General features: G+C 33.6%; 51 protein-coding genes, 2 tRNA genes and 1 riboswitch (1 of these 54 running past the window's edge). Of the genes, 34 read left to right on the top strand and 19 right to left on the bottom strand.

Annotation, left to right across the window (positions count from 1 at the left end):
- The 14 genes from H510_RS0103740 to H510_RS0103675 form a co-directional block, all read left to right on the top strand.
- Positions 1-2211: the 3' portion of a SusC/RagA family TonB-linked outer membrane protein gene (locus H510_RS0103740; RefSeq protein WP_036691777.1), read on the top strand. The gene continues 879 nt to the left of window position 1, outside the view; 2211 of the gene's 3090 nt are visible here — the last part of the coding sequence; its start codon lies off the left edge, out of view; it ends in the stop codon at positions 2209-2211.
- A 10-nt stretch (positions 2212-2221) separates the two neighbouring features.
- The gene (locus H510_RS0103735) at positions 2222-3817 is read left to right on the top strand and encodes a RagB/SusD family nutrient uptake outer membrane protein (protein ID WP_026903083.1); all 1596 of its coding nucleotides are present in this window, start codon (positions 2222-2224) and stop codon (positions 3815-3817) included.
- Positions 3818-3846: 29 nt separating this feature from the next.
- A complete protein-coding gene (locus tag H510_RS0103730; protein ID WP_162143049.1) occupies positions 3847-4755 on the top strand; it encodes a DUF5017 domain-containing protein in 909 nt (302 codons plus the stop codon).
- Positions 4756-4816: 61 nt separating this feature from the next.
- Positions 4817-5935 carry a right-handed parallel beta-helix repeat-containing protein gene (locus H510_RS0103725; RefSeq protein WP_026903081.1) on the top strand — a complete coding sequence of 373 codons (1119 nt, stop codon included), beginning with the start codon at positions 4817-4819 and terminating at the stop codon, positions 5933-5935.
- Between the two features lie 190 nt (positions 5936-6125).
- Complete coding sequence (gene mnmA / locus H510_RS0103720) at positions 6126-7214, top strand: tRNA 2-thiouridine(34) synthase MnmA (RefSeq protein WP_026903080.1); 1089 nt, start codon at positions 6126-6128, stop codon at positions 7212-7214.
- An 18-nt stretch (positions 7215-7232) separates the two neighbouring features.
- A complete protein-coding gene (locus H510_RS0103715) occupies positions 7233-7907 on the top strand; it encodes a hypothetical protein (RefSeq protein ID WP_026903079.1) in 675 nt (224 codons plus the stop codon).
- Positions 7908-8006: 99 nt separating this feature from the next.
- Complete coding sequence (topA, locus tag H510_RS0103710; protein ID WP_026903078.1) at positions 8007-10568, top strand: type I DNA topoisomerase; 2562 nt, start codon at positions 8007-8009, stop codon at positions 10566-10568.
- Position 10569: 1 nt separating this feature from the next.
- Entirely contained in the window at positions 10570-10977 is a 408-nt protein-coding gene (locus tag H510_RS0103705) for a hypothetical protein (RefSeq protein ID WP_026903077.1), read from the top strand.
- Between the two features lie 228 nt (positions 10978-11205).
- Positions 11206-11910 (top strand): 3'-5' exonuclease, encoded by a 705-nt coding sequence (locus tag H510_RS0103700; protein ID WP_026903076.1) that lies wholly within the window; start codon positions 11206-11208, stop codon positions 11908-11910.
- 72 nt (positions 11911-11982) lie between these two features.
- Complete coding sequence (locus H510_RS0103695; protein WP_026903075.1) at positions 11983-13215, top strand: nucleoside recognition domain-containing protein; 1233 nt, start codon at positions 11983-11985, stop codon at positions 13213-13215.
- Positions 13216-13230: 15 nt separating this feature from the next.
- Positions 13231-13599 (top strand): methylglyoxal synthase, encoded by a 369-nt coding sequence (locus H510_RS0103690; protein WP_026903074.1) that lies wholly within the window; start codon positions 13231-13233, stop codon positions 13597-13599.
- A gap of 167 nt (positions 13600-13766) precedes the next feature.
- Positions 13767-14225 carry a PA2169 family four-helix-bundle protein gene (locus H510_RS0103685; protein WP_026903073.1) on the top strand — a complete coding sequence of 153 codons (459 nt, stop codon included), beginning with the start codon at positions 13767-13769 and terminating at the stop codon, positions 14223-14225.
- A gap of 365 nt (positions 14226-14590) precedes the next feature.
- Positions 14591-14666, top strand: a tRNA-Lys gene (locus tag H510_RS0103680).
- A 51-nt stretch (positions 14667-14717) separates the two neighbouring features.
- Positions 14718-14793, top strand: a tRNA-Lys gene (locus H510_RS0103675).
- Positions 14794-15195: 402 nt separating this feature from the next.
- Here the strand turns inward: H510_RS0103675 and gatC are convergent.
- Positions 15196-15486, bottom strand: a complete 291-nt coding sequence (gatC, locus tag H510_RS0103670) for an Asp-tRNA(Asn)/Glu-tRNA(Gln) amidotransferase subunit GatC (RefSeq protein ID WP_026903072.1) — start codon at positions 15484-15486, stop codon at positions 15196-15198.
- A gap of 9 nt (positions 15487-15495) precedes the next feature.
- Entirely contained in the window at positions 15496-16161 is a 666-nt protein-coding gene (locus H510_RS0103665; protein ID WP_342662612.1) for a lysophospholipid acyltransferase family protein, read from the bottom strand.
- A 122-nt stretch (positions 16162-16283) separates the two neighbouring features.
- Here H510_RS0103665 and trpS point away from each other — a divergent pair, with 122 nt between their 5' ends.
- The 3 genes from trpS to kdsB are packed head-to-tail and all read left to right on the top strand — an operon-like array spanning position 16284 to position 18704.
- Positions 16284-17279: a tryptophan--tRNA ligase gene (trpS, locus tag H510_RS0103660; protein WP_026903070.1), complete on the top strand. Its 996-nt coding sequence runs from the start codon at positions 16284-16286 to the stop codon at positions 17277-17279.
- Between the two features lie 48 nt (positions 17280-17327).
- The gene (locus H510_RS0103655; RefSeq protein ID WP_026903069.1) at positions 17328-17945 is read left to right on the top strand and encodes a deoxynucleoside kinase; all 618 of its coding nucleotides are present in this window, start codon (positions 17328-17330) and stop codon (positions 17943-17945) included.
- A 6-nt stretch (positions 17946-17951) separates the two neighbouring features.
- Positions 17952-18704, top strand: coding sequence for a 3-deoxy-manno-octulosonate cytidylyltransferase (gene kdsB, locus H510_RS0103650; RefSeq protein WP_026903068.1), 753 nt, complete (start codon positions 17952-17954; stop codon positions 18702-18704).
- Here the strand turns inward: kdsB and H510_RS0103645 are convergent.
- Positions 18682-19956 (bottom strand): sensor histidine kinase, encoded by a 1275-nt coding sequence (locus H510_RS0103645; RefSeq protein WP_026903067.1) that lies wholly within the window; start codon positions 19954-19956, stop codon positions 18682-18684. The two genes, kdsB and H510_RS0103645, sit on opposite strands and share 23 nt — an antisense overlap.
- A gap of 70 nt (positions 19957-20026) precedes the next feature.
- Positions 20027-20926: a YitT family protein gene (locus H510_RS0103640; RefSeq protein WP_026903066.1), complete on the bottom strand. Its 900-nt coding sequence runs from the start codon at positions 20924-20926 to the stop codon at positions 20027-20029.
- Between the two features lie 58 nt (positions 20927-20984).
- On the opposite strand from H510_RS0103640, the gene H510_RS0103635 reads away from it, so the two are divergent.
- From H510_RS0103635 to queG, 3 genes are all read left to right on the top strand, one after another.
- A complete protein-coding gene (locus H510_RS0103635) occupies positions 20985-22355 on the top strand; it encodes an NAD-dependent succinate-semialdehyde dehydrogenase (RefSeq protein WP_026903065.1) in 1371 nt (456 codons plus the stop codon).
- 69 nt (positions 22356-22424) lie between these two features.
- Positions 22425-23033, top strand: a complete 609-nt coding sequence (locus tag H510_RS0103630; protein WP_026903064.1) for a TIGR04282 family arsenosugar biosynthesis glycosyltransferase — start codon at positions 22425-22427, stop codon at positions 23031-23033.
- Between the two features lie 136 nt (positions 23034-23169).
- Positions 23170-24075 (top strand): tRNA epoxyqueuosine(34) reductase QueG, encoded by a 906-nt coding sequence (gene queG / locus H510_RS0103625; RefSeq protein ID WP_036691771.1) that lies wholly within the window; start codon positions 23170-23172, stop codon positions 24073-24075.
- 25 nt (positions 24076-24100) lie between these two features.
- Here queG and H510_RS0103620 read toward each other — a convergent pair whose 3' ends face one another.
- The 3 genes from H510_RS0103620 to H510_RS19465 all read right to left on the bottom strand — a co-directional run bounded on the left by H510_RS0103620 (position 24101) and on the right by H510_RS19465 (position 28197).
- Positions 24101-25198, bottom strand: a complete 1098-nt coding sequence (locus H510_RS0103620; protein ID WP_026903062.1) for a PQQ-dependent sugar dehydrogenase — start codon at positions 25196-25198, stop codon at positions 24101-24103.
- Between the two features lie 65 nt (positions 25199-25263).
- Positions 25264-27630 (bottom strand): endonuclease MutS2, encoded by a 2367-nt coding sequence (locus H510_RS0103615; RefSeq protein ID WP_026903061.1) that lies wholly within the window; start codon positions 27628-27630, stop codon positions 25264-25266.
- A 27-nt stretch (positions 27631-27657) separates the two neighbouring features.
- Positions 27658-28197: a DUF4296 domain-containing protein gene (locus H510_RS19465; protein ID WP_051291033.1), complete on the bottom strand. Its 540-nt coding sequence runs from the start codon at positions 28195-28197 to the stop codon at positions 27658-27660.
- A gap of 39 nt (positions 28198-28236) precedes the next feature.
- On the opposite strand from H510_RS19465, the gene H510_RS0103605 reads away from it, so the two are divergent.
- From H510_RS0103605 to H510_RS0103580, 6 genes are all read left to right on the top strand, one after another.
- Positions 28237-28929 carry a YggS family pyridoxal phosphate-dependent enzyme gene (locus H510_RS0103605; protein ID WP_026903060.1) on the top strand — a complete coding sequence of 231 codons (693 nt, stop codon included), beginning with the start codon at positions 28237-28239 and terminating at the stop codon, positions 28927-28929.
- The gene (locus tag H510_RS0103600) at positions 28926-29384 is read left to right on the top strand and encodes a GNAT family N-acetyltransferase (RefSeq protein WP_026903059.1); all 459 of its coding nucleotides are present in this window, start codon (positions 28926-28928) and stop codon (positions 29382-29384) included. The genes H510_RS0103605 and H510_RS0103600 overlap by 4 nt, the downstream gene beginning before the upstream one ends.
- Positions 29385-29387: 3 nt before the next feature.
- Positions 29388-30185: a DUF3298 and DUF4163 domain-containing protein gene (locus tag H510_RS0103595; protein WP_026903058.1), complete on the top strand. Its 798-nt coding sequence runs from the start codon at positions 29388-29390 to the stop codon at positions 30183-30185.
- Positions 30185-31450, top strand: a complete 1266-nt coding sequence (locus H510_RS0103590; protein ID WP_026903057.1) for an aspartate kinase — start codon at positions 30185-30187, stop codon at positions 31448-31450. Before H510_RS0103595 ends, H510_RS0103590 begins: the two co-directional genes overlap by 1 nt.
- Entirely contained in the window at positions 31443-32615 is a 1173-nt protein-coding gene (locus H510_RS0103585; RefSeq protein WP_026903056.1) for a class I SAM-dependent methyltransferase, read from the top strand. The genes H510_RS0103590 and H510_RS0103585 overlap by 8 nt, the downstream gene beginning before the upstream one ends.
- An 89-nt stretch (positions 32616-32704) precedes the next feature.
- Positions 32705-33916 (top strand): ROK family transcriptional regulator, encoded by a 1212-nt coding sequence (locus tag H510_RS0103580; RefSeq protein ID WP_026903055.1) that lies wholly within the window; start codon positions 32705-32707, stop codon positions 33914-33916.
- A 4-nt stretch (positions 33917-33920) separates the two neighbouring features.
- On the opposite strand, the gene H510_RS0103575 is transcribed toward H510_RS0103580, so the two are convergent.
- The 6 genes from H510_RS0103575 to H510_RS19460 all read right to left on the bottom strand — a co-directional run bounded on the left by H510_RS0103575 (position 33921) and on the right by H510_RS19460 (position 41749).
- Entirely contained in the window at positions 33921-35351 is a 1431-nt protein-coding gene (locus H510_RS0103575; RefSeq protein ID WP_026903054.1) for an L-serine ammonia-lyase, read from the bottom strand.
- Positions 35352-35370: 19 nt separating this feature from the next.
- Positions 35371-36624: an MFS transporter gene (locus H510_RS0103570; RefSeq protein ID WP_051291032.1), complete on the bottom strand. Its 1254-nt coding sequence runs from the start codon at positions 36622-36624 to the stop codon at positions 35371-35373.
- Between the two features lie 159 nt (positions 36625-36783).
- Positions 36784-38016 carry a purple acid phosphatase family protein gene (locus H510_RS0103565; RefSeq protein WP_026903052.1) on the bottom strand — a complete coding sequence of 411 codons (1233 nt, stop codon included), beginning with the start codon at positions 38014-38016 and terminating at the stop codon, positions 36784-36786.
- A gap of 102 nt (positions 38017-38118) precedes the next feature.
- On the bottom strand, positions 38119-38997 hold the full coding sequence (locus H510_RS0103560) for a Ppx/GppA phosphatase family protein (protein ID WP_026903051.1): 879 nt from the start codon (positions 38995-38997) through the stop codon (positions 38119-38121).
- Between the two features lie 2 nt (positions 38998-38999).
- On the bottom strand, positions 39000-41054 hold the full coding sequence (gene ppk1, locus H510_RS0103555) for a polyphosphate kinase 1 (RefSeq protein WP_026903050.1): 2055 nt from the start codon (positions 41052-41054) through the stop codon (positions 39000-39002).
- Between the two features lie 122 nt (positions 41055-41176).
- Positions 41177-41749: a hypothetical protein gene (locus tag H510_RS19460; RefSeq protein WP_051291031.1), complete on the bottom strand. Its 573-nt coding sequence runs from the start codon at positions 41747-41749 to the stop codon at positions 41177-41179.
- Between the two features lie 66 nt (positions 41750-41815).
- On the opposite strand from H510_RS19460, the gene H510_RS0103545 reads away from it, so the two are divergent.
- Both H510_RS0103545 and H510_RS0103540 read left to right on the top strand, forming a co-directional pair.
- Positions 41816-42310 carry a YajQ family cyclic di-GMP-binding protein gene (locus H510_RS0103545; protein WP_026903049.1) on the top strand — a complete coding sequence of 165 codons (495 nt, stop codon included), beginning with the start codon at positions 41816-41818 and terminating at the stop codon, positions 42308-42310.
- A 2-nt stretch (positions 42311-42312) separates the two neighbouring features.
- Positions 42313-43179, top strand: coding sequence for a nucleoside phosphorylase (locus tag H510_RS0103540; protein ID WP_026903048.1), 867 nt, complete (start codon positions 42313-42315; stop codon positions 43177-43179).
- Here the strand turns inward: H510_RS0103540 and H510_RS0103535 are convergent.
- Genes H510_RS0103535 through mqnE form a run of 3 tightly spaced genes read right to left on the bottom strand, consistent with a single transcriptional unit; the run spans position 43171 to position 45770 of the window.
- Positions 43171-43911: a menaquinone biosynthetic enzyme MqnA/MqnD family protein gene (locus H510_RS0103535; RefSeq protein WP_026903047.1), complete on the bottom strand. Its 741-nt coding sequence runs from the start codon at positions 43909-43911 to the stop codon at positions 43171-43173. The two genes, H510_RS0103540 and H510_RS0103535, sit on opposite strands and share 9 nt — an antisense overlap.
- 18 nt (positions 43912-43929) lie before the next feature.
- Positions 43930-44565, bottom strand: a complete 636-nt coding sequence (locus H510_RS0103530; RefSeq protein ID WP_026903046.1) for a histidine phosphatase family protein — start codon at positions 44563-44565, stop codon at positions 43930-43932.
- Positions 44566-44576: 11 nt separating this feature from the next.
- Entirely contained in the window at positions 44577-45770 is a 1194-nt protein-coding gene (mqnE, locus tag H510_RS0103525; protein ID WP_026903045.1) for an aminofutalosine synthase MqnE, read from the bottom strand.
- Positions 45771-45872: 102 nt separating this feature from the next.
- Between mqnE and H510_RS0103520 the strand changes: the two genes are divergently transcribed.
- The 3 genes from H510_RS0103520 to metX all read left to right on the top strand — a co-directional run bounded on the left by H510_RS0103520 (position 45873) and on the right by metX (position 49807).
- Positions 45873-46997 (top strand): trans-sulfuration enzyme family protein, encoded by a 1125-nt coding sequence (locus tag H510_RS0103520; RefSeq protein WP_026903044.1) that lies wholly within the window; start codon positions 45873-45875, stop codon positions 46995-46997.
- 119 nt (positions 46998-47116) lie between these two features.
- Positions 47117-47219, top strand: a riboswitch (SAM riboswitch).
- 198 nt (positions 47220-47417) lie between these two features.
- Positions 47418-48722 (top strand): O-acetylhomoserine aminocarboxypropyltransferase/cysteine synthase family protein, encoded by a 1305-nt coding sequence (locus tag H510_RS0103515; RefSeq protein ID WP_026903043.1) that lies wholly within the window; start codon positions 47418-47420, stop codon positions 48720-48722.
- A gap of 29 nt (positions 48723-48751) precedes the next feature.
- Entirely contained in the window at positions 48752-49807 is a 1056-nt protein-coding gene (gene metX, locus H510_RS0103510; protein ID WP_026903042.1) for a homoserine O-acetyltransferase MetX, read from the top strand.
- 52 nt (positions 49808-49859) lie between these two features.
- Here metX and H510_RS0103505 read toward each other — a convergent pair whose 3' ends face one another.
- Genes H510_RS0103505 through H510_RS0103495 form a run of 3 tightly spaced genes read right to left on the bottom strand, consistent with a single transcriptional unit; the run spans position 49860 to position 55118 of the window.
- Complete coding sequence (locus H510_RS0103505) at positions 49860-51251, bottom strand: dihydrolipoamide acetyltransferase family protein (RefSeq protein WP_026903041.1); 1392 nt, start codon at positions 51249-51251, stop codon at positions 49860-49862.
- A 46-nt stretch (positions 51252-51297) separates the two neighbouring features.
- Positions 51298-52548: a competence/damage-inducible protein A gene (locus H510_RS0103500; protein ID WP_026903040.1), complete on the bottom strand. Its 1251-nt coding sequence runs from the start codon at positions 52546-52548 to the stop codon at positions 51298-51300.
- 5 nt (positions 52549-52553) lie between these two features.
- A complete protein-coding gene (locus tag H510_RS0103495; protein ID WP_245584783.1) occupies positions 52554-55118 on the bottom strand; it encodes a putative LPS assembly protein LptD in 2565 nt (854 codons plus the stop codon).
- 89 nt (positions 55119-55207) lie between these two features.
- Between H510_RS0103495 and H510_RS0103490 the strand changes: the two genes are divergently transcribed.
- The 3 genes from H510_RS0103490 to H510_RS0103475 all read left to right on the top strand — a co-directional run.
- Positions 55208-56071 carry an N-acetylmuramoyl-L-alanine amidase family protein gene (locus tag H510_RS0103490; protein ID WP_425413791.1) on the top strand — a complete coding sequence of 288 codons (864 nt, stop codon included), beginning with the start codon at positions 55208-55210 and terminating at the stop codon, positions 56069-56071.
- Between the two features lie 24 nt (positions 56072-56095).
- Complete coding sequence (locus tag H510_RS0103485; RefSeq protein ID WP_026903037.1) at positions 56096-57040, top strand: MlaD family protein; 945 nt, start codon at positions 56096-56098, stop codon at positions 57038-57040.
- 388 nt (positions 57041-57428) lie between these two features.
- A partial coding sequence (locus H510_RS0103475; protein ID WP_162143050.1) for a transposase occupies positions 57429-57671 on the top strand: 243 nt, incomplete at its 3' end.

Raw genomic sequence — 57671 nt, 5'->3', positions numbered from 1 at the left:
ATTCATAACATTGCTGTAAGAGGTGGAACTGCTCAAACAAAGTATAATATTTCTGGAAATATTTATGGACAAGACGGTATTATTCTAAATTCTGGCTATAACCGTTATCAAGGAAGAGTAAATATAGACCAAACGGTAAATAAAAAATTAAAAATTGGTTTAAATACCAATTATAGTAAAAGAATAACAGATGGTACAGCAGTTGCAGAAGGTGAAGGAACATCTTTTACCACTTATTTACTTTCCAGAGCTTGGTCTTTTAGACCAGTAACCGGAAACGTTAATTTAAATTTAATAGAAGAGGATGTTGATGAAGAAACTATAGACCAATTTAATGCTAGTTTTAATCCAGTTGTAACTACTTTAAATGCGTACAATAAAAGCTTTATAACAGATTTCTTAGCTAATGTTTATGCAGATTATGCTTTAACTAAAAATCTACAATTAAGAATTACGGGCTCTGTAAACTCTAGATCAGGAAGAACAGAGGCATTTTATAATTCTAAAACTCCAAGAGGAACCACAAGAAGTGCTTTTAATACTAAAGGCGTAAATGCAGGCATTGGCTTTAATGAATCTTTAACATTAAGTAATGAAAACACTTTAACTTATACCAAGGTATTTAATAAAGTACATAAGTTTACAGCACTAGGCGGTTTTTCTTTACAAGAAGTAGCAAGAAATTCTTATGGCTATACTACCCAACAAATTCCAAATGAAAATTTAGGTATGAGTGGTATGGATGCTGGAAATCCATTATCAACCTCAGCCCTACAAGCAGAATTTTCTTTAGTATCCGCATTTACCAGATTAAATTATAGTTATAAATCTAAGTATCTATTAACAGCTACTTTAAGATCTGATGCATCTTCTAAATTTGCTAAACAAAACAGAGCTTCTTATTTCCCTTCTGTTGCAGCAGGTTGGAGCATGCATGAAGAAAGTTGGTTTAAAAATATAGGCTTCATTAATCAATCTAAATTAAGAGCTAGTTACGGTTTAACCGGAAACAATAGAATTAGTGAATACACAACATATCCTAGCTTAATTAACTCTTTCCCGGCTTCTTATTCATGGGGTAACGGAACCCCTCAACTTGCGTCTATTGTTTCTACACTTGGAAATCAAGATATAAAATGGGAAACAACTGAACAGATGGATTTAGGCTGGGATTTATCTATGTTTAAGTCAAAAATTAACTTAACGGTTGATATTTACAGAAAAAACACTAGAGACTTACTGTTAAATGCTTTATTACCTAGCACTACTGGATTTGCTTCAGCCTTTAAAAATATCGGCAGCGTAAGAAACGAAGGTTTAGAAATAACACTTTCTACTGAAAATTTTAAAACAAAAAAATTCTCATGGTATTCTGATTTTAATATCAGTTTTAATAGAAATAAGGTTTTGGCCTTAGCAGAAGGACAAGAAAAGTTTTTTGCGACACCTTCGTTTGAAACTCAATACAATGCAAATCCTCTCTACATCTCTGAGATTGGTAAACCGGTAGGTATGTTCTATGGCTATATTTGGGAAGGTGTTTACAATTATGAAGATTTTAACAATCCTTCTGAGGGAGTATATGTTTTAAAACCTTCTGTATCAAGAAACGGTACTAATAATGTACAGCCAGGCGATATAAAGTATAGAGATATTAATGGTGATGGAACCATAGACCCTCAAGATTTAACCGTTTTAGGTAGAGGATTACCCATACATACCGGCGGGTTTAACAACAACCTCAACTACGGCAATTTTTCTTTAAATGTTTTTTTCCAATGGTCTTATGGTAATCAAATATACAACGCAAACCGGTTGATGTTTGAAGGAAACGGTAACGTAAGAGCCAATTTAAACCAGTTTGCTTCTTATGTAGATAGATGGTCGCCAGAAAACCCAACCAGTACAAACTTTAGAGCAAGAGGTCAAGGTGTTACAGGTTACCACTCTGATAGAGTTTTAGAAGATGGCTCATATTTAAGATTAAAAACCTTGTCTTTATCTTACAATATTCCTAAAAAATATATGAGCAAAACATTTTTAAATACCCTCAATTTAGGCGTAGCAGCTCAAAATTTAATTACCTGGACAAATTACACAGGTATGGATCCAGAAGTATCTGTAAGAAGATCTGCATTAACACCAGGTTTTGATTTTTCTGCTTACCCTATAGCCAGAACCATAGTATTTACTTTAAAATCTACTTTTTAATTTTTGTATCATGAAACAATCAATATATTCAATTCTGATATTAGTAGTATTAGTTTTTAGTTCTTGCGAAAAATTTCTAGAAAAAGAGCCTTTAGACTTTTTATCTCTAAGCAATTATTTTGAAACTGAGGCTGATTTAACCTCTGCCCTTGCAGGTACTTATGATATTTTAGGTAACGTTTATGGCGGTGTATGGCTTTACAGAGCTGGTATAGAGGCTGACGAAGGTTGGTTTGCTAGAAATTCACCCGCTATAGGTCCTCAAAACTTTAATTTCAGTTCTAGTTTTGGTGATGTTACTAATATTTGGTCTACATTATTTAGAGGAATCAACAGGGCCAACATATTGCTAGAAAATGTTGATAAAAACACTTCTATTGCTGAAAGTTTTAGAAACAGAATCAAAGGTGAAGCCTTATTTTTAAGAGGTTATTATTACTTTCTACTGGTACAATCTTACGGAGGTGTACCCATATTCACAAAGTCTACAGCCTCTGTTAAAGATATAGATGCTGCCAGAAACTCTATTGCAGAAGTTTATAATCAAGTTTTAGCTGATATGACTGCTGCAGAAAATTTAGTACCAGATATAACGGCTATTGGACATGCCGGTAGAGTAAGTAAATCTGCCGTTAGAGGTATTTTAGCCCGTGTTTGCTTAAACATGGCTGGCGAACCTTTAAAAGACGTTTCTAAATATGCAGAAGCAAGAACCTGGGCTAAAAAAGTTATAGATGACACACAAGCGGCGCACAGTTTAAATCCAGATTATTCTAACATATTTATAAAAATAGCCAGAGACGAATACGATATTAAAGAAAGTATTTTTGAAGTTGAGTTTTGGGGTAACAGAACTGATGTTTACACTGAGACAGGTTTTGTTGGTTTTGCTAATGGTCCTCAAACCTCTAATGTTGAAACAGGCAATGGTTTTGGCGGCCTTAGAGTTACTGCAAAATTATATAGAAAATATAATGCTAATGATCTAAGAAGAGATTGGTGTATTGCCAACTTTACATACAATAACAGTGGCCCTAGTGGTTCCAAAACACTTATCACAGGAACCGTAACAGATGCTAATCTTTATAACAGACAAGCGGCTAAATTTAGAAGAGAATACGAAACCTTAATACCTAAAGCAGTTGGACAAACCCCTCAGAATTTTCCGCTATTAAGATTTTCTGATGTTTTATTGATGTATGCAGAAGCAGAAAACGAAATAAACAACAATCCAACACCTAGTGCTTTTGAAGCTATAAATCAAGTACGCAGAAGAGCTTTTGGAAAATTACTGCCAGGCGCTATCAATATCAATCAATATGATTTAAGTAGCAGTTTAGATTATGAAGATTTTAAAAGCGAGTTACAAGACGAAAGAATGAGAGAGCTTGCTTTTGAACAGTTACGTAAATCAGACCTTATCAGGTGGGGTATATTTGCTTTTGAAATGAATGTTGTTTTACAAAATATAGATCAAAACTTTACAGCTAGACCTTACTACAGAATCAGATTCTTAAACGCTCAAGAAAGCAAACATGTTTTATGGCCAATACCTGCTGGAGATATCGTTCTAAACAAACTACTTACACAAAATCCAGGATGGTAATTTTTTTAAAAAAAACTAAAAAACTAGAAATGAAACTAAAATATCTTTTTTACATGATATTGCCAGTAGTGTTAGTATCATGCGACAGCTCTCTCGATGTTGAAGCTGAACCAGAATTTACTGTAAATACAGATAAAAACACATATAAAGTTGGTGAAGAAATAGCTTTTAATTTTACTGGAAATCCAGGAATATTAACTTTTTACTCTGGCTTACCCGGTAATGACTATAATTTTAAAGAAGGTAGAGTTGTTACGCTAAATGATTTAAAATTATCCTTTACCAGTAGTGTTAACTTTGGCACTCAGCCCAATCAATTATCTGTATTAGTATCAACTAATTTTAGTGGACAATATAATATAGATGCAATTAAAGCGGCTTCTTGGACAGATATCACCGACCGATTTACTTTAGCTACCTCTGGTACTTATTTAAGTTCTGGTATTGCTGATATTACAGATTTAAGGGTTAGCGGAAAACCTCTTTATTTTGTATTAAAATATGTATTTACTCCTGGTGCTGGAGCTGGCCGAACATGGGCTATAAGAGGTTTTAACTTACAAAGTAATACTTCTAATGGTTTAGAAACTTTAGCAGATCAAACTAATGCCAATTTCGGACTTTATTATTTTGGCCCTAAAGAAACAAGCGGCCGCTCTAGTATTACTTCTACAACCATTACTTTAAGAGCAAATGCATCTTCTAATACAGACTTAACAGAAGATTGGTGTATTAGCAAAGCCATTGATGTTTCCGATAGAGATTTAGGGCCAGATAGACCAGAAAAAATAAAAGGATATTCTGAACCACGACCTACAAGTTTCAATTTCTCTTATCCTACCCCAGGTACTTATGATGTTTACTTTACTGGTATTAATGCCACTAAAAAAGAAACAAGAACATTAGTAAAAAGCATTAAACTAACTATAGAACCTTAAACAATAACCGCTACTTTATAAATCGTCTATAAAGTAGCGGTCTTAATTTTTTATCCTTTCAATGAAACCACTTCTTATTTTTAGTATCATCATACTTTTCTTTTTTAAAGCTGCACAAGCAGACATTGTTAAATACGTTGCTCCTAAAGGTACAGGCAAAGGGACTCAAATATCTGACCCTGCTGATTTCCTCAATCCTGATTTTTGGGAATCCATACAAAAGCAATTAGCTAAAGAGAGCATAACTATTAAATTTTTAGCCGGAGATTATGTAAGAGCATTTATAGAAAAACCTCTTCTCCTTAAAAATATGGGACATTCAAAAAATAAGCTCATCCTTGAAGGAGAATCGCAGAAAACAATTTTTTCAGTACCTGTTGGATACCCTAAAAAACCAGTATTAATAGACGTAATTAATGCTCAAAACATAAGTTTTAAAAACTTTAATTTTACTGGTGATGGGAGTTTAGGTTATGCTTTAAGAATTACATCTACTAAAGGAAATACCACAAAAAACATTTTAGTTGAAAATTGCTCATGGATGGATATGCGTGGTATTATTTACGGTGCTACCGGAGCTCACCAAGAAGGCACTAGCCATATCACTTACAAAAACTGTGTTTTTAAACGTATCGGGGTTGATAGCCATTCTCACTTCATGTATCACTCTTATTGGGCTTCTCATATTAAAGTTTTAAACTGTTATTTTGAAGATTGTACAGGCGATTATGTTCGCTTTAGGGCACATTGCGATTATGGAACCGTACAAAACAGCACTTTTGTTCGTACTTCAAGCTTTCCTGTTTATGCTTTTATATCTGTTCCATTATTTAATGATGTGGATCCAGGTGATGAAACATTTGCAACTCATTATAATTTCACCAATAACTCTTTTACCAATACTCAAGATGCTATAGCTTTTCATCATTACGGATACAACCCCAAGCAGAAAAACTACCTGCTAACAGCAGCCGAGGCAGAGCTTTTAAACAACGGTAAAATGGCTGATAAAAGAGAAATATTAGCTAAAAACTTTGATATAAACACTGATAACATCCTGATAAAAGAAAATAAAACAACCCAAGTTAAAAGAACTGTAGTAATGGGCTCTTTTGCAAGATATGGTGCCACCTCTAAAGGCTGGACAGGTTTTGCTGATATTAGTGAACTATTCAAATAAAAAAAACACTTTAACCTCAGCTATGTAAGTTGGTTAACTCATTTATTACAAAATAATTTACTCATGATTAATAGTATGAATTTAAAACCTACATAAATTAGGTATATGGATTACTTTACATCCTACTGACGTCTCACATCCCACTCATCAAAAAATAAAAAATTATCTTTGTATCCGTAAATAAAAAGATATGAGTAAACACGGAAGAATATTAGTGGCGATGAGTGGTGGTGTGGATAGTTCTGTTGCTGCGGTAATGCTGCATGAACAAGGATATGAGGTGATTGGCTTAACCATGAAAACATGGGACTATGCTTCTTCTGGTGCCAACTCTAAAGAAACTGGTTGTTGCAGTTTAGATTCTATTAATGATGCCCGCTCTTTAGCTGTAGGATATGGTTTTCCGCATTACATTCTAGATATAAGAAACGAGTTTGGAGATTTTGTAATTGATAATTTTGTAGATGAATATCTGGCTGGCCGCACACCTAACCCTTGCGTACTTTGTAACACACACATCAAATGGGAAGCTTTATTAAAAAGAGCTGATAAACTGGATTGCGAATTCATAGCAACAGGCCACTATGCTAATATTCGTTTTCAAGAGAATGGAAGATATGTAATTTCTAAAGGAAAAGATGAAAATAAAGATCAATCTTACGTATTATGGGGTGTTTCTCAAGAAAATTTAGCTCGTACTAAATTCCCGCTAGGTTCTTTTACAAAAGCAGAAATTAGACAAATGGCCTTAGATATGGGCCAAGAAGAATTGGCTAAGAAAGGTGAAAGCTACGAGATTTGCTTTGTTCCTGATAATGATTATAGAGCATTTTTAAAACATCGTGTACCAGCACTAGAGCAAGAAGTTGATGGTGGTGATTTTGTTTTAACAGATGGCACCAAAGTAGGTAAACATAAAGGCTATCCTTTTTACACCATTGGGCAAAGAAAAGGTTTGGGCGTTGCTTTTGGTAAACCTATGTACGTTACCCAAATTTTACCAGAAAGTAATACAGTTGTTTTAGGCGAGGAAGAAGAACTACAAAAAACAGAAGCCAGCGTAAGAAATTTAAATTTAGTTAAATATGCGGCTATCCCAGAGCCTTTAGAAGCGATTACAAAGATCAGATATAAAGATGCTGGCACTTTTAGCCATATCCACCAAGAGGATAATATCATGAAAGTAAACTTCCATCACGCTGTTTCTGGTATTGCACCGGGGCAATCGGCAGTTTTTTATGAAGGTAATGATTTACTTGGAGGTGGTTTTTTAATGTAATTCTATTAAATTAGTTGCATGAAAAAATTAGGTCAGGTAATTTTAACATTTTTGGTGATACTTTCTTTAAGTTGTACCAAAGAAAAAAATGCTGCTCCTAAATCTTTTCAGTACGAGTATTATCCGTTGGCAAAATCTAAAGTTTGGGTTTACGATGTAGATTCTACCCATTATAATAACTTCAACAACTCGGTAACCAACTTTCAGTTTCAAATTAAGGATTCTATTGCCGATTTTTTTATAGGCCTAAGCGGAGATACTATTTTTAGATTAGAACGCTACAAAAAAGAAAACAACAGCAACATTTGGTTTTTTCAGAAAACCATAGCCAGAAGTAAAAGCATCAGAGCAGCAGAAGAAACCTTAGATAACCAAACTTTTGTGAGACTTATTTTTCCACCAGAATTTGGCGCACAATGGAATGGTAACAGCAGAAATAATATAGGCGAGCAAAACTATACTATTACAGATTTTGAAGTAGCGAAAGAAGTAAACGGAACCAATTACCCTACAACACTTTCAATAACTCAAATAGATGAAAACAACCTCATAGAAGAAGATTTTGCTACAGAGGCTTATGCTAAAGACATCGGCTTAATTTATAAAGAAGTTAAGAAGATAGAGAAAGATATTTCTAACGGAAGAATCACAAAAGGTTTTATATATTCTTTTAAATTGAAATCCAACAATTAGCAAAAAATCTTGTTGCTTAAATAATTTAATACGTTTTTAATCCCTTTTTTTTGGGATAAAAAATATATTATCCTTTATTTGCGGTAAAATCAATTTTTAATGGCGAAAAACTTACTGATTGTAGAGTCTCCGGCGAAAGCCAAAACTATAGAAGGATATTTAGGTAAAGACTTTCTGGTGAAATCCAGCTATGGCCACATCCGTGATTTGAAGAAAGATGATGGAGCGATTGAAGTTGATAACGATTTTAAACAGCACTATGAAATTCCTGCCGATAAAAAACAGGTAGTAGCCGAGTTGAAAAAGTTAGCAAAAGAAGCAGAAATGATTTGGCTAGCATCCGATGAAGACCGCGAGGGAGAAGCTATTGCATGGCACTTATATGACTCGTTAGGTTTAAAAGAAAGCAATACTAAACGTATTGTTTTTCATGAGATTACCAAACCAGCTATTTTAAAAGCTATAGAAAATCCAAGAACCATTAACTATAACTTAGTTAATGCGCAACAAGCTAGGCGTGTTCTAGACCGTTTAGTAGGTTTTGAGCTTTCTCCTGTACTTTGGAAAAAGGTAAAGCCTTCTCTCTCTGCTGGTAGAGTGCAATCTGTAGCAGTAAGACTAATTGTTGATAGAGAAAGAGAAATTAATCATTTTACAGCAGAATCTGCTTATAAGATTATTGCCATATTCTCTACAGGTAAAGTAAAAGAAATTTTTAGAGCAGAACTATCACAGCGCTATGCTAACAAAGAAGAGGCAGAACAATTTTTAAAAGATTGTATTGGTGCTAATTTTAAAGTTAATTCTTTAGATACCAAGCCAACCAAAAGAAATCCGGCTCCACCGTTTACCACCTCTACCTTACAGCAAGAGGCAAGCAGAAAGCTAGGTTTTTCGGTTTCTAGAACCATGACAGTGGCTCAGAAACTATATGAAACTGGAAAAATCACTTATATGAGAACCGATTCTGTTAACCTTTCTGATACAGCTATTGAAGCCGCAGAAAGAGAAATTAACAGCGCTTATGGCAACAAATACCATCATAAAAGAACGTTTAAAACAAAATCTGCTGGAGCACAGGAAGCTCACGAGGCTATCAGGCCAACCCATTTTGAATGGCATAGTATTGATGGTGATGCCAGCGAAAAACGTTTGTATGAATTGATTTGGAAAAGGGCCATTGCCTCTCAAATGAGCGAAGCTCAGTTTGAAAAAACTACAGCTAAAATCAATATATCTACTCGTAAAGAGGACTTAACCGCTAATGGTGAGGTAATGAAATTTGATGGTTTCTTAAAAGTATACCTAGAATCTGAAGACGAAGAGAGCGACGCACATTTAGAAGAAGATAATAACGCCATTTTACCTCCACTAAGTGTTAATCAAAACTTAGAATTGGTAGAAATGAATGCTACAGAGCGATTCAGCAGACCACCAGCAAGATATACCGAGGCTTCTTTAGTAAAAAAGTTAGAAGAGTTGGGTATTGGCCGACCATCAACTTATGCTCCAACCATTTCTACTATACAAAATCGTGGTTACGTAGTTAGAGAAGATCGCGAAGGAAAAAGTAGAAATTATGGCGTTTACACACTAAAAAACGATAAAATTGTTAATACTACCAAATCTGAAGTTACCGGAACAGAAAAAGGAAAGCTTTTCCCTACTGATATTGGCGCAGTAGTAAACGACTTTTTAGTAGAACACTTTAAAGATATTGTTGATTTCAACTTTACAGCATCAGTAGAGAAACAATTTGATGAAATTGCTAATGGCTTAAAAGAGTGGACTAAAATGCTTCACAATTTTTATCAGCCTTTCCATACAGAAGTTGAAGATACTTTAAAAAATGCCGATAGAGCTAGTGGCGAACGTCTTTTAGGAACAGACCCCGCTACAGGTAAAAACGTTTATACCCGAATTGGTAAATTTGGCCCTATGGTTCAAATTGGCGAAGCAGAGGATGAAGAAAAGCCTCGTTACGCCAGCCTGTTAAAAGCACAATCTGTAGAAACTCTTACTTTAAAAGATGCTTTAGAACTCTTTAAACTTCCTTTTTCTTTAGATGATTATGAAGGTAAAGAAGTTGCAGTTGGTGTTGGCAGGTTTGGACCTTATGTTAAATGGGGAGAAACTTTTATATCGTTACCTAAAAATGAAGATCCATTAATGGTAAATCAAGAAAGAGCTATTGCCATTATTCAGGAAAAACTACATACCGATGCTCCGGTAGCGCAATACAAAAATCTTCCAGTAACAAAAGGCAAAGGCAGATTTGGCCCCTTCATCAAATGGAACGATTTGTATATCAACATCCCGGTAAGGTATAATTTTGACAACTTAAGTCAGCAAGATATTGAAGAGCTGATTAGCGCCAAAATGGAAAAAGAAGCTAACCGTTACATACAGCAATGGGAAAGCGAGAAAATTGCCATAGAAAATGGTCGTTGGGGTCCATTCATCCGCTTTGGTAAACAAATGTTAAAGCTTGGAAAAAACACAGCTACTAACCAGAAATTTACCGCAGAAGATTTAGCAGCTATCTCTTTAGAGGATGTAAAAAAGCTCATTACCGAGCAAATACCGGACGCTTTTGAGCCAAAAACAAAAAAAGTTACTAAAAAAGCTCCTGCAAAGAAGGCGGTAGCGAAAAAAAAGTAATATGAAAAAAGATTTACCAGAAAATCTGGTTGAAGATATTTTTATTGCAGTAGTGCTAGAAAATGAAACTCCTCATGCAAAATCATGGGGAGTTTACTTAATTAACCTCAAAGAAACGGCTATAGAAACCATTTTAGTAACTTCTAAAGGTTACGGAGAACGAAATGGCGAAGAAGTTAAAACTTCCGTTTTAAGACACATGATTCCTACTTTGGAGGCCAAAAGCTTTTCTAAAATTGAAATGATAGACGAAGAAGTTTTTGGTTTAAGTAATGAATATTGGCTTTCTTACTATTTAGGGCGAGATATTTTTGATAAAAAATTCATCTTTTTACCAGAAAGCATTGTAGAATCTAACTTTATTAAAATCCCTTTACTAAACATGCCCGGTGTAATGATTGGCGTATAAAGCTTGCCCTCTACACTACCCCTACTTTTACAAAAAATAACAATTAAACTGAATAGATTAACTATTGGGCTTAATCCTCTTAACCAAAATTATTGTTACTTGCGTGTATCAATGATGAATTGATGACATCGGGTTAAACCGATACTCTCTCCTCTTTATTTAATTGGCTACATCCCGGTTTAGTTCTTAATCCGGGATTTTTTTATTTTCGTAAAAACAATAAACCCTATGTTAGCACAATTAGATTTACAAAGCCTTTTAGTTTTAGATATAGAAACGGTTCCTCAATATCCAAACTTTCATGAATTACCTGAAAATCTACAGATACTTTGGGATAAAAAAACCTATTTTCAGCGTAAGCAAGACGAAAGTCCTGCCGAATTTTATCAAAGAGCTGGTATTTGGGCAGAGTTTGGTAAGATTATCTGTATATCGGTAGGCATTTTCAAATCAGATTCGCAGTTACGTGTTAAATCTTTTTGTTGTGATGATGAAGTAGAAATTTTAAAAGATTTCATCACCCTCTTAAATAATCAGCCTAGTAATTTAATCCTTTGCGCCCATAATGGTAAAGAGTTTGATTTCCCTTATTTATGCAGAAGAATGCTTATTAACGGACTTACCATACCCACTCAACTTCAAATTGCAGGAAAAAAGCCTTGGGAAATAAACCATTTAGACACACTAGAACTATGGAAATTTGGCGACTATAAGAATTATACTTCACTTGCACTTTTAGCTGCCATATTCAATATCCCTACCCCAAAAGACGATATAGATGGCAGCATGGTTGGCGATGTTTATTGGAATGAGAAAAATTTAGAACGGATAAGTACTTATTGCCAAAAAGATGTGATTACAACTGCTCGCTTACTACAAAAATTTAAAGGTTTGGAAATGGTAAAAGATGAGCATATCACAATTGTAGTATAGAATTTTAAAATGCAAGCTGGTTAAGGTTTATAAATTCGGAAAAAATGATAACCTTTAGGCATTAAAATCATTATGGCATTAAATTACGTTTGGATAGCATTCTTCCTAATTTCTTTTATTGTAGCTTGTATTAAGCTTTTTTTCTTTGGTGATACAACCATCTTCACCACTGTGATGAACGGGATGTTTGAGAGTGCTAAAACCGGCGGAGAAATATCTTTAGGTTTAATTGGCATCATGACATTTTGGTTAGGTATCATGAAAATTGGGGAAAAAGCGGGTATGATAAGCTTATTTGCTAAAGGAGTAAATCCTTTTTTTAGCAAATTATTTCCTGGCGTACCTAAAAACCATCCGGCCAACGGCTCCATCATCATGAATTTTTCTGCTAATATGCTCGGTTTAGACAATGCTGCTACTCCAGTGGGTCTTAAAGCCATGCAAGAACTTCAAGAAATTAATCCAGATAAAAACACCGCTACCAATGCCCAAATTATGTTTCTGGTATTGAATACAGCAGGTATTACACTAATTCCTACTTCTGTAATTGCGTTAAGACTGGCCAATGGTGCTGCTAATCCAGCAGATATTTTTATCCCCTCTTTAATAGGTACTTTTATTTCGTTTATTTCTGGAATGATAGCAGTAGCCATCTATCAAAAAATAAACCTTTTTAAACTTCCAGTACTTTTATTTTTAGGCTTTTTTGCAGGCCTAATGGCAGCCTTATATTTTGGTTTAAATGGCTTACCACCAAAAGAAATAGAAAATATTACAGGATTAATTGGCGGATTATTAATTTTCTCCATCATTATGCTTTTTATAGGCTATGGTGCTGTTAAAAAAATTAATGTGTACGATGCTTTTATAGACGGTGCTAAAGAAGGTTTTTCCACTGCCGTGATGATTATCCCCTTCTTGATAGCCATATTAGTTGCCATTAGTGCTTTTAGAAATACAGGCTGTATGGATTATCTGGTAAACGGAATTGGAAGTTTGGTTGCCCTTGCTGGTCTTGATACTTCTTTTGTACCCGCATTACCTGTTGGCTTAATGAAAACGTTAAGCGGTGGCGGTGCCAGAGGTTTAATGGTTGATGTAATGACCACTTACGGTGCCGATTCTTTTCAGGGAAGATTAGCCAGCATTATACAAGGTTCATCAGAAACCACTTTTTATGTTTTAGCAGTATATTTTGGCTCTATTGGGATAAAAAATACCAGACATGCACTTGTTTGCGGCTTAGTTGCTGATTTTGTTGGTTTAATTGCCGCTATATTTTTAGCTTACATATTTTTCGGATAACAAAATAAATATAAAATGAAGAAACGTATTGCTCTAATTGCCCATGATGGAAGAAAAGCAGAAATGGTAGCTTTTGTAAAAGATTTTAAAGAAATTTTAGCTCGTATGGATTTAGTTGCTACCGGTACCACAGGTGGACATATAGAAAGAACTGGACTTACAGTAACCAAAAAACTAAGTGGCCCAAATGGTGGCGATGCCCAAATTGCCGCTATGGCTGCAGAAGGTTTGTTAGACTGTATTTTGTTTTTTAGAGACCCACTAGGTAAGCATCCACACGAGCCAGACGTACAAATGCTTTTAAGAATTTGCGATGTACACAATGTACCTTTGGCTACTAATCCTGCAACAGCAAAATTCTTACTTTTAGGTATTGAGGAATAGCCAAATAAAAATTAATTTAGTTTAATACCGGTATAGACGTATCTTTTTATACTGATAGCCGGTAAATTAAACTTTTTTAATGATGAATCTTTAGTACTTTATTTTATAAGATAAACATTTGGAACAGTAATTGTAAAACTTGGTATACATCAAAAAATATGAATACCATGGAAACAATTGCAATGACAACAGAGATTCTGAATGATTTAGTAAAAATCAATAACGACAGAATTGTAGGCTATGAAAGAGCCATTAAAGAATTAAAAGATGAAGATGCAGATTTAAAAGTTTTATTTGCTGATATGATTAGAGAAAGTCATCGCTATAAAATGGCCTTAGCAACAGAACTAAGCGTTTTAGGTGCTGATATAGAAAGTGAGACTACTACCAGCGGTAAAATTTATAGAGCATGGATGGATGTTAAAGCCGCTTTTACTGGACACGATAGAAAATCTATTTTAGCAAGTTGCGAGTTTGGTGAAGATGCCGCCCAAAAAGCTTATGAAGCTGCACTTAAAGAAGAGGATTTACCTGCACATATCATCACTATGGTTTCTGAGCAAAAACAATCTTTAAGATTATCTCATGATCAAATTAAAGCTTTGAGAGATCAGCAGGTTGATTAATTTTTAATCAAGATTTATTTAAGAAGGCTGCCTTTAAAATCATTTATTAAACATAGTGATACTAACACTAAACACCCTAATAATGATTTTATAAAGCAGCCTTCTTTTTTACAAGCTAAAATACTCTTACAAATTTACTAGGTCCTATGATGGCAAATAAAAATCTTACGTTAAATAATACCGCTGAAGAAACTCCTAGATTTACTTTTTAGCCATTTTGATACTCTGATTTTATCATCAAAAAATTTTAACCCCTTAAAGTTCAATAGCTTCTAAAAAAAGGCAAAAATCATTTGCATGATATAGCTTAGAACACTATCTTTGCACAACTTTCAAGAAAACGTTTAACACGAACATGAAAGTATGATTCCGTAGCTCAGCTGGTAGAGCATTACACTTTTAATGTAGTGGTCCTGGGTTCGAATCCCAGCGGGATCACCAGTAATACACAAGCCTCAGCAAGTGAGGCTTTTTTTATCGAAATAAGAAATTGATTCCGTAGCTCAGCTGGTAGAGCATTACACTTTTAATGTAGTGGTCCTGGGTTCGAATCCCAGCGGGATCACCAATATTTTCAAATAAAAAGCTCTGTTAGATAAATCTGGCAGAGCTTTTTTTGTATTTATTAAAAAAATTTATAAGCTATCTGGCGTACATTTTTTCAATAAATCTAAATTCACTAATAAAGGATATGTAAATATTATTGATTCTTATGGGCAGGTAAGGAATGTAAAAATTATAAAAGGTATAGATAAGATTGTAGATAATGAGGTAAAGAAAATGATAAGTTCACTACCAAACTGGACACCGGCACACAAAACTGAAAGCCTGTGAGCGTATCATATAGTTTACCTATTCTCTTTGATTATTTAGAAGATTAATAACCGCTACCATCAACAGAAAAGAAATCATCAATCATTCCTCCTTATGAGCTTATTACCTGAACGGAAAAAATTTGCCCTAACTTTTATTACTTCTCTATCACTTTAGAAACCTTAAAATAAGCTTCATTTTTAAGTGGCGCATTGCTTAAAGCTTCTTCCCTACTTATTTCTTGTATCACTTCATCGGGTCTCAATACATTCACATGCTCATTCATATAGATAAGAGGTTCTACACCGGTGGTATCTAATTCGCCTAGCTTTTCCATAAAACTAAGAATCTCGCTTAGTTCTTCAATAAATCTATTTTTTTCTTCTTCTGTTAAAACTAACCTAGCCAAATGAGCTATTTTATCTACTGTTTCTTTATCAATTTTCATCAGAATAAGCTAACTATCCTTGTAAATTTTATAATTTAATGCCGAATGTACGATTTCAAAAACATTATTTTTAAGATTTTCTTCATCTTTTTCTGATAAGTTTTCTGTATATACCGGTTCATGAATTATGATATCACATTTACCGGGTTTAGAACCGTAGCGTTTACCATCATCCCAAAGGATTTCCCAATTGTTAACAATGCTTACCGGTAGAATAGGGATTTTTAAACTGATAGCTAATTTAAAAGGTCCATTTTTAAAGGGATGTAAAAGTGGAGGATACTCATCTCCTATTTTACCTTCCGGAAAAATAATTAAAGACATACCTTCTTTTAATCGCTCTCCAGCAGTTTTAAAAGCCCTGTAAGATGACATTTTACTTTGCCTATTTACAGGAACATCTATAGTTTTAAAATAAAGAGCTGTTAATGGATTATTCAGCAGCTCATCTTTCCCCATAAAGAAAAAATTATTTTTCATCAGCATGGTCATAGCTAAAATATCCATATTAGAAGAATGGTTAGCGCAAACAATATAAGTTTTACTCCAATCAATTTTTTCTTTAAAATGATAGGTGTACCTGATACCAGAAAAAAAACAGGCTAATTTGGCATTCCACTGTCTTATTTTATTGAGTTTATGGTAACTACGCTGATTTCTTGAATAACCATACAACCACGGATATAAAAGAAAATAAAACAGTAACACCATCAAATGGTAAAAATAAAGATGCAGCTGTTTCAAAATTTGTTTCATCAATTTCAAAAATAGAAATTTTCTGTACTTTCGTTGCCTATATGGAAACTGTTGTTAGTGGCATAAGGTCCACAGGAAAATTACATCTGGGAAATTATTACGGTGCTGTAAAAAATTTCATTAAAATGCAGGAGCAATATAATTGTTTCTTTTTTATTGCAGATTATCATTCTTTAACTACACATCCAACGCCAGAAAATCTACATGGTAATGTTAAACATGTATTGGTAGAATATCTGGCAGCCGGCTTAGACCCAGAAAAATGCACATTATACGTCCAATCTGATGTGCCTGAGGTAACCGAGCTTTACCTGTATCTAAACATGAATGCCTATTTGGGCGAGCTGGAAAGAAGCACTTCTTTTAAAGATAAAGTACGCTCACAACCTCAAAATGTTAATGCAGGTTTATTAACCTATCCGGTTTTAATGGCTGCTGATATTATTTTACACCATGCTACAAAAGTACCTGTTGGGAAAGATCAAGAACAACATTTAGAAATGGCCCGTACTTTTGGTAACCGTTTTAACAACTTATACCAAACAGATTATTTTAAAGAGCCTTATGCTTTTAATTTTTCTGAGCAATTGATTAAAATACCTGGCTTAGATGGTAAAGGTAAAATGGGAAAATCTGAAGGAGAAATGAATGCGGTTTATTTATCAGACAGCCCAGAAATCATCAAAAAGAAGGTAATGAAAGCTGTTACCGATAGTGGCCCAACAGTAGAAAACCAAGAAAAGCCTCAAGAAATACAAAATCTTTTTGACTTGATGAAGGTAGTATCAACAGAAGATACTTATCAGTATTTTGAAACTGCTTATAATAGCTGCACCATAAGATATGGCGATTTTAAAAAGCAAATTGCTGAAGATATGATTTTAGCCACAGCAGATATCAGATTAAAAATTGAAGATATAGCTAAAAACACAAGTCTTTTGCATAAAGTTGCTAAACTTGGGGCCGAGAAGGCGAGAGAAAGCGCATCAAAAACGATAAAAGAAGTAAGAGAAATAATTGGTTTCAGACCATTTTAATTTTAATTTAGAGAAATCAGAGCATTTTTTTCAGAACAATAAAGCATTATGCATATAGCCGTTGTTGGTAATATAGGAGCCGGAAAAACCACCCTTACCGAATTATTAGCCAAAAATTATAATTGGGAAGCCATGTTTGAGGCTGTTGATAACAATCCGTATCTAGAAGATTTTTATAGCGACATGAAAAGATGGAGCTTTAACTTACAGATTTACTTCTTAAACAGTAGGTTTCAGCAGATTAGAGACATCCAAAGTAGCAACAAAAACATCATACAAGACCGTACCATTTATGAGGATGCCTATATTTTTGCTGAGAACCTTCATGAAATGGGCTTAATGACCAGTAGAGATTACGAAAACTATCAATCTATCTTTGATAATATTACAGCTTATATTAAACCGCCTGATTTATTAATTTATTTAAAAGCATCTGTACCTACTTTGGTAGAAAATATACAAAGAAGAGGACGCGAATATGAGGCAAGTATACGTTTAGATTATCTACAGAAACTAAATGAGAAGTACGATAAATGGATTAAAAGCTATAAATCAGGAAAATTACTCATTTTGGATAAAGATAAACTTGATTTTGCTAATAAACCAGATGATTTAAGTATCGTTATAGAAAGTATAGAAAGAGAAATTAACGGTTTATTTAAATAATTTTTAATGAAAATATTAGGTGTTATCCCTGCCAGATTTGCTTCTACCCGTTTTCCGGGTAAACCTTTGATAGATTTAGCAGGAAAATCCATGATCCAAAGGGTTTATGAGCAAACACAGCAGGCCAGCTCTTTGGCCGATGTTATTGTAGCTACGGATGATACCAAAATATTTCAAGCTGTAAAGCAATTTGGTGGAAATGTTATCATGACTGCCGACACACACGTAAGTGGAACCGATAGGTGTGCAGAAGTTGCCCAAAAAGTAAGTGGTTTTGATGCCCTGATAAATATTCAAGGTGATGAACCTTTGATAGACCCTAATCAGATTAATTTAGTAGCAGGCTGCTTCAATGATATATCAACCCAGATAGCTACTCTGGTTAAAAAGATTGAAACTTATGAGGAGCTTTATAATTTTAATACCCCAAAGGTGTTATTAAATAACAAAAAAGAGGCTATATATTTTAGCAGACAAACTCTACCCTATTTAAGAGACGTAGAATCTACCAAATGGCTAGAAAAACATACTTTTTATAAGCATATAGGCATCTATGGATACAAAACACCTACTTTAAGTATCATCTCTCAGTTAGAAATAGGTAGTTTAGAAAAGGCAGAGGGCTTAGAGCAATTAAGATGGATAGAAAACGGTTTTAATATTAAAGTTGCCATCACACAAACAGATACTTTAGCTATTGATACTCCTGCTGATGTTAACAAAGTTTTAGAAGCTATTAAGAATGATAAGGTATCGTAATTTTAAATTGCGTACCCGGATTTAAATTTTCATATCCGATACTTCCCTTTTTATACTCGATAATCTTTTTAATCAGATATAATCCTAAGCCGTTACCATCAGATTTTACGTTTCCGCGATAATACATGGTAAAAATATGGTCTTTTATCTGGTCTGATATTCCTTCACCATCATCTTTAACTATTATCGTTAAATGATGATTTGATAAAGATAAACTTGCTTTTATATTAGCTACGTGATGAGAATATTTAATACTATTCTCAATAAGATTTTCCATGATAACACTTAACAAAAATCTACTAAAAATTAATGGTTTTTGTATATAATCTATCAATTGTAGGTTTACTTTTTTAGTTTTGGAAACTTCTTCTAATTGCGCTTTAAGTTCGGTTATAAAATTTGGCAGGTTAATTTCTTCATTTTCATGGATTTCTAAAGATGATAAAGCGTTAAGCTTATACAACATCCTGTACAAACCTTTTACAGAAAGTTCTATATAGCCAAGCAAATCTAGCATCTGGCTACCATCTTGAGTTTCTTTGAGTAAATTAACCACACCATGTATGTTGGTTAATGGAGCTCTAAAATCGTGAGAGGTATGGTAAAACAGCGTTTTCAACTCTTTATTGATGTTATTTAAATCTTCTGTTCTCTGCTCTATCCTACTTTCTAACTCTTCTTTTAAAACCTTTATCTGAGCATTTTGAACTTTCATTTGTTGATGTTGATGTTCTAAGCTATCTATCAAAAAAAACTGATGAAGCTTGTTACACAGCGTATCAGCTATAAGCTTTAGAAAATTAAAATCTTCATCTAATTCTGGATATTCATGGATGTATCCAACCGTAATAACCATTTGCACATCTTTAAAAGCAGATAAGGGTAAGGATAATATCGCTTTAAAAGGACTATCTAAACTATCAATACCGAAAAAAGGAATATTAAACCTTAGTATATCGGCCTTATTTCTACAATAGATAAATTTACCACCAGCAAAAACTTTACCTTCGGCTTGTTTATCCTTAAGGTTTAAACCTGATGCATCAACATCTCTAACCTGATGAGAAGTCCAATATTTACCTTGATAATTAAAACAGAATTTAATTGCAGAGACTTTTAAAAGAGAGAAGATATAGGAATTTAGTACTTCCTCTATCTCCTCTACATGAATACATTTATTCAGTGTATTTAAGAAAGAGTAAAATACGTCATTCCTCTCTGATTTGATAGTGCTCAGAGAAAAATAGTTCATTGTTGAGAGTGTTAATTTTGTATTAAATCTAAACAATTTAATTCATAATTTTTTGTTTTACTATTAATACTTAATGTAAAGGTCTAGGCTTAACCATACCACCGTAAGTATCATCAACAGTATGCATTACAATAAATGCCTGCTTATCTATGCTTTTCACCAAATTTTTTAATCTGGTTACCTCTAATCTGGTAACTACTGTAAAGACAATGTTTAAACCTCTTTCTTCTAATGGTACATTCTTCACATAGCCACGTTCACCTTTGTAAATGGTGACAGCTCTTCCCATAATTTTAATAACAGCTTGTCTAATCTCCTCACTCTCGGCAGAAATTATGGTTACACCAATATACTCCTCAATACCATGAATAATAAAATCAACTGTTTTAGAGGCAGCTAAATAAGTTAATATCGCATACAAAGCTGTTTCTATATTGATTAAAAAAGCAGCAAATCCAAAAATGATGATATTAAATAACAGGATGATATCGCCAACACTTAAACTTATTTTTCTACTTAAATAAAGAGCCAAAACTTCTGTACCATCAATTACAGCCCCACCCCTGATGGTTAAACCAATGCCTGCACCCAGAAAAAATCCTCCAAAAACAGAAATCAATAGTTTATCTGTGGTAACGATAGGATAAAAATTAAAACTGAGCATAATAGCAAGGCCTGTAATGGCCAGAATAGTTTTGATAGCAAAAGCCCTTGATATTTGTTTAGAGCCTAGCAATACAAATGGAATATTAACCAATACAACCCAAATAGAAAGCGGAATACCTCCTAAAATATACAACATCAAGGAGATTCCCATTGCGCCTCCATCCAAAAAATGATTGGGAAGTAAAAAACTTTTTAAGCCAAAAGCTGCGGAAGATATACCTAAGACCACAAACAAAGTCTCTTTTATAAAAACTTTAGGGTCTGATTTTTGATAAGCGTACTTAACTTTCTTTTTTACTCTCATTAGCGCTTTAAAATAACAAATTTTGTAAGTAAAGCTGAGATTTTTTATTAAAATAGTTATGAATTTAAAAAGTATTAACCCTTATAACGAAAAGCAACTTGCTAGTTACAAACAACATAATCAAAAACAGTTAGCAAATAAAGTTCAACAAGCACAGCAAGCGTGGATAAACTATCAGCAAACAAGCATATCGCAAAGGGCAGTTTGGATGAATAACTTAGCGCAACAACTTATTCAACAGCAAGAGCATTTGGCAAAACTTGTTACAGAAGAGATGGGAAAACCTATAGCAGACGGTATTGCAGAAGTAAAAAAATGTGCATCTGTATGTGAGTATTATGCCAAACATGCCGAAGAATTTCTTAAAGATGAAATTGTTAATACAGATGCTAAAAAAAGCTTTATCAGCTACCAACCACTTGGTATTATATTAGCCATTATGCCTTGGAATTTCCCTTATTGGCAAGTTTTTAGATTCTTAGCCCCTGCATTAATGGCTGGCAATGCTGCTTTATTAAAACATGCATCTAACGTAAGCGCTTGTGCTTTAGCTATAGAAGAGTTAGCCTATGCCGCTGGTTTTCCGGATGATATATTTCAGGTTTTATTATGTGATAGCAAAAGTTTAGCTGTAGTGATAGAAAATCCGCTAGTAAAAGCTATCACTTTAACCGGAAGTACGCAAGCCGGTATACAAGTAGCTAAAAAAGCTGGCGAATTACTTAAAAAAACGGTTTTAGAACTTGGTGGTAGCGACCCGTATATTATTCTTGAAGATGCAGACTTAGAGCAAGCTGCCGAAATATGCGTAAATTCTCGATTAATTAATAACGGGCAAAGCTGTATTGCAGCTAAACGTTTTATTGTGGTTAAAACTATTGAAAAAGCTTTTATCCAACTTTTTGTAGCAAAAATGAAAGCTAAAACTTATGGGAATCCAACAGAGCCGGGCACAGATTTAGGCCCAATGGCAAGGATTGACCTCAGGGATGAGCTACATCAACAAGTAACAGAAAGCATTAAAAAAGGTGCTAAATGTATTTTAGGAGGCTTTATTCCTGAAGGCAAAGGAGCCTTTTATCCACCAACGGTATTAACAAAAGTAAAAAAAGGAATGTCTGCTTACCATGATGAGCTATTTGGACCAGTTGCCGCCATCATATCAGCTAAAAATGAAGATGATGCTATTAAAATAGCAAATGACACTGTTTTTGGATTAGGAGGAGCTATTTTCACTAAAGATTTAGCTAAAGGAGAACAGATTGCTAAAGAAAAACTGCAAGCTGGTTCTTGCTTTGTTAATAGCTTAGTAAAGTCTGACCCTAGATTGCCTTTCGGCGGAATTAACCAATCTGGCTATGGTAGAGAGTTAAGCTTAATTGGGATGAGAGAGTTTTTGAATATTAAAACTGTTTATATTCAAGAATAAGTAAAACCCAAAGATATACAACATCGTAAATGACATTAGTAAAATTGATACTAAATCAACAATAATAGCATGCAAGAAAGCAAAGAAGCACTTATTATATTCCTCAAATATCCAGAACTAGGTCGAGCAAAAACCAGATTAGCAGCAAGTATTGGAAATGAAAAAACACTTAAAGTTTATATTGAATTATTAAATCATACTAATCTGATTACTAAAAACTTAAATTTTAGCAAGTTCTTATATTATGACAAGGTGTCAGAGAATAAACTCGACTGGAAGGAAGGAAATTATACCCATGCCTATCAGACAGAAAGTGATTTAGGCGGAAGAATGGCACAAGCCTTTGAAGATACTTTTGCTAAAGGATTTGAGCGTGTTGTTATTATAGGATCTGACTGTTATGATTTAAGTAGTAATATTATTGAAGAAGCCTTTAAAGCGCTTCAAAATCATGATGTTGTTGTAGGACCAGCAGAAGATGGTGGTTATTATTTAATTGGTTTAAGTAAAATGAATAAACAACTTTTTACGGAGATTGAATGGAGTACTGAACAAGTATTGAACACGACAATACAGAAATGTAAAGCAGCCAATTTATCTTATCGCTTATTAGAAACCTTATCTGATATTGATACTATTGAAGATCTTAATCCTTACCTAAAGCAAATTATTAAATAACACATATATACTACTGAATTACAGGATAAATTAACTTTTAAGAAACACAAATTATCGGTCTATTAGCCAGAGATTATATCTAAAATCTTTAAGCTATCTTTGCCATGTGAAGAACAAACAGCAAGTATACACCAACATGATAAAGGCCGAAGCAAAGCGCTTAGGCTTTATGTTTTGTGGCATAGCTAAAGCTGATTTTCTTGCAGAAGAAGCACCAAAACTAGAACAATGGTTAAAAGAAGGAAGACATGGAAAGATGTCTTATATGGAGAACCATTTTGATAAGAGATTAGACCCAAGGTTATTGGTTGATGGTGCAAAATCTGTCATTTCTGTTGCATTAAACTATTATACTCCTCAACAACAAACAGACACTGAAGCACCTAAAATATCTAAATATGCTTATGGTACCGATTATCACTTTGTGATAAAAGATAAATTAAAAGCTTTACAGCAATTTATTACGAAGAATATAGGCGAAGTAGCCGGAAGAGCTTTTGTTGATTCTGCCCCTGTTTTAGATAAAACCTGGGCAAAAAAAGCCGGCACAGGTTGGATTGGTAAAAATAGCAACCTCTTAAATAAGCAAACAGGGTCTTTTTTCTTTCTTGCGGAGTTAATTATTGATTTGGAATTAGCTTATGACCACCCATTCCAAACCGACCATTGCGGTACTTGTACCAAATGTATTGACGCATGCCCCACAGAAGCTATTATTAAACCTTATGTGGTTGATGGTAGCAAATGCATTTCTTACTTAACCATAGAGCTAAAAGAGCAAATCCCTAATGAGTTTAAAGGCAAAATGGACAATTGGATGTTTGGTTGCGACGTTTGCCAAGATGTTTGTCCTTGGAATAGGTTTTCTACGCCTCATCAAGAAGAGCAATTTATCCCTCACCCAGATTTGCTACATTTTAATAAAAGAGATTGGGAAGAAATTACCGATGATGTTTTTTCAAAACTCTTCAAAAAATCAGCTGTAAAGCGAACCAAATTAGCAGGCTTACAACGCAACATCAACTTTTTAAAATCTTATTAAAATCTAAACTTTTTATTTAAGTAGATCAATTAGACCTACTGATTTCTATTATTTTATCATTTGTACCATTGCTGGTAGAAAAATAAACCTTGCCATCTGGTGCAACACAAATAGCTCTTTTTCTTCCGTATCGGGTTCCAAAATAATCTTGACTAGCTACTATAGCTGTACCTGCATCGTTTAGCTTTAACTGCACCAATTTACTAGCTTTTAAGGTAACCAATAGTAAAGAGTTTTTCCATTGTGGTATGCTGTTATGGTTGTAATAAGTTAATCCGGCGGTGGCTATGGTTGGTGTCCAAGTTTGTAAAGGTGCAGCAACGTTATTAGTTGTACAAAAAGCATTTTCTGTACTATTATCACAAGCACCTACAACATTCGGCCATCCATAATTACGATTTTTCTCTATCAAATTTATCTCATCATCGGTATTAGGACCATGTTCTGATGCATATAATTTACCATTCACCATCACTAAGCCTTGCGCATTACGATGCCCGAAAGACCAAACAGCACTATTAGGCGAAGGGTTATCAGCAGGTATACTACCGTTCAGGTCTATTCTTAAAACTTTACCTGCCAAAGAATTTTTGTTTTGTGCCAACGCAGTATTATTAGCATCTCCGGTGGTTATAAAAAGCTTTAAATCAGGCGAAATTAGCAATCTACTTCCATTATGAATATTAGCAGCTGGGATATTATCTAACAGAACCAACGGGCTGTTAAGTGTTTGATTATTATAGGTATATCTCACTACTTTCTCAGTATAAACACCTAGTCTGTTATAGTTATAGACAATATAAACATAGGGCTCGGTAGCAAAATTAGGGTGTAAAGCCATTCCTAATAGCCCGCCTTCTCCTCTAGCATCAACATCCGGAACTGTAAATAAAGGTTTTACTTGTTTAGTTGCTATTTCTAGTCTGCTAATTTTGCCACTACGTTCTGTAAACCATAAGTGATTATCAGGCCCATAAACAATCTCCCAAGGATGAGAAAGTCCTGTTGCCATTTCTGTAGTAGCAAATTCTGCATCAGTTAAAGGTATTTCCTCTTGCTGTGCTTTCTTTTTACAGGCTATAAAGAAAAAGAATAGTGCTAAGCTTAATAAACTATATTTCATAATAGGTGATTTTGAAATATAAACGTTTATCTGCAAGAAATAGTTTTTACACCTTGATTATCAAACTATTTTAGATACACATAAGTAATCCCATCCCCGCCCCTATCGGCATGTTCGTCTTCCATTCTACTTACTTCACTATATTTTTTCAGGTAGTTTCTTATCAGTTTCCTTAAAATACCATCGCCTTTACCATGTATTACTTTAAAAGAATTCATGTTAAACATAATAGCTTTATCCAGATATTTTTCTATTTCGTAGAGTGCATCATCACCTCTTTTACCTCTTACATCTATTTCACTTACAAAATCTGCGGCAGACTGAGTATGAGTTACTCTGCTAAGTTTGCGTATATCTTTAGGAACCTCGCTATTAGAAACTTTACTAGCTCTGTTCTTTTTTACAACAGACCTTAACTCCCCAAAAGCGATAATCAAATTATCTTTGTTAACCTCTAAAACTTGTGCTACGTTGCCAGAATCTATTAATTTAACCCAATCGCCTTCTTTAATCTCTGTAGTTTCTGCAGTTGCTTGTTTAGGTTTCTCTGCCTTTATTTCATGCTTTTTAAGCTCTGTATGAAGCTTACTTCTTAATTCCTGAGTTTTCTCCTTATCGGCTTTACTTCCTTTTATTTCAGCAATGGTATTTTCTATCAGCTTATTGGCATTTTTAATGATTTGTTGCGCTTCAAGCTTAGCTTCTTTAATGAGGTTTTTCTTATTCTCATCATAGAAAGCTTTTAACTTCTCATTCTCATCTAATAATGATTTTGCTTTTCGCTGAAGTTTATCTATCTCTATCTTTTTCTCAAGAACCTCTTTTTTATCGCGTTCTAAATCAATCAATAAAGTATCTACTTTTCTTTGCTGAATGCTGATTTTGCTTTTCGCTAAATCTAGCAATTGTTTAGATAAACCTATCTTTTGCGCAATTTCAAAAGCATAGGAACTGCCGGGCTTACCCATCTCTAACATATAAAGAGGTTGCAGATGGATATTATCAAAAATCATAGATGCATTTTCAATCCCAGTGGTATGGTTTGCAAATATTTTAAGATTAGAGTAGTGTGTGGTAATTACTCCGTAAGCGTTTTTCTTGTTGATGATTTCTAGAACAGCTTCAGCAATGGGCCCACCAAATTGAGGATCGGTACCGGTACCAAATTCATCAATCAAAACCAAGGTTTTAGCATTAGAAAACTCCGTGAAGTATTTCATTTTTGATAGATGGGCGCTATAAGTACTTAAATCACTCTCTATAGATTGATCGTCTCCGATATCAGCAAAAAGCTGTTTAAATATACCGAATTCTGATTCCTCTGCCACAGGCACCAACAAACCTGCTTGAACCATAATTTGCAGTAAACCAACCGTTTTCATGGCTACAGATTTACCCCCAGCATTAGGACCAGAAACCAGTAAAATCCTGGTTTTTTCATCTAAATGCATATTTAATGGCACAACTGCTTTCCCGTTTTGCTTTGCCCCTATAACCAACAAAGGATGACGAGCATTCACTAATTTTAACCTCGTATCTTTTAAAACAACAGGCATTTCTGCATCTATTTCTATAGCGAAAAGTGCTTTAGCTCTTACAAAATCTAGCTTAGTTAAGAAATTATGATACGAATATAAAATAGGTACGTAAGGACGAGTTTTATCGGTTAACTCGGTTAAAATTTTGATAATTTCCCTTCTACGCTCAAACTCCATATCCCTTATCAGGTTATTGAGGTTGAAAACTTCTTCGGGTTCTATGTAAACGGTTTGCCCAGATGCAGATTCATCATGAACAAAACCTTTTAATTTCCTTTTATTTTCTGCTAAAATAGGAATACAAATTCTGCCATCTCTAACGGTTAAGCTACCATCGGCAACCCAGTTGTTTTGTTGGGCATATTTATAAATCTGATCTACTTTTTTACGGGCATCTTGCTCTGCTTTAGCAATAGCATCGGTTAAATAAGCTAATTCTTTAGATGCATTATTCTTGATTTTACCCTTAACATCTATAATAGCTTCTATATTTTTAATGATGCTTTTTTCTATAGGTAAATGCTCAAAAAGTGCTTCTAAATTAGGATACAAGCCATTCCGCTCTTCAAAATATTTGATAACCGCAAAAACTGTAAGCAAAGAATTATAAATCTGAAAAAACTCTTCCTCACTTAAAAAAGTACCTTCTATTTTGGCTTTATCAGAAAGTCTTTTGATGTCAAAAAAACTTTGGATGGGTAAAGGCTGGTCGTTTTTAATGATGTTTTTAAATTCTTGCGTTTGCTTCAAGAACTTAATTATTTGATCATAATTAGCCATGAACTGGATTTTATCCACCATTCCACGCCCCATATCACTCATACAAAAAGATCTGATGTTTGCTTTTATCTCATCAAAACCTAATTTGTCTAAACTATTTACTGGATAAATCATCTACTGCTCAAATTAAACTAGAAACACCTATTTAATAGGCGTTTTTCTAACCCTAAGGCTATCTTGTGTTTGACGTTGTATTTCTTTAATCTCTTTACGGATAATTCCTTTATTCAAATCCACAGTTTTAGCAACAGAGTCTTTTTTAAGCTTATAAATTAAACTACTGCTAATAATTGTTTTGTTTAAACTATCAATAAATTTAAGCGGCAATCTTAAAGTTCTTAATTGTTCTTTATTGATGTTATCTTGCATTCTCAACAAACTATCCTCAACAACTTCATATATCTCTTTCATCTGCTCGGTATTTTTACCATAATATTTTAAGCTGGTACTAAACTTCGCAGAGTCTATTTTATGTTTCTTAAAAACATAGTTATAGCGGTCTTTAGCAAAGATTAATAAAGAATCCTGATTAAATCTAACATCCAAAGCAGCATCACTTAAGTGCATATCAGTCAATACATTAGCCATTTTATCTTCGGCTATCAAGTTATCAGGCTTATCATCATTGTTACAGGCTACTAAAAAAATAAGTAAACAAAACAAAGCCAACAATTTTTTCATTCGTATTTTTACCATTTAAAACGATAAAATTACGGATAAATGAGCATTACAGATAATTTATTAAAACTAAAAAAAGAGATAGAGCAAGAAGATGTAAAACTTATTGCCGTATCTAAGACTAAGCCGGTTGAAGATATCATGGAAGCTTATCATGCTGGGCAACGTTTATTCGGAGAAAACCACGTACAAGAATTAGTAGAGAAATATGAAGCCCTGCCAAAAGATATAGAATGGCATTTAATTGGCCATTTACAAACCAATAAAGTAAAATATATAGCACCTTTTATACACCTCATTCACTCGGTTGATAGCTTAAAACTATTACAAGAAATTAATAAGCAAGCAGCAAAAAACAATCGAGTTATCAATTGCTTATTACAGGTTTACATTGCCGATGAAGAAACTAAATACGGTTTAGGTTTTGATGAGGTGATAGATTTATTACGTTCTGATGAATTTGCAAGCTTACAAAACATAAAAATTGTTGGCTTAATGGGAATTGCAACTAATTCTGATAACGAGAAGCAAATAAAAGAAGAGTTTTACGAGCTTAAAACTTTATTTGATGGTGTTAAAACCTCCTATTTCAGAAAAGATGCAGACTTTAAAGAAATTTCTATGGGCATGTCTACCGATTATAAAATCGCAATAGAGCAAGGCTCTACCATGGTAAGAATTGGAAGTGATATTTTTGGTAAACGAGTAATTAAGCATTTTAAAAACGTAGAATGATAAGAGAAGCCTACAAAGCAGACTGCCAAAGAATGCTAGAATTGATTCATGAACTTGCCCTTTATGAAAAAGCACCTGATGAAGTTACCGTTACTCTAGAAGAATTTATAGATGCTGGTTTTGGAGAAAAGCCCGTTTGGAAAGCTTTTGTAGCAGAAATTGAGGGTAAAGTAGAAGGCTTTGCTTTGTTTTACATACGCTACTCTACCTGGAAAGGCTGCCGTTTATACTTAGAGGATTTTATAGTAACCGAGAAAATGCGTGGTAAAGGAATAGGCAAATTACTATTTGAGCGCACTATACAAGAAGCCAAAGAAAAAGGCTATAAGGGTATGGTTTGGCAAGTACTAGATTGGAACGAGCCTGCCTTAAATTTTTATCGCAAATATGAAGCTTATGTAGAAAGTGGCTGGCTTAATGCTTCCTTATCTAGCCAGCAAATACAAAAATTCTAACTTATGAAATATTATATTTTACTAGCTTTTTTTGCGCTTACATTTATTAGCTGCAATCAAAATAATCCAAAGCAGGCAAAACAAGAAGATGCTAAACAAATAGTTAAAGATGCCTTAGTTTACGAACTTATAAACTTTTATAAAACCACACCAAGCTGTAAAACAGATTCTTGCGAAGCTTATGTAAAAGCTGTTTACCCTGTTTTTAAAGTTGAGGCTTTAAATAAGTTTATCACTAATATCATCACCACGCTACCTTATAATGGCCAACCAACCCGTAATTTAAACTTAGCTGCAGATTCTTTTATTAACGATTATCTGAGGTTTAAAAAAGAGTTTCCTGATAGCCCAGCAGGCTACGCTTGGGATCAAAATTTTAGAATAGCTTATCAGGATAAAGATTTTATCAATTTTGCTTATCAAAGCTATATTTATACTGGTGGGGCACATGGTTTAGAAACCATTCAGTATTTCAATATTTCTAAAAAAGACTATCAAATTATACAACTAAAAGATATTTTTGATAAAGATGAAAAAGCGCAATTAAATACTATTGCCGAGCAAATTTTCAGAAAACAAGAAGGCTTAAAAGCTAATGATAACTTAGATAGCTATTTCTTTGACGACCAAAAATTTAGCCTTAATGAGAACTTTATCATCACAAACAAGGGATTAGAATTTTTGTATAACCCTTACGAGATTAAAGCTTATGCTTACGGCAGAACAATGCTTTTTATCCCTTATCAAGACATAAAAGAAATCATAAAAAAAGACAGTATTTTATCTAAATTCAAACCATAATGGAGGTATATAAATTTGGTGGCGCTTCTGTAAAAGACGCCGATGGCATTAAAAACTTAGGTTTTATTCTTCAAAAAAACCTCGATAAACAACTTTTAGTTGTTATTTCTGCCATGGGAAAAACTACCAATGCTTTAGAAAAACTTACCAAAAGCTATTTCGATAATAAAGATGATGTTTTTGATATTCTGGACGAGATTAAAGCTTATCATTTTGGTATTATAGACCAACTTTTTGAAGATAAAAATGCCAAAGTATTTGATGACATTAATAACACTTTCGTGGAGATAGAATGGGTAATAGAGGACAAACCGCAAGATGAGTTTAATTTCATTTATGACCAAATAGTTTCTGTTGGCGAGATCCTTTCAACCAAGATAGTAAGTCATTATTTAAACACTATCGGAATCAAAAACAAATGGCTTGATGCTCGTTCTTACATCCAAACAGATAATACTTACCGCGAAGCCAAAATTAACTGGGAAAAAACAGAAAAATTAATTGCTCAAGGCATCCCTCCTATTATTAAAGAGCAAATTGCTATTACACAAGGTTTTATCGGTAATACATCAGAAAATTTTACAACAACTTTAGGCCGAGAGGGGTCTGACTATACCGCGTCTATTTTCGCAAGTTGTTTAAATGCCAACCAAGTTACCGTTTGGAAAGATGTACCAGGTATTTTAAATGCCGACCCAAAATTATTTAATGATACTCAAAAACTGGCTGAATTATCTTATGCTGAGGCAATAGAAATGACATATTATGGCGCTACGGTTATTCATCCAAAAACTATAAAACCATTGCAAAATAAAGGTATTCCGCTATTTGTAAAACCTTTTATGCAACCAGAAGAAGCTGGCACCATCATTAAAGAAGCTGATATTTCTATTCAGATTCCTATTTTGATTGTGAAGCAAAACCAGTTGTTGATGAGTATCTCTACCAAAGACTTTTCTTTTATTACAGAGCATCATCTGAAAGATTTATTTGCAGCTTTTTCTAAAGTAAATATTAAAATTAATATGATGCAGGTATCGGCACTTAGTTTTTCTGCTTGTTTTGATGAGGATGAAACCAAGTTTAATCAGCTTATAAATTTACTTGAGGCAGATTTTAGCTATAAATACAACAATCATTTGCAACTGGTAACCATCAGACATGCTACAGAAGATAGTATAAAAACTTACGCACAAGCCAAGAATTTATTACTAGAACAAAGAAGTAGAACAACGGCACAGTTTATCCTAAAAAACGATGAATAAAGCGCTTTTAGATAAAGAAGTTCAGGATTACATTAGGCTTATCGCCGATGCTGACGTGAATAAAATTATCTTAAAAGGCTCTCCGTTTAAAAACATTGATGTAAAAGAAATTGCTAACCAAATACAAGGGAAGAAATCTACATTAAAAAAACTCCCCTTATGGGCAAATACTGATGGTATTATTTATCCACCAAAATTAAATTTAGAGCAATCTTCATCAGAAATAACAGCGCTTTATAAAAGTAAATTGGTTAAAAATGCCAAATTGGTTGATTTAACAGGTGGTTTTGGTGTAGATGATTTTTACTTTGCCAAAGAAGCTAAAGAGGTTGTACATTGCGAACTTAACCCACAACTATCTGCCCTAGCAAAACATAACAACCAATTGTTAGGCGCACAGAATATTGCTTATTATACTGGCGATAGCCATGAATATCTGCAAAAAATACAGCAAACTGATATTATTTATACAGATCCATCTAGAAGAGTAGAAAACTCGAAAGTGTTTTTATTGCAAGATTGCGAGCCAAACATTATCCAACATCTCGATTTTTATTTATCTAAAGCTTCAAAAATTATCTTAAAAGCAGCCCCTATTTTAGATATTTATGCAGCGGTGAAGGCGCTTAAATATGTAAGCGAAATACATGTTGTAAGTGTAAATAACGAGTGTAAAGAGCTTTTATTCGTCATTGAAAAGCAAGCATCGGCAACTAAAATTATTTGTGCTTTATTAAGTGCTGATCATCAAAATATCTTAGAATTTCCATATCTGGAAGAAGAAAACATCATCAGCGCAAGCTATAAAAACCCCGAAACCTATTTATACGAGCCTGATGCTGCCATTTTAAAAGCTGGTCTCTTTAAAAGTATTGCCCAAAAGTTTAATCTTAATAAACTACATCAACATTCGCATGTATATACTTCAACAGCATTAGAGCAAGATTTTCCTGGTCGTGTTTTAAAGATTAAAGCGTATTATGATTTAAAACAATTTTCTAGACAACAAATAGAAAAGGCAAATGTTATATGCAGAAATTTTCCGTTGAAACCAGAAGAAGTGAAGAAAAAGTTTAAGATAAAAGATGGTGGTGATACCTATTTGTATTGTACCACCATTTCTAATGGATTAAAGATTATGATAATTGCAGAAAGAATTATCTGAAATTATTTTACATTTGAAACAAATTAAATATCTATAAAACATTCAGACTTAAACACATCCTAAATTTTCATGATTTTTAAATTAAAAAAATGACATTTTTTGAAGAAATAAACAATGATAGCTTAGCAGGGGTAGCTCTTAAAAATATCAACATCAAAAAAGCAGTAATCTCATATTTTGCAAATACTGGAAACTCTACCATCGCAGATTTATGTAAAGAATTAGCTTTAAGTGCTCCAAAAGTTAATAATATTCTTAATGATTTACTTGCCGATGGCTTAGTTAAAGATTATGGAAAAGTAGAATCTACCGGAGGAAGAAAACCTAATATTTATGGTTTAGTAGCTGAATCGGCTTTTTTTATTGGAGTTGATGTTAAAAAAACTCACATCAATATAGGTTTATCAGATTTAAAAAAGAATATCATCAAATACACCGAGCATTTGCCTTATCAATTGGCAAATACTCAAGAGTCTTTGGATGAACTTTATGAATTGATTAGAAATTTCATCAAAAGCTTAAAAACTCCTAAAGATAAAATTTTAGGTATCGGTATTAATTTAAGCGGTAGAATTAATTATACCACAGGTAATAGCTACAACGCATTTCATTTTAATAAAAAGCCATTAAATAAAATTATGGAAAACAGTTTAGGCATTAAGGTTTTTTTAGAAAACGACTCTAATGCAATGGCTTTTGGAGAGTTTTCATCAGGTGTAGTAAATGGCGAAAAAAATGTATTGTTTTTAAATGTTGATTATGGTTTAGGACTTGGAATTATCATTAATAACCAACTCTATTACGGAAAATCTGGATTTGCTGGAGAATTTGGTCATATCCCGATGTTTAAAAATGAAGTTTTGTGTTATTGTGGTAAAAAAGGCTGTTTAGAGACAGAAGCGTCAGGAAATTATTTACTACGCATGTTTAAAGAAAAATTAGCTTCGGGTTTAGCCTCGTCTATCAATATAAATCCGAAGAATATACAATTGGAAGATATTATTAAAGCTGTTAACCAAGATGATACTTTGGCGATAGAAACGCTAGCCGATATGGCTGATAATTTAGGAAGAGGTATTGCATTACTTATCAATATCTTCAATCCAGAACTTATTGTTATTGGTGGTAGTTTGGCAGCAACTGGAGATTATTTAAGACTTCCTATCAGAAGTGCTATCAATAAATATTCTTTAAGTTTAGTAAATGTTGATACTAAAATTCAGATTTCACAACTAGGAGAAAAATCTGGTGTTGTAGGTGCTTGCTTATTATCAAGAAATCGTGTGTTTAACATTGCATAAAAGACTAGCAATCACTTAAACTTATTGGAATATTAACTGCCAAGCCACCTTCTGATGTTTCTTTGTATTTAGAATTCATATCTAAAGCCGTTTCCCACATGGTTTTAACTACACTGTCTAAAGAAACTTTTGCTTTTGATGGCTCACTTTGTAGTGCTAGTTGAGCAGCAGTGATAGCCTTTATTGCCCCCATCGTATTACGCTCAATACAAGGAACTTGAACTAAACCAGCAATTGGATCGCATGTAAGCCCTAGATGATGCTCCATAGCAATTTCTGCAGCCATTAAACATTGCTCTGGGCTGCCACCTAAAACTTCTGTTAAACCAGCTGCTGCCATTGCCGAGCTTACACCAATTTCTGCTTGGCAACCGCCCATAGCAGCAGATAAAGTTGCACCTTGTTTAAAAATACTTCCAATTTGTGCTGCAGTTAATAAAAATTGTATGATTTTACTGTTGTTTTGACCATTGCAAAAAACAATATAATACATTAAAACAGCCGGAATAACACCCGCAGAACCATTTGTTGGTGCTGTTACCACCCTGCCAAAAGAAGCATTTTCTTCGTTTACTGCTAAAGCAAAACAGCTAACCCAATTTAAAGTATACTGAAAACCATTACCATTTTCTTTAATGGCAGCCATCCAATCGTATTGGTTATGATACTTTTTGCCAGATAATAACCTTTTATTGATAGCGGCGGCTCTTCTGTTTACAAGCAATCCACCAGGTAAAATTCCTTCTTCATGGCCCCCTTTATAAATACAGTTTATCATCACCTGCCATATTTGAAGTAATTTTTCATCTATAACAAATTCTGTATTCCAGCATTTTTCATTCTCTAAAACTATACTGCTGATATTTTTAACCGCAGTTGTACAAGCGTGAAGTAAGTGAGCAGCGGTTTGTGTTTCGTATTTAGGTGCTATTGTCTTAGCCGAAGTTAAGGTTTCTTCTCCTTCTTTTTGGATAAAACCACCACCAACAGAATAATAAGTTTCTTGATAAACCTCGGCCGAGGCTAATACCACAATAAAAGTGAGGGCATTAGGATGATAAGGTAAGGATTCTTGCTTTAAAAACTCAATATCTTTAGCGTAATTAAAATCTATGAGCTGTTGCTGATGAAGATTTATTTTTTTATCCTTTTTGATGCTTTCTATAACCGGATTTATTTGGTTGATGTCCATCGTAACCGGATCAAAACCGCTTAAACCCAACATTAAAGCTATATCTGTACCATGCCCAATACCTGTTTTAGCTAGCGAACCATATAAAACAACATGAATAGTATTTACCTGATTAAGTTTGCCGTTTGCAAGTAAATCTTTTACAAAACGTTGCGCTGCCCTCCACGGACCAAGCGTGTGTGAACTTGAAGGACCAACACCTATTTTAAGAATATCAAAAACAGAAATTTGTTCGGCTAACATAGCAGGATAAATAAAAATTTTAGTCTTCTAAATAATCTAAATCTTTAGAAAAAGTTTCTTGCATTTTATTTAAAGCCCAAAAAGCTAATCCTAAACTTATTACCCCAACAATAATACCTGCGTGGATAAAAGTTCCGTTGAAAATCTTATTAAAAAACTGAAAAAGTAATGATAAAGGAACAACTGCACCTCTTACAAAATTGGGTACGGTAGTGGTTACTGTTGCTCTAATATTAGTACCAAACTGCTCTGCTGCGATAGTCATAAAAATAACCCAATAGCCTACAGAAAAACCTAGAAATAAGCATATTGCGTAGAAAGCAAATAAACTTATACCAGATAAAAAGAAATATGCCGCAACGCCTAATACTGATAAAAACAAATAAACATAAACCACTTTTAAGCGGCTTTTTAACCACTGACTTAACAAGCCGCTTGCAATATCGCCTAAAACTAAGCCCGCATAACAGCAAGCTACAGCTGCTCCAGCATTTACATTACCTTGAACGCCTAAAACCTTACCAAATTCTGGAGATAAGGTAATTAAAATTCCAACCACAAACCATAGTGGCACACCAATAACGATACATCTGAGATATTTAAAAAAGCGTTTTTTATTACTAAAAAGAGAGAAAAAATCACCTCTATTTACATGTTCTTGCTCTTTAGTTTTACCAAACATGCCAGACTCTGAAACACCTATTCTTAACAACAAAAGAGACAAGCCTAAACCACCACCAATAAAATAACAGGTGCGCCAATCAAAAATTTGTGAAACAAAATATGCTGCTACAGCGCCACTAACCCCCACAGCAGCCACTATAGTTGTGGCATAGCCTCTTTTTTCTTTAGAGATTAACTCGGCCACTAAAGTAATACCAGCTCCCAACTCGCCTGCCAAACCAACTCCAGCTATAAAACGCCAAACAGCATAAGCTTCTATCGAGTTTACAAAACCATTAGCGATGTTAGCCACCGAATACATAAAAATAGAACCAAACAACACAGAAAGTCTACCTTTTTTATCGCCAAGTATGCCCCAAAAAATACCCCCTAATAGCAAACCTATCATTTGAACGTTTAAAAGAAAGATGCCATTATCTGTTAAGGTTTGCCCAAAATAACCCATAGACTCTAAACTGGGTACCCTCACAATACTAAAAAGTAGTAAATCATAAACATCTACAAAGTAACCTAAAGAGGCTACAATTACAGCAGCACTTAAAAGACCTGCCTTGGGCTGAATATTTTGTTCTTGGCTAGAAGAAACCATATAGAAAGTTTAGAATAATTGGTTAAAAACTTTTGATTTATTTTATTTTGTTTGGCTAAATTAATAAATATTTTAAAAAGTTAAAGTTTAATTTATCCTAAAAAAGAAATGGCTTCACAATTTGTAAAGCCACCCTTTAGCATCAGGAAATGTGAGTCATTATTTCTTGTATTGGTAACTATCAAACTGAACACCATTTTCATTAATCATCCTGAACGATGCTTGATTGTTTTTTAATGTTACCGCAATAAAATGTCTAATACTTTGCGCTTCTTTTAAATACCATTCTTTTTTGGTTATTGGTCTTGTATTTACTCCCCATGCGCCATCGCCTATGTACACAATACCTTTACCGGTTTCATCAATTTTATTTTCAAAGATAGGATATGTTCTTTTATAAGTATGGTCATGATTTTCAAAAGCTACTCTTACACCATTTTTCTCAAACAGAGGAACAAAATGCTCTCTTATTTCTTTACTGTTACTCGCAGAAAATGCTCTGTTTGATGGATAAGCTGGTACATGGTAGAAAGGGAATATAAAATCTACTTTTTTGTTTCTAGTGGCTAAGGTTTGTGCTAACCACTGGGTTTGCTCGCCCTTAATCGGGTTAGAATGATCTGTATCTAAGGCAACTAATGAAAGGTAATTTTTAAAATCAAGAACATTATAGCCTCTTAAACCTGGGAAAGCAAAAAAAGTATAAAAGTAAGGAGCTATTTTCTTTCTCCACTCGTTGGTATCTTTAAAGTCTGGATGCTTTTTATAAGTTCCATCAACAACTTCATGGTTTCCGATACCTGCTACAATAGGAATAATCCTGTTATCTTTATCTATAAGCGTTTCTTGTACAGATTGAAACCATTGCTCCCATCTTCCCAAATTCTTTTCTAAGCCATTTGCGTAAGCTAAATCTCCACCTAAGACTATAAAATCTGGGTTTAGTGCCAATACAGCCTTATTGGTTCTATCCATGTGGGCTTTATCATGCATGGTATCGCCACCAGTTATAAAAGTGACGCCTTTTTTGGTATTTAGCGGCATAGTTCTAAACCTGTAAACGGTTTTATCAGTACCAAAAGTGAACTCGTAATTACCTGCTGCTGTAAGATTTTTTAAATAAAATCTAGTGATTTTCTTGGTAGAAAATGGAAAAGCAAAGCTTTCTCCTTGAAATTCGTTCCACGTTTTAGCTGTTGCTAGTTTATAATATAAAGTATTTTTACCTTGATAATCGCTTGATGTATGAATATCAATAACCATCGTAGATGTTGGATCATCAACCCAAGTAAGTAATAAGCCAGCAACTATCTTATTATCTTGAGCTTGTAATTTACAAGCAAAAATAAAGAAAGCTAAAAAGGTAAATACCTTTAGCAAATGTTTAATCATGTTGAGTGTTTTTGGTTTAATAGTTTGATTATCTGAAATTTTCCTCAGAATTTCAAATCTAAAAATACAAAGCCTAAATCTAATTAGCTAAATTAATCTCAACTACTTAAAATTTTTCTCTATTAATAGTTGAATAATTCCATCAACCATACCAACTCTGGGCACATAAATGTTTTTAATATTACCCCATTTCATCACCTTAAGAAAAATATCACAAGCTGGGATAATAACATCTGCCCTATCTTGATTTAAGCCCAAAACGTTGATTCTGTCTTTTAAAGAGTAAGAACTTAAATAATTTTCTAAGTTTTTAAGCTTCGTGAAAGATAAAGGAGCCCCTTCTTTTTCATCAGATAACTTAAATAATTTATTGATATTACCTCCTGTACCAATGCCTATAAGATCTCTTGTGTCTTTACAATTTTCTTTAATCCAGGTTTGCATATCTTGCCATTCTTCTTCTCTATCCTGATTATCCAAAATACGGATAGTACCTAGATTAAAAGATTTTGAGGCTTCCATTTGGCCGTGACTAAATACCGAAAGTTCTGTACTTCCGCCGCCAACATCTATATATAAATAGTTTTTCTTACGGTCTAACGTTTGTTCTATATGGCTGGCATAGATAATACTAGCTTCTTTTTGTCCGCCAATAACCTCTAAATTAAGGCCTATTTCTTCTTTTACTTTTGTTGCAAGTTCTTCACCATTTACCGCCTCACGCATGGCCGATGTTGCACAAGCCATGTAATCTTCAACTTTATAAACATCCATAAGATTCTTAAAAGCTAACATGGTTTTATATAAATCAATAGCTTTCTTTTCGGATATTTTTTTCTCTAGAAAAGCATCGTCACCTAACCTTAAAGGTACTCTTACTAAAGTGTTTTTTTTAAAAGAGATGGTTCCGTCGTTATCTATAATATCTGCTATAAGGAGTCTTACTGCGTTAGAACCAATATCAATTGCTGCGTATTTCAATTTTAGCTATGTTTTTGTTTTAAATAATTATATATCTCTATTTGAGAACGGTAAGGTTCTTTATGACCAGTTTTACGATATTTATTGTTGTTGAGATGATTGATTTCTCTGGCTTTGGTATTGTCTTTTAATTGTATATCTATAATATCTCTAATTTCCTGTTTGATAGTCTCATCATAAATAGGGAAACCAACTTCTACCCGATGATCTAAGTTTCTAGTCATTAAGTCGGCTGATAATAAAAAGACTTTTTCTTTCCCTCCATTTGCAAAAACCCATATCCTAGCATGTTCCAAATATTTATCTACAATAGATATCACTTCAATATTTTCGCTAAAACCTTTTCTTCCAGGAACCAAGCTACACATACCACGTACTATCAATGTAATTTTTACACCCGCATTGCTAGCTTCGTAAAGCTTTTTGATGGTTTGCTCATCAGCAAGCGAATTCATTTTTAAGATAATGTAAGCCTCTTTATTTTGTTTGGCAGTTTTAATTTCCTGATTAATGAGTGCGAATAATTTAGGTCGAGTTTCTAAAGGAGAAACTATTAAATGCTTATAATCTTTAGAAATTGCTTTTTTAGAAATGGCTATAAACAGTTTACTTAATTCATCCGTAATTTTAGGATTAGCAGTAAATAAGCTATGGTCACCATAAATACCAGCAGTTTTCTCATTAAAATTGCCTGTAGCTAAATTAGCATAATGTACTTTAACGCCTTTTTCTATACGGGTAACTAAACAAATTTTAGAATGCACTTTATAACCGGTGATACCATAGTTAACCATTACCCCCTCTTCTTCTAGTCTGTTTGTCCAATAAATATTGGCTTGCTCATCAAAACGGGCTTTAAGCTCAACCAAACAATTTACCTTTTTGCCATTACGTGATGCGTTGATAAGCGCATTAATTACTTTAGAATTTTCTGCCAAACGATATAAAGTGATATGTATCTCGGTAACTTTTGGATCTATGGCGGCTTCTCTTAAAAAGTGGATGATATAGTCAAAAGATTGATAAGGCAGACTGATAAGATAGTCTTTTTGTTTAATCAACTCGAATAAACCTTTAAAATAGCTTAAACCTTTTACCGGCAGCGGTGTCTCCTTTTTATATTCTAAATTATCTAAACCTACATTAGGAAAGCTTATAAAATCTTTAAAGTTGTGATACCTGTTACCGGGTATTAAACTTTCTGAGTTTAAATTTAATTTTGATACAATGGTTGATAGCATATCCATTGGCATGGCAGTATCATAAAGTAAACGCATTGGCTTACCTTTTTTGCGCTTTTGTAAGCTTTTAGATAATGCTTCTATAAATTTATCACTAACTGTTTTATCTAAATCCAATTCAGCATCACGGGTAACTTGAATAGAATATGCTTCAATTTCATCATAATCAAAAATGAAGAAAACATCATCTAAACAATACCTAATGATATCATCTACCAGAATAATAAATTTCAGATTGTTGGTTTCTGGTAAAATTAAAAATCTACTTATACCTTCAGGAAGCTCTATTAAAGCATATTTAATTTTAGATTTTTTATCTTTTTTGGATAGTTTTACTAAAAAATAAATAACCCTGTCTTTTAATTCTGGAAAAGGCTGTTTTTCATCTAAAATAATAGGCACAATAGCAGATAAAAGCTTATCTCTAAAAAACGATTTTACGAAAGCTCCCCGACTTACGTTTAATTGCTTATCATTAAGGATAAAAATTTTATTGTTAGAAAGTTCTTTGATAATCTCCTCGTACAAAAGATTAAACTTTCTTTCTTGTTTAATAACGATATTTTTAATTTGATTGAGGATTTTTTTAGGATTATAGCCTAATTCCTCTTTTACTTTGTCTACAACAGTTGTTAACCTATTTAAAGTAGCAACCCGTACGCGATAAAACTCATCCAAATTAGAGGAAAATATAGCTAAAAACTTTATGCGCTCTATCAAAGGGACAGTTTTATCTGCAGCTTCCTGCAAAACTCTATCATTAAAATATAGCCAACTAATTTCTCTATTTAAAATTGGAGGTTTACTATTTGTCATTATATACCACGAAATCCAAAGCTGCAAAATTTAATGTTAACTATGTGTTAAGTATAAACGCTGTTAGCCATTATTCAAAAACACGTAATACCTATCAAAATTGATGCAGCAATTTGCTTTATCTACTGTGTTTTCTTAGTTGATGATTTATTTACTTTTTTAACAGGTGCTTTGCTGGTTGTTTTTGGTGCCTCTGGCTTAGCTACAGTTACTGCTTTATCAACATCTTTTTTGGTTGGCAAAGCTTTTGGTGTAGGGGCTTTTTTAATTACTTTTTTAGCAGGAATAGTCGCTTTTGGAGCCTCAGTTTTAACATCATCTAAAACTACTTTAGCTGGATTTACAACCTCTTTTTTAATAATTTCTTCTATATCAGCAGCCTTGGTATTTACCTTTTTAACTGCTTTTGCAATTACTTTTTTTGCTTTTTGTGTTGATTTTAAGGTATTCACTTTTACTTCGGCCTTTTTAGTATCCGTTTTATTAACCTTTATATCTTTTACACTTTTAATTTTAGCCGCTAGTTTTTTAGCCAACAGCTTACTAGCCTTTTTTAATTCGGCACCTATATCCTCAGCGTCATGCCCCAAACTCACAATAAAATCTTTGAGCTTAGCTTTAAGGTTAATTTCTAAATCGCTTTTAAGCTGTTTTTTAACTTTTCTATTTACCCCTTTGGTTTTTGATGCTTTCATAATACTTTTTTATTGTTTTATTTAAATCTATCTTTAAAAACTCAATTAATCAAATTAAGTTTTTGTATGCCATCATTTGATATCGTAAGTAAACTAGATAGCCAAACATTAGATAACGCTATTAATAATGCCAAAAAAGAAATTTTAAATCGTTATGATTTTCATGATTCTAAAAGTTCTATAGAATTGGATAAAAAAACCAATGCGCTAACTGTGATAACAGAGAATGATATGCGTTTAAAAGCGATTATTGATTCTATCATTTCAAGAATGGTGAAGCAACATTTAGATCCTAATGCTTTAAACTTAGAAAAACCTCATTACAGCGTTTCTGGCAATATGATTAGAAAAGATATTGAGGTTAAAGAAGGTATTGATAAAGAAACGGCTAAAAAAATTGTAAAAAAAATTAAAGATTCTGGATTAAAAGTACAAGCTTCTATCATGGAAGACCAAGTAAGGGTACAAGGTAAGAAAATTGATGATTTACAAGCTGTGATACAACTTTGCAGAGGCGATAATTTTGGCCAGCCCCTACAATACATCAACATGAGAAACTAAGTATGGAAAAAACGATAGCGGCATCAGATTTAATCATAAATGCTGATGGCAGTATTTATCATTTAAACTTAAGACCAGAAGATATTGCTGATACCATTATTACTGTTGGCGACCAAGAAAGAGTGCCAGAGGTGAGCAAGTATTTTGATAAAATTGAGCTAAAAAAGGGCAAAAGAGAGTTTATTACGCATACGGGTTATATCGGTAAAAAAAGAATAACCGTTATTTCAACAGGTATTGGTACTGATAATATTGATATCGTTTTAAACGAATTGGATGCACTTGCTAATATTGATTTTGAGCAAAGACAAGTAAAAGAAAACCATAAAACTTTACAAATTATTAGACTAGGAACATCTGGAAGTATAAATAAAGATGTAGAAATGGGCAGCATTTTAGCCTCTTCACATGGTTTAGGTTTAGATAGTTTGATGCATTATTATGAAAGAAGCCTAAACGCTGAAGATAAAGCTTTAGAGCAACAAATTCAATCTTCTCTTCAAGATTTAAGCTTATCTCCTTATTTAACATCAGCGTCAGCTTCTTTATTAAATTCTTTAGCTGCTGATATTCCTAAAGGGATAACGGTAACGGCTCCTGGGTTTTACGCTCCACAGGGCAGAAAAGTAAGAGCAATTAATAAAATCCATAACCTTATTGAAAGGTTAACAAGTTTAAATTTAAACCATCATCCAATTACCAATTTAGAGATGGAAACCGCAGGAATTTACGCTCTTGCCAATGCCTTAGGGCATGAAGCTATTTCTATAAATGCCATTTTAGCTAATCGCTTAAATTTTGAATTTGCCACCAATCCGGCTTTAATTGTAGAAAATATGCTTAAAAATGTTCTAGAGAAATTAGCTTAAGGCTTTAACATAATTTAAGAATAAGGTTAAAGCTTCTCGTTTTTGAGCGTCCAAAGGGTAATCTATTTTATGAAGCAAATAGTCTTCCAAATCAAAATCATCTCGCATTTGCATGGTTTTAAAGACTTCTTTACGGTTATCTAAACCAAGTTTTAAGGCATCACTAAAAGCATTAACAAATTTCTCTGGTAACTTTTTATTGCTTACCCAAGCAGCAAAAACAAAAGGTAAACCTGTGAAATTTTTCCATTCTTGAGCTAAATCATAAGCATAAGGATATAGATTTTGCTTGCCAAAAGTACGGTCTCCAATTTGTATAAATGCGGCTTTTGGATGTTTAAGCTCGCCGTAATCAACCGCATTCATTAACCTCACAGGGTTGACTTTAAAATAATGCGTTAGCAATACAAAAGCTAAATTATTTGAGGTATTAGACTCGGGGTCCAATTGTAAAAATTCTATTTCTTTTACCGGGCAATTGCTAAAAATATAAACAGAATTTACAGCACCATTAGCCCCTATACAATAATCAGATACTAAGTGATATTCTGGTAATTTTAACAAAGAGGCAACAGGTATTAAACCTATATCAGCTTCATTATCTATGAGTTTTTGAGCACACAATGCAGGATAATCTACCGTTAACTGTATTTCTTTTTTAACAGGATGATGCGCTAGACCATAAATAAAGGGTAATGTATTGGTATAACTAACCGCAGAAACTCTTATCATCTTAAAATAAAATCAAACCTATAAACCCTGCTCTTCTAAATGCGCTAAACTATTAAAAACTTCTATCTCAAACTGCTCTCCATCATAGTTTAAAACATATAAAGAGGTATTTTGGTGAGGATATGTGTCCATCTCAGATAATGGCTTTTTCATCAACAAACACATTAATAAACGTATCGCTCTGCCATGCATACAAATTAAAACCGTATGTTCATTTTCTTGATTAGTGATGTAATCCATTGCAGCTGCTTGCCGTACATAAACATCATTAGGGCTTTCGCCACCTTCTGGTTTAACATCATAATGCCCGGCGGCCCAAGCCTGTATTAAATTGACAAAAGCCTCTCTTAAAGCTGCATTGCTTTTTTGGCCTTCATAAACACCCCAAGCCAACTCATCTAAACCAGCTAACTGCTCCCAGGCTAAGCCATCATCAATAAAGCCTTTTACCGTTTGATGTGTTCTTTTTAAGGTTGATGTATAAAGTTTATCAAAAGGAATATCCTTGTATTTTTTATAAAAAGCTTCGCCTTGTGCAATTCCTGTAGCATTTAAATCAGAATTTACACCCCTGCCTTGTACAATCCCATCTTTATTAAAATCTGTTTCACCATGCCTAATGATGTAGAGCTTTTTATTTTTCTTCTTATCCAAACTATATGTTTTTAATTAATAACGGGTAAAGCGTAGTATTTTGGTTTTTCATCCTCAGGGAAATCAGCATGCTCAAAATCATTGATAACATGGTATAAAGTATCTCTTTCTACTGGTTTTTTACCAACTGCTTTAATCAATTTCACTAAATCTTTAGTACTCATGGCAGGGTTTTGCTCCTCGGCACCAGCCATAGCATATATTTTGGTGGTATCGTCTAAAGTACCGTCAATATCATCAACACCAAAATTAAGGGATAATTGAGCAGTATTTCTACCTATCATAGCCCAGTAAGCTTTGATATGCTCAAAATTATCCAGATAAATTCTAGAAATAGCGTAGTTTCTTAAATCTTCAACTACGGTAGATTCTGCCACATGAGACATTTGGTTATCCTGATTTCTAAATTTCAACGGAATAAAAGTTTGGAAACCACCTGTTTTATCTTGTAAATTCCTCAATCTCTCTAAATGGTCTACCCTATGCCAATATTCCTCTATATGACCATATAGCATGGTTGCGTTAGAGCGCATTCCTAATTTATGCCATTCTTCATGTATTTGCAGCCATTGGTCAGCATCGCATTTATCTTTAGCTATTTGTTCTCTTATTTCTGGATGAAAAATTTCTGCTCCACCACCCGGCATGGACTCTAAACCAGCTTCTTTCATCATCCGCATACCAGTAGCGTAATCTACTTTAGCTTTTTTAAAGATGTAATGATATTCTACCGGAGTGAGTGCTTTAACATGTAAATCTGGGCGATGCTTTTTAATAGCCGTAAAGAAATCCATATAAAATTTCATATCGTATTGTGGTAATACACCTCCAACGATATGAACTTCTGTAACAGGCTGGTCATCATAAGATTTTATAATGGCCATCATTTCCTCCATGGTATACTCCCAACCTTCTGCTCTTTCTTTAATTAAACGAGAATAAGAGCAAAATTTACAATCGTAAACGCATAAGTTTGTTGGCTCTATATGAAAATTTCTATTGAAATAAGTAACGTTACCATGCTTCTTGGTTCTGATATAATTTGCTAAAACACCCAGATAGGATAAATCAGCTTTTTCATATAAAAGAACTCCTTCTTCAAAACTTATTCTCTCTCCATTTTGTACTTTTAAGGCTATCTCTTTTAGAGGAACCTCTAAATGAGCATCTTGTAAAAGTACAGTAAGTTGATGGTATGCGTTCATGCGATGAATTTTGTCAAAATTAATAATTAGCAAGCTTTTTTTAGTTTACTTAATGTAAAACAAACACTTTTGTATTAAGTTTACTTTTGTAAGTTATAAACCATGAATTTAGAAACGCTAGTTATACATGCAGGCAATAAGGTTGATGAAGCTACAAAAGCAGTTGTACAGCCTTTAATTTTGTCTACTACTTTTGAAAGAAGCAATGGTGAATATCCAGGCGGATATATCTATTCCAGAGCAGATAATCCTAACCGAAAATCTTTAGAACGTGTTTTAGCTTTATTGGAAGGCGGTGAAGATGCTTGTGCTTTTGCCACAGGTAACGCAGCTGGCATGTCGGTTTTTCAAGCTTTAGCACCTGGCTCTCACATTATTTGTCCTGATGATATGTATCACGGACTAAGGAATCAGCTTAAAATATTATTTAAAGGGATTTTAACTTTTGATTTTATTGATTTTACTAATTTATCTTTAATAGAAAGCACTATAAATGCCTCAACAAAGTTAATTTGGGCCGAAACACCATCTAACCCTTTATTAAAACTAGCAGATATTTCTGCTATAGCCAAAATCTGCGAAAAGCATCAACTTATTTTTGCTGTTGATAATACCTTTGCAACGCCTATTTGCCAGCAACCTTTAGCCTTAGGTGCGCATTTAGTAATGCACTCTACCACCAAATATTTAAATGGCCATAGTGATGTTACTGGTGGTGCTATCATCACCAAAGATAAAGACCAATTTTGGGAGAAGATTAGAACTGTTCAAGGTTTTGGCGGTGCAACCCCCTCTCCTTTTGATTGTTATCTGATTACTCGAGGTATTAAAACTTTACCTTACCGGATGCGTGGGCATATAGAAAATGCCATGAAATTGGCTATTTATTTAGAAAATCATCCAGCTATTGAAGCTGTTTTTTATCCCGGCTTAGCATCACATCCGCAGCATGAATTAGCAAAAAAGCAAATGTTAAACTATAGTGGTATGCTTTCTTTCACTTTAAAAGGTGGTGAAAAAGCAGCATTTGATTTGATTAATGGACTAAAAATATTTACCCAAGCAACAAGTTTAGGAGGAGTTGAAAGTTTAATAGAGCATCGTTACGCAGTGGAAGGCCCAGATACCAAAACACCCAAAAATTTATTAAGAGTTTCTGTTGGTTTAGAACATATTGATGATTTAATTGATGATTTAGACCAAAATTTAAAAAACTTAAAACACTAATAATCAACAAAATATAGATAAATTCAAAATTTTATTTGGAAAAACAAAGCAAATAAATATATCTTTGAAACATTATTTGGTTTAAATACCAAAATCAATTCCTCTTCAGAAAAGGTCTTGATTTATAAAGAAGTGGTAAGAGAACAGGCTCTAAGACCCACTGGCAACCTCACAATAATTGTGAAAGGTGCCAAATCCTGACCCGAAAGGGAAATATAAATTAATTTAAAGACATGAAAAGTTTAGCATTCATCTTACAACAAATTAATTTCCTGCTCAAAGGAAATCAAAACACCCTTGTTTTACAATTTGCTTATGCGAAATGTAATATGTGTTGCTGTATGTGCTAATTCTTACGCCTCTTTATCCCATAATACATTTATAACAAACTTTATTATTCACATTTTAAAATATCATACAATGTCTAATAAAAATTTGAAATTTGAAACCCTGCAATTACATGCTGGCCAACAAGTAGATCCAACAACTGGTTCAAGAGCCGTTCCATTGTACCAAACCACATCTTATGTATTTAACAGCTCAGAACATGGGGCTAACTTATTCGCTTTAAAAGAGTTCGGAAACATTTATACACGTTTAATGAACCCAACTACAGATGTTTTTGAGCAAAGAGTAGCAGCTTTAGAAGGTGGTGTAGCGGCTTTAGCAGTAGCATCAGGACAAGCAGCTCAATTCATTGCGATAGCAAATATTATTCAATCTGGAGAGAACTTTGTTTCTACTAGATATTTATACGGCGGTAGCTACAACCAATTTAAAGTTCAGTTTAAGAGGTTAGGTATTGAAGCCCGTTTTGTTAACGAGGAAACACCTGAAGCTTACGAAGCCTTGATAGACGATAAAACTAAAGCTATTTACCTAGAAACTATTGGCAACCCAGCGTTTAACATTCCTGATTTTGAAAAAATATCGGCTTTAGCTAAAAAACACGATCTTCCTTTGATTGTGGATAATACTTTTGGTGCTGGTGGATACCTTTTTAGACCAATTGAGCATGGTGCTAACGTAGTAGTAGAATCTGCAACAAAATGGATTGGCGGACATGGTACTAGCGTTGGTGGTGTTATTGTTGATGGTGGAAATTACAACTGGGGTAACGGAAAATTTCCTCAATTCTCAGAACCATCAGAAGGTTACCACGGTTTAGTTTTCTCTGATGTTTTTGGTGTTAACGGTCCTTTTGGTAACATCCAATTTATCATCAGAGCAAGAGTAGAAGGTTTAAGAGATTTTGGCCCTGCTATTTCTCCATTCAACTCTTTCTTATTGATTCAAGGTTTAGAAACCCTTTCTTTAAGGGTACAAAGACATGTTGATAATGCTTTAGAATTAGCAAAGTGGTTAGAAAATCATGAGGCGGTACAAGCGGTTAACTATCCTGGTTTAGAATCATCTCCTTACCATACTTTAGCTAAAAAATATTTAAAAAATGGTTTTGGCGGCGTATTATCTTTCGAGTTGAAAGGTGATAAAGAAAATGCCATCAAATTTGTTGATGCACTTAAACTAACCAGCCATTTAGCAAATGTGGGTGATGCAAAAACACTTATTATCCAGCCTTCTGCAACTACACATCAACAATTAAGTGCTGATGAACAATTAAAAGCAGGTGTTACACCAACTTTATTAAGAGTTTCTGTTGGTATAGAGCATATTGATGATATTAAAGCTGATTTTGCTCAAGCTTTTGACGCCATTAAATAATTTTTTGACCTTTTTAATTGATGTTTGCGATGAGTGTAAAGATATTTCAATACAAAAAGCAGTTTAAGCTAGAGAGCGGTAAAAGACTTAAAAAGCTAAACATAGCTTACCATACTTTTGGTAAGCTAAATGCTGATAAAAGCAATGTAGTGTGGGTTTGCCATGCTTTAACTGCAAATTCTGATGTGTTTGATTGGTGGAAAGGCCTGTTTGGTGAAAATGATTTATTTAACCCAGAAGAGTATTTTATTGTTTGTGCTAATATTTTAGGTTCTCCCTATGGCACTACAAATCCTTTATCTGTTAATGAAAATACTAAGCAACCTTATTATTTGTCTTTCCCAAAAATCACCATCAGAGATATGGTTGAAGCGCACAAACTTTTAGCGCAACACTTAGCAATAGAAAACATAGAGGTTTTAATTGGAGGTTCTTTAGGTGGTCAGCAGGCTTTAGAATGGTCTGTTTCAGAAGCGGATAGAATTAAAAATCTAATTGTTTTAGCAACTAATGCACAACATTCTGCTTGGGGAATTGCTTTTAACGAATCGCAAAGATTGGCTATAGAAACCGATAGAACTTTTTACACACAAGAAGCAACAGGCGGACGAAAAGGTTTAAAAACAGCTAGGAGTATTGCTTTATTATCTTACAGAACATACCATTGTTATGCTGATAAGCAAATAGAATCATCTAACGAAGTTATAGATTCATTTAAATCTTCATCGTACCAAAATTATCAAGGGGAGAAATTAGTTAACAGATTTAATGCCTATAGTTATTGGTATTTAACCAAAACTATGGATAGCCATAACCTAGGAAGAGGAAGAACGAGTGTAGCAGCTGCTTTAGCAAGCATAAAAGCAAACACTTTAGTTATTGGTATAGCTTCTGATCTGCTTTTCCCAACACATGAGCAAAAATTTATAGCTAAACATATTCCCGAAGCATCATATCATGAAATTGATTCGCTTTATGGGCATGATGGATTTTTGCTTGAGGTTAGAAAACTTGAAAACATCATCTCTAAGTTTTTAAGAGAAAAAACTTTAAAAAGAGAGCAAAGCAGCTTACAGGTTGCTTAATAAAAAAAACCGATTAGAAAACTAATCGGTTTTTTTATTAAGAAATTGAAACTTAAATTTCTCTGTTGCTATCCCACTGTTCCAAATAATCGGCAACTTTTCTTACAAACATACCACCTAGCGCACCATCAACAACCCTATGATCATAAGATAATGATAAATACATCATGTGTCTGATACCTATCATGTCTCCATGTTGAGTTTCTATTACTGCTGGTTTTTTCTTTATTACACCAACTGCTAAAATAGCCACCTGCGGCTGATTGATAATTGGCGTACCCATAATATTACCAAAGCCACCAATATTGGTAATAGTAAAAGTACCCCCTTGTATTTCATCAGGCTGTAGTTTATTTATTCTAGCCCTAGCAGCTAAATCATTAACCGCTTTGGTTAAACCAACCATATTTAATTGGTCGGCATTTTTAATTACCGGTACAATTAAATTTCCACTTGGTAATGCTGTAGCCATACCAATATTAATATCTTTCTTCTTGATGATTTGAGAGCCATTTACAGAGATATTAATCATTGGCATATCTTTAATGGCCTTTGCTACTGCTTCAACAAAAATTGGAGTAAATGTTATTTTTTCGCCTTCTCTTTTTTCAAAAGCATCTTTTACTTTATTTCTCCATTGCACCAAGTTCGTAACATCAGCCTCTACAAAAGAGCAAACATGAGCAGAAGTTTGCTTACTGCTAATCATGTGATCTGCTATAAGCTTGCGCATCCTGTCCATTTCGATAATTTCATCATTACCGTTTCCGTAAGTTACCGTCTGTGTTGATTTTGGCTGTGAAGGCATTTCATCATGATAACTAAAACCTTCTTTACTGCTATCTACTTTATGGGCTTGGTTACTTTCTTTCTGATATGAACGTTGAGTTTGATTTTTCTCTGCAATATAATTGAGTAAATCATTTTTTGTAACCCTGTTTTCTGCTCCAGTACCTTGAATTTTGTCTAACTCTGCTAAATCTAATCCTTCTTCTTGTGCAATACTCTTAACTAATGGAGAATAAAACCTTCCTGACTCTGTATATTGAAAACTTGAGTCTTCTTTTTCTTCTGTTGCTGGCACAAAAGGAATTTCTTCTTCTGGTTCTTCTGGAGCTGGGATTTCTTCCTGTATGCTACTTAACTCTTCTGTTATATGCTCAACTTCAATTTTTTCTTCTTGCACAACATCATCCATTTGGCTCTCTGTTTCTATCATAGCTATAACATCCCCTACTTGAGCTATCTCATTTTCAGCAAAAAACTGCTGTACCAATTTACCCTTTACCGGCGATGGTACCTCAGAGTCAACTTTGTCTGTTGCTACCTCCAATACAATATCGTCTATTTCAATATTATCACCCGGATTTTTCTCCCATCTGATAACTGTTGCTTCCGCTACACTTTCGCCCATTTTTGGCAATAGTAATTTGTATTGAGCCATAAGAATTATTTATCGTTTATAACAAAAATAACAATTTGATTGATTTTTATGCTTGATGTTGCTTAAGTAATCGTAATAAAAGATTTAAAGCTGCAATAGCTGCTCTTTCTATATTTTGCAAACGTTTATTACTAAAAGTAAATTTCTTGGCAATAGTTTGATTTTTGTGCGCAACTGCTATCCAAACTGTGCCAACGGGTTTTTCTACCGTTCCACCATCAGGACCAGCAACACCACTAATAGCAATAGCATAATCACTATTAAAATTTTTGATTGCTCCATTAGCCATTTCTATAACTGTTTCTTCGCTAACAGCGCCATAGGTATCTAAAGTTTGACTATTCACGCCTAATTGCTTCATTTTTAAAGTATTGGAATAAACAATTCCTCCACCTAAAAATACAGAAGAAGAGCCCGGATGTTGGGTGAGTAAGTGTGAAAGATAGCCCCCGGTACAGCTTTCGGCAACGCTAAGGCTTAGTTTCTTAGCATCCATTAGATTTAAAATAGCTTTTTCTAGAGGAATATCTTGATCTGCAACCCAGAAATCTTCAATCTCATTTTTAATAAGCTTGGCAAAATGCTCAACTTCTTGCTGTGTTTGTGGTGTAATGCCTGTTACCGTACTTAATCTTAACCTTACAATACCCAATTTAGGTAAATAAGCTAATTTGATATAAGCAGGTAAACTATCCTCTATGTGTGCTATTTTTTCGGCCAAGAAAGACTCGCCAATACCAGCTGTTAAAATAGTTTTATGGAATATAGAGGGTAAATTATAAGTGGCTTTTATGAGAGGCAATATTTTATCCTGCATCAAAGCCATCATTTCAAATGGCACACCAGGCATAGAGACAATCATCCTATCCTCATTTCTAAATAACATACAGGGTGCAGTTCCATTTTCGTTTAAGAGAACTTCGCAATTATCTGGCACCATAGCCTGTTGCTTATTTAACTCGGTTAATGGAGCGTTATATTTGGCAAAAATAGCAGCAACTTTATCTAAAGTTGGCTGGTGTAAAACCATTCCCCCACTTTTATAGAACTCAGCTAATGTTTTTTTGGTAATATCGTCTTTTGTAGGCCCTAAACCACCGGTAATCAAAATAATATTAGCTCTTTTCTCTGCCTCATGTAGTGCTTCTTTAATATGCTCAGCATCATCAGAAACAGAAGTAATTTGCTTTACTTTAACGCCTATTTTATTAAGCTCTACTGCCATCCAGGCCGAGTTGGAGTCGATAATTTGGCCTATAAGAATCTCATCGCCAATGGTTATAATTTCTGCAAGCATATTTTTTAGAATCTTTGGATTGCGTTTGATGTACGCTTACTTAATTTTAAATCTTGAAGTATGGATGCTTTAACTCTTAAATTAACACTATAGAATTTATAAATCCCGAAAGGACTCCAATTGATGGATAAATCCCAACAATGTAAATCGCGGTAAATAGCAAAAGATGTTGGGCTAATGGTATTAGAGTTAAAATCATAACCTGATGAAAATTGAACTTTCCATTTAGGCGTTAAGTTAAAGTCTCCGTTAGCATTAAGTGTTTGCACAATATCTTTCTCAAAACCTGTATTGATATAATTGAAATTATAGAAAAAACTTAAATTCCATGGGATATTAAAATCAACAAAAGCGTTGGCATTTCTACTTATTTGTTGTAATTGTGCGGCTTGTTGCGGACTTACCCTGTTAAACAAATCACTATTCTGATTTGGAGGATTATTGGTAGCATTATTTTTGCCTAAAGTTGTCGAGTTTAAGCTATAATCAAAAGAAAAACTAAAGTTTTGTAAACGTGGTAAGCTCCCCTCCTGCCAAGTATATCTATCTAATCTTCTACCTCTTAAAACACCATTAAACTCCTCTGTTTCGTAAACATAGGGATCTAATACGCCCGTAAAACTTATACCTAATTTTTCGGTAAAAAAGGTTCTTCCTGAGAAAGAAAGTGTTGAAAGTTTAAAACTATCTGCCAAGAAGTTATAATTACCATTGATGTTTAAGCCTTGCAAAATAGGAATCTTCTTTATACCTCCGTTTGTAGTATCTTTGGCATTACGCACCTTCATTTCGATATTATTTTCTAAACCAAATGTCATGGATGCTTGCCTACCCAAACCCGGCCCTTGGTAAATACTATTCTCAAAAATAGAGTAACGCTGTACATCTCCTGTCTGGTTAGATCTTACATCCTGATAATAACCATATTTATCCTGACCAAAATCTGGACGGTAAGAAATACCTACGTTGGGTGTCATCACATGCCTAATGGCTGCAACTTTACCTTTTTTGAAATTTACCATACCATAAATTTTTGTAGACACTTGGGTACCTACAGAATATTCGCTGGCTCTTCTAAAGCCCTGAATGGTGTCGATAGCTAAAGAATCTTTAGTTCCGTTGGCTGTAGGTGCTAAAATATAATTTTTACGGATGGTTTGTAAATACCAACGTTCATTATAAGATAGGTTTTGGCTAAACTGGAAATATTTAAATATTTGTGATGATAAAGAAACTGGGATACTGTGCTGAATACCTGTTCTTACTTTTCTTAATGCGTCTTTAGTAAATAACAAAGAATCTGTTGTTTCTAACTGGTTATCAAAGTTTAAGTTATAACCTACTGCAATTCTTTGATACCATTTTTGCTCGCCTGCTCTATCCTTTTTATCAAAAGGATTGATGGTAGACATACTGAAATTTAAAGTTGGTAAACCTAAACGTATCTGTTTAGTGGTTAAATCTTGACTGTGAGACAAACTAGTACTTAAGTTAAACGGTGTATTTGCCCATGTTTTAGAATATGAAATACTTGAATTTAATGTATTTTGAGCTATTTGAGTAAAATCCTGAACACCACTTTGTCTAAAATAAGATGAAGAACCCGCATTCACTGATGCGCTAAAATTGGTTCCTGGTCTGGCATTAGGGTTTTGTGTGTGTGTCCATCTGATATTGAAGTTTTTACTTGGATTTTCATATTCTGGTGTACCTTCTACTCCAGATTTTGTTGAAAAGAACGAAAAGAATAAGTTACCGTTATACTTGTAACGTTTGGTGTAATTACTAGTTGCATTCATCTCATAAGAACCTTTTGAGTAAACACCACCTCTTAGGGTTAAATCCCAATAATCATTTAAACCTACATAATACCCAAAGTCTTTCAAGAAAAAACCCAAACGAGCATCTTCGCCAAAATTAGGTAGCAAAACTCCAGAAACCCTTTTATTAGGCTTAGGGAAAAAGCCAAAAGGAAGTACGAAAGGAAGCGGAACATCTTCTATAACCAAATAGGCTGGCCCAGTAACAATAGTTTTTTCTGTTGCAATACCCTTTGTTATAATGATACCAAAATGCTGATGTGGATCTGGAAGATTACAAGTAGAATAAGTTACCTTTTTCATGTGAACTTCCTCGTTTTGCTGCTTTTTAATTCTTCCACCGGTAATAAATCCTCCATCCTGCTCGGTATATACCTGATAAATTTTACCCTTAGAAGTTTTAAAATTGTAAAAAACAGAATCGGCAGTGAGCGTACCCTGAGAAGGATCTTTAAAAATAGGTAAACCAGAAAACTTACCTAAAGAATCTATAGTTCCTTTAGCAAAAATAGTATTATTCTTTTGGTCTAATTTTATGAAGCCGGCATCAACTTCACGTTCACCGTAAACAACTTTTGCCTTTCCGTATAAATAAATGATATTGTTTTTAGCATCGTAAAAAGTAGAATCTTCTGCGGTAGCGACAATTTTATCATTAATTGTATTTTTGTTAGAATTTTTCTTAACAGAATCCGTTTGGGTAGAATCTGTAGATGCAATAGCGTTAATTTTTGTTTTTAACGTGTCCACTTGCCCAATTGCATCATTTGTTAGTAAACAAATGTGTATTATTGCGCCAATACAGATAAAAATTATATTAGTAAATTTCAAAATTCAATATGAATATTATTTTTGTAAGCAAGGTAAACGAAAAACGTTCAAAATTAATGAAAATTACAACATCCAAAAGGTTTATTAGCTGTATTATTCTTTCTATAACTCTTACCTTTTTTTCAAAAAATTTATTTGCCGGCAAAGATAACTTTTCTGCAGCTAGTAAAGTAAAAGTAATTGTAATAGATGCCGGACATGGTGGTGAAGATGGGGCCACAAGAGGTTTATTTTCTAAAGAAAAAGACGTAGCCTTACAAGTGGCTTTAAAATTAGGAAAAGCTATAGAAGCTAAATTACCTGATGTTAAAGTAATTTATACCCGTAAAACGGATGTTTTTGTAAAACTTTATGATAGAATTGGGATAGCGAATAGAGAGAAAGCAGATATATTTATATCTATACATTGTAACTCTATGCCTTATAATTATAAAAATAGAGCTGCAGTGAGGGGTACTGAAACACTGGTATCTGGTTTTGGTAGAATTGATGAACAGGATGCTGCCTTAAGGGAAAATGCTTCTATATTGTTAGAAAAAGATTATAAAAACAATTATGAGGGTTTTGACCCTAGAGACCCGGAGAGCTATATTATTTTTTCGTTAATGAAAAATACTTTTAGAGAACAAAGTATTAAATTGGCATCATTACTGCAAGAGGAGTATAAAAAATCTGGACGTATTAGCAGAGGTGTTAAGGAGCAAAGTTTAGCCGTTTTAGCCAAGGCAGGCATGCCTGCTATTTTAACAGAAATTGGCTTTATCAGCAGCCCTGAGGAAGAAAAATATATCAATTCTGACGAAGGTCAGAATGAAATTGTAAGCAATATTTTAAATGCTATTATCACTTACAAAAAGCAAATTGAGTCTTAAATTTGAAAATTAAAATTTAAAATTTTGAAAATTTCTAACGAAACTAAAGTAGGTATACTTGCAGCCTTTGCAATTGCTGTTTTTATCATAGGTTATAACTTCTTAAAGGGTAACGATATTTTTAGCAGCGAAAATGAATTTTATGCCAAATATGACAAAGTTGAAGGTTTGGCGATTTCTAAACCTGTTTTGGTAAACGGTTATCAAATTGGACGTGTTTCTGATCTTACTTTACTAGAAAGCGGGCAAATATTAGCCCAATTTAAAATTGATCCTAAATATGCTATCCCTAAAAACACCATAGCCAGACTAGAAAGTACAGATTTGCTTGGTAGCAAAGCTGTAGTTTTTGATTTAGGAAGTAGCCTCACTTATGCCGTTGATGGAGATACTTTGAATGCTAATGTGCAACAAAATATATTGGAACAAGTAGAGCCTGTACAAAAGAAAGCTCAAATGCTTATTTCTAGAATGGATTCTATTTTAACATCTGTTAATCAGATTTTGAACCCTACATTCCAAGAAAATATCAATAGAAGTTTTAATAGTATTGCTAAAACTTTAGAAACTTTAGAATCAACCTCTAAAACTGTTGATGGTATGGTGGGTGTGCAATCTAAAAGAATTGATAACATATTAGCTAATGCCGAATCTATCTCTGCTAATTTGAAGAATAATAATCAACAAATCACCAATATTATTACCAATTTTAATACCATGTCTGACCAATTAGCTAAAGCTAATTTTAAACAGACTTTAGACAATGCAGATAAGGCTGTTGCTGATTTACAGAATGTTATGAATAAAGTAAACTCAGGCAAAGGGTCCGTAGGTTTACTATTAAATGATGAAAAATTATACAATAACTTAAATAATGCAGCTCAAAATTTAGATAAGCTTATGCTAGATTTAAAAGCTAATCCTAAACGTTATGTAAGCTTCTCGGTATTTGGTGGTAAGAAAGAGTAAAAAATATTTTTGTTTAAAACATAAAAGCCCTTAAAGGGCTTTTTTATATTATTCTTTTCACATAAATATTTTCAATTAAACCCGATTAATCAAAATCTATTTCAAAATAGTGAAGAATTGCCTTATAATTATCTTGGGCTGTAAGACAGGTATCTAATAAGTACTCTTTTATATGTGTCCATTCTTTTAAACCTCGATAATAAAAAAGCTTAATATCTTCATTTATGATAAACGGAACGATGTTATTTGCTAGGCACTCTTTAAACATAATTAGTCGAGCCTTAAAAAGTATATAAAATTATGATTATCAATACTTTGTGTATAATTTTAATGTGAAATAATTGCAAGATTTGTTATATTTATATCGTAAAACTTGCAAATATTTAAGATGCTTCCCAATAAAAAACCAGAGAATCAAACCAGCCTATTTTTCACTTTTGAGCACACCCTAAACCGCCACCATCCCTTATTTTTACTTGCCAACAAGATAGATTGGAGTGTTTTTGAAAAGGCCTTTGCCCCACTCTATTGTAAGGATAACGGCCGTCCGGCCAAGCCCATACGTTTAATGGTGGGTTTACTGATGTTGAAACATATCCGTAACGTATCAGATGAAAGCGTTGTAGAGCAA

This window comes from Pedobacter glucosidilyticus DSM 23534 (genome assembly GCF_000425145.1).
GTDB lineage: Bacteria > Bacteroidota > Bacteroidia > Sphingobacteriales > Sphingobacteriaceae > Pseudopedobacter > Pseudopedobacter glucosidilyticus.
This window is presented reverse-complemented; position numbering and strand designations above follow the sequence as displayed.

What these genes read in the sequence shown, in the direction of transcription:
- H510_RS0103735 (WP_026903083.1), top strand. Translation starts at nt 2,222, where the DNA reads ATGAAACAATCAATATATTCAATTCTGATATTAGTAGTATTAGTTTTT.
- H510_RS0103730 (WP_162143049.1), top strand. Translation starts at nt 3,847, where the DNA reads ATGAAACTAAAATATCTTTTTTACATGATATTGCCAGTAGTGTTAGTA.
- H510_RS0103725 (WP_026903081.1), top strand. Translation starts at nt 4,817, where the DNA reads ATGAAACCACTTCTTATTTTTAGTATCATCATACTTTTCTTTTTTAAA.
- mnmA (WP_026903080.1), top strand. Translation starts at nt 6,126, where the DNA reads ATGAGTAAACACGGAAGAATATTAGTGGCGATGAGTGGTGGTGTGGAT.
- H510_RS0103715 (WP_026903079.1), top strand. Translation starts at nt 7,233, where the DNA reads ATGAAAAAATTAGGTCAGGTAATTTTAACATTTTTGGTGATACTTTCT.
- topA (WP_026903078.1), top strand. Translation starts at nt 8,007, where the DNA reads ATGGCGAAAAACTTACTGATTGTAGAGTCTCCGGCGAAAGCCAAAACT.
- H510_RS0103705 (WP_026903077.1), top strand. Translation starts at nt 10,570, where the DNA reads ATGAAAAAAGATTTACCAGAAAATCTGGTTGAAGATATTTTTATTGCA.
- H510_RS0103700 (WP_026903076.1), top strand. Translation starts at nt 11,206, where the DNA reads ATGTTAGCACAATTAGATTTACAAAGCCTTTTAGTTTTAGATATAGAA.
- H510_RS0103695 (WP_026903075.1), top strand. Translation starts at nt 11,983, where the DNA reads ATGGCATTAAATTACGTTTGGATAGCATTCTTCCTAATTTCTTTTATT.
- H510_RS0103690 (WP_026903074.1), top strand. Translation starts at nt 13,231, where the DNA reads ATGAAGAAACGTATTGCTCTAATTGCCCATGATGGAAGAAAAGCAGAA.
- H510_RS0103685 (WP_026903073.1), top strand. Translation starts at nt 13,767, where the DNA reads ATGGAAACAATTGCAATGACAACAGAGATTCTGAATGATTTAGTAAAA.
- gatC (WP_026903072.1), bottom strand. Translation starts at nt 15,486, where the DNA reads ATGAAAATTGATAAAGAAACAGTAGATAAAATAGCTCATTTGGCTAGG.
- trpS (WP_026903070.1), top strand. Translation starts at nt 16,284, where the DNA reads ATGGAAACTGTTGTTAGTGGCATAAGGTCCACAGGAAAATTACATCTG.
- H510_RS0103655 (WP_026903069.1), top strand. Translation starts at nt 17,328, where the DNA reads ATGCATATAGCCGTTGTTGGTAATATAGGAGCCGGAAAAACCACCCTT.
- kdsB (WP_026903068.1), top strand. Translation starts at nt 17,952, where the DNA reads ATGAAAATATTAGGTGTTATCCCTGCCAGATTTGCTTCTACCCGTTTT.
- H510_RS0103645 (WP_026903067.1), bottom strand. Translation starts at nt 19,956, where the DNA reads ATGAACTATTTTTCTCTGAGCACTATCAAATCAGAGAGGAATGACGTA.
- H510_RS0103640 (WP_026903066.1), bottom strand. Translation starts at nt 20,926, where the DNA reads ATGAGAGTAAAAAAGAAAGTTAAGTACGCTTATCAAAAATCAGACCCT.
- H510_RS0103635 (WP_026903065.1), top strand. Translation starts at nt 20,985, where the DNA reads ATGAATTTAAAAAGTATTAACCCTTATAACGAAAAGCAACTTGCTAGT.
- H510_RS0103630 (WP_026903064.1), top strand. Translation starts at nt 22,425, where the DNA reads ATGCAAGAAAGCAAAGAAGCACTTATTATATTCCTCAAATATCCAGAA.
- queG (WP_036691771.1), top strand. Translation starts at nt 23,170, where the DNA reads ATGATAAAGGCCGAAGCAAAGCGCTTAGGCTTTATGTTTTGTGGCATA.
- H510_RS0103620 (WP_026903062.1), bottom strand. Translation starts at nt 25,198, where the DNA reads ATGAAATATAGTTTATTAAGCTTAGCACTATTCTTTTTCTTTATAGCC.
- H510_RS0103615 (WP_026903061.1), bottom strand. Translation starts at nt 27,630, where the DNA reads ATGATTTATCCAGTAAATAGTTTAGACAAATTAGGTTTTGATGAGATA.
- H510_RS19465 (WP_051291033.1), bottom strand. Translation starts at nt 28,197, where the DNA reads ATGAAAAAATTGTTGGCTTTGTTTTGTTTACTTATTTTTTTAGTAGCC.
- H510_RS0103605 (WP_026903060.1), top strand. Translation starts at nt 28,237, where the DNA reads ATGAGCATTACAGATAATTTATTAAAACTAAAAAAAGAGATAGAGCAA.
- H510_RS0103600 (WP_026903059.1), top strand. Translation starts at nt 28,926, where the DNA reads ATGATAAGAGAAGCCTACAAAGCAGACTGCCAAAGAATGCTAGAATTG.
- H510_RS0103595 (WP_026903058.1), top strand. Translation starts at nt 29,388, where the DNA reads ATGAAATATTATATTTTACTAGCTTTTTTTGCGCTTACATTTATTAGC.
- H510_RS0103590 (WP_026903057.1), top strand. Translation starts at nt 30,185, where the DNA reads ATGGAGGTATATAAATTTGGTGGCGCTTCTGTAAAAGACGCCGATGGC.
- H510_RS0103585 (WP_026903056.1), top strand. Translation starts at nt 31,443, where the DNA reads ATGAATAAAGCGCTTTTAGATAAAGAAGTTCAGGATTACATTAGGCTT.
- H510_RS0103580 (WP_026903055.1), top strand. Translation starts at nt 32,705, where the DNA reads ATGACATTTTTTGAAGAAATAAACAATGATAGCTTAGCAGGGGTAGCT.
- H510_RS0103575 (WP_026903054.1), bottom strand. Translation starts at nt 35,351, where the DNA reads ATGTTAGCCGAACAAATTTCTGTTTTTGATATTCTTAAAATAGGTGTT.
- H510_RS0103570 (WP_051291032.1), bottom strand. Translation starts at nt 36,624, where the DNA reads ATGGTTTCTTCTAGCCAAGAACAAAATATTCAGCCCAAGGCAGGTCTT.
- H510_RS0103565 (WP_026903052.1), bottom strand. Translation starts at nt 38,016, where the DNA reads ATGATTAAACATTTGCTAAAGGTATTTACCTTTTTAGCTTTCTTTATT.
- ppk1 (WP_026903050.1), bottom strand. Translation starts at nt 41,054, where the DNA reads ATGACAAATAGTAAACCTCCAATTTTAAATAGAGAAATTAGTTGGCTA.
- H510_RS19460 (WP_051291031.1), bottom strand. Translation starts at nt 41,749, where the DNA reads ATGAAAGCATCAAAAACCAAAGGGGTAAATAGAAAAGTTAAAAAACAG.
- H510_RS0103545 (WP_026903049.1), top strand. Translation starts at nt 41,816, where the DNA reads ATGCCATCATTTGATATCGTAAGTAAACTAGATAGCCAAACATTAGAT.
- H510_RS0103540 (WP_026903048.1), top strand. Translation starts at nt 42,313, where the DNA reads ATGGAAAAAACGATAGCGGCATCAGATTTAATCATAAATGCTGATGGC.
- H510_RS0103535 (WP_026903047.1), bottom strand. Translation starts at nt 43,911, where the DNA reads ATGATAAGAGTTTCTGCGGTTAGTTATACCAATACATTACCCTTTATT.
- mqnE (WP_026903045.1), bottom strand. Translation starts at nt 45,770, where the DNA reads ATGAACGCATACCATCAACTTACTGTACTTTTACAAGATGCTCATTTA.
- H510_RS0103520 (WP_026903044.1), top strand. Translation starts at nt 45,873, where the DNA reads ATGAATTTAGAAACGCTAGTTATACATGCAGGCAATAAGGTTGATGAA.
- H510_RS0103515 (WP_026903043.1), top strand. Translation starts at nt 47,418, where the DNA reads ATGTCTAATAAAAATTTGAAATTTGAAACCCTGCAATTACATGCTGGC.
- metX (WP_026903042.1), top strand. Translation starts at nt 48,752, where the DNA reads ATGAGTGTAAAGATATTTCAATACAAAAAGCAGTTTAAGCTAGAGAGC.
- H510_RS0103505 (WP_026903041.1), bottom strand. Translation starts at nt 51,251, where the DNA reads ATGGCTCAATACAAATTACTATTGCCAAAAATGGGCGAAAGTGTAGCG.
- H510_RS0103500 (WP_026903040.1), bottom strand. Translation starts at nt 52,548, where the DNA reads ATGCTTGCAGAAATTATAACCATTGGCGATGAGATTCTTATAGGCCAA.
- H510_RS0103490 (WP_425413791.1), top strand. Translation starts at nt 55,208, where the DNA reads ATGAATATTATTTTTGTAAGCAAGGTAAACGAAAAACGTTCAAAATTA.